Origin of the sequence: Saccharothrix sp. CCNWYY140 (genome assembly GCF_037401995.1) — a bacterium.
Classification (GTDB): Bacteria; Actinomycetota; Actinomycetes; order Mycobacteriales; family Pseudonocardiaceae; genus Actinosynnema.
The window spans coordinates 1-56,224 of the sequence record NZ_JBBEGC010000014.1 but is presented as its reverse complement, the minus strand read 5'-3'; the positions used below and the strand labels follow the sequence as shown (position 1 = coordinate 56,224).

The following is a 56,224-nucleotide window of genomic DNA, read 5'->3' as shown; positions in this document are numbered from 1 at the left end:
CGCCGCCCGCGCCAAGGTGCACGGGTTCCTACCGATCCTCGCCGCCCGCTCGGCCCAGCAGCGACTCATGGGCACCCGCTAGACGAGCACCCCACTCGACCGCCACGTGCTCCCCGCCGAAGGCGCGCTTCGCTTTCCCGCCGAAGGCGTTACGCCCGAAGGGCGGGGAGCTCTTGCGTTCCGCCAAGCGACAGGCGCTGCTTTTGATATTTAGAGCGCGAAGCGCGTTCGGCTTGAGAGCAAAACGTTGCGTTCAAAGCTCTTGAAGAGCTTGAAAGAGCCTCGCCGGCGGGCAGGCCGCCAAGGATGACGCAAGAAGCCCAAGTTGGTAGGTCTGCTGCGCGAGCTACTTCGCGCGCCCTGCGGGCGCAAAGGGCTGTGCCGTCACGGGTGCTTGGTGAAGGCGAGTACCACGTTGTGACCGCCGAAGCCGAAGGAGTTGGAGGTCGCCGCCGTGATTCGCACCGGTCGGCTGTTCTCGGCGACGACCTCCAGCTTCACCTCCGGGTCCAGTTCGTCGAGGTTCCGTGTCGCTGGCACCACGTCGTGGCACACGCTCAGCACTGTGAACGCGGCCTCGATCGCTCCCGCGCCGCCGATGCAGTGCCCGGTCACCGACTTGGTGGCGGTGACCAGTGGGTGTGGTCCCAGGGCCGTCAGCACGGCTGCCGCCTCGATGCGGTCGCCCACCGGGGTGCCGGGGGCGTGGGCGTTGACGTGGGTGATGTCGTGCGGGTGCAGGCAGGCGGTGCGCAGTGCCTCCTGGATCGCACGGACCTGGCCGTCCGGGGCGGGCGCTGTCATGTCGTGGGCGTCGGAGCTCATGCCGGTGCCGGCCAGGGCGGCGTAGGCGCGGGCGCCTCGGGCACGGGCGTGTGAGGCTCGTTCCAGCACCAACGCCCCCGCGCCCTCGGCCAGCACGAAACCGTCCCGCGCCCGGTCGAAGGGGCGGGACGCTGATCGCGCCGCGTCGTTGCGCCGTGACAGCGCCCCCATGCGGGCGAACGCCGAGAGGGACAGTTCGCCCAGGCACGCCTCCGCGCCGCCCGCCAGCACGACGTCCGCGCGGCCGGTCCGCAGCATCGTGAACGCCCAGGCGACGGCCTCGGCGCCGGACGCGCACGCGCTGGTCGGGGCGTGGGCGCCGGCCCGTGCGCCCAGGGCCAGGCTCACCGCGGCGGCCGGGCCGTTCGGCATGAGCATGGTGACCGCGAACGGCGACACCCGGTCCGCGCCGCGCTCCCGCAGCCGCCGGTCCTGGTCCAGCAGGGTCCGCCCGCCGCCCAACCCGGTCCCGAACACCACGCCGAACCGCTCGGCGGGCACGTCCGGGGCGCCGGCGTCCACCCACGCCTCCCGCGCCGCGACCACCGCGACCTGCTGGCAGCGGTCCCAGCGGCGGGCCTCCACGCGGTCCAGCTCGCCCACCGGGTCCACCCGCAGGGGTGCGCCGATGCGGACCGGCAGGTCCCGGGCCCAGTCCAGCGCGACCGCGCCGGTCTCCCCCGCCAGCAGCGCCGACCACGAGGACGCCGTGTCACCGCCCTGCGGCGTGGTCATCCCGAGGCCGGTCACCACCACCGGGTCGTCGGGCAGCGGCGGCAGGGTGGTGTGCAGGTCGTAGTCGATGCGCGGCCGGCCCAGTCCCATGACATTCCCCTTTTTCCTCGGCGAACCCCGGTGGAATGCAGGCAAGCACGCGGCGCGGCGCCGGCGAATCGGTCGCTCGGCCGATTCGCCGCGCGCCGAGAGCCCCCTAGCTTCCGGTGCCGGGGAAAAGGAGGCCAGTGTTGCCAGTAGTCGATGTCATGACCGTCGTGGAACTGCTCCGGCACCAGGCGCGGCGCATTCCCGACCGGCGTTCCCACGTGTTCCTGGACAGCGGCGGACAGGAGTCCGCCACCCTCACCTTCGGTGAACTCGACCGGCGGGCCAAGGCGGTCGCCGCCCGGTTGGGCGATCTCGTGCCGCCGGGTGCGTGCGCCGTGCTCAGCTACCCGCCGAGCCTGGAGTTCCTGCCCGCGTTCTTCGGCTGCCTGTACGCGGGGGTGGTCGCCGTGCCCGCGCCGGCGACGCGCCGCACCCACGGCGACGCCCGGCTGGAGCGGCTCGCCGCGATCATCGCCGACGCCCGACCGGACTGCGTGCTGTCCACCTCGCACCACCTGGCCGGCCGTTACCTCGCCGACCGGGCGCTGGCGACCGACCTGGTGGACCCGACCGAGGCCGACCGGTGGACGCCCACCCCGGTGGCACCGGACACGACCGCCTACCTCCAGTACACCTCGGGCACGACGAAGGCCCCCAAGGGAGTCGTGCTCACCCACGACAACGTCCTGGGCAACCTGTCCCTGATCACCGACCACGACACCCGTGCCGGGGAACGCCGGGAAGCGCCCACGGTGACCTGGCTGCCGCTGTTCCACGACATGGGCCTGATCGGCGGCGTCCTGCGCCCGCTGTACCTGGGTCACACGTCGGTGCTCATGGCGCCGCACGTGTTCGCCCGCTCCCCGATCACCTGGCTGGAGGCCCTGGACCGCTACCGCGCCGAGATCGCCGCCGCGCCCAGCCTCGGCTACGACCTGTGCGTCCGCCGGGTCACCGAAGCGCAGCGCGACGGCCTCGACCTCAGCCGCCTGCGCATCGCGGTGATCAGCGACGAGCCGCTGCGGCCGGAGACGATCGACGCCTTCGCCCGCCACTTCGCCCCCAGCGGGTTCCGCCGGGACGCGTTCCTGCCCAGCTACGGCCTGGCCGAGTCCACCGTCCTGGTCAGCGGCGGCCCGCTGGACGGCGAGCCGCTGGTGACCGCGTTCGACGCCGACGCCCTGGCGCTGGGCCGGGTGCGGACGGCCGAACCCGGAGCCCGGGTCCGCAGGCTCGTGGCGTGCGGCGCGCCCGAGCCCTCGCTCACCGTCGTGGTCACCGACCCGGACGGCCGACCCACCGACGACGTCGGCGAGATCCGCGTCTCGGGACCCAGCGTCGGCCTGGGCTACTGGCGCCGGCCCGCCGAGTCGAACGCCACCTTCCAGTCCACAGTGGACGGCCACCCGGGCGAGCGGTTCCTGCGCACCGGGAACCTCGGCTTCCTCCACGACGGCCTGCTCCACGTGCTGTGCCGCACGGAGGACCTGATCACCGTCGAGGGCCACCTGCACCTGCCCTACGACCTGGAGGAAGCCGTGGTCGCCGCCGACCCGGCCATCCGCGCGGCCTGCGCGTTCACCGACCCCGAAGGCCGGGTCGTCGTGCTCGCCGAGACCCGGGACGACGTGTCGGTCACCGTGCCCGGCGTCGACCTGGTCGTCCCGGTCCGGCCCGGCACCCTGCGCCACACCACCAGCGGCAAGCTGCGCCGCGCCGACAGCCGGGCGGCGTGGCTGTCCGCCCGCGAGGAGAGGACCGGCCGATGAGCAACCCCGTGTGCCTGCCCGGCACGGACCTGCCGCTGACCACCCTGGTCGACCTGTGCCGGGCGCGGGCGACCGCCGAGCCCGACCGGCCGGTGTTCCGCCACCACCCCGAGGGCGCGACGCTGACCCTGGGCGAGTTCGACGCCCGCGCCCGCGCGCTGGCCGTGCGACTGGCCGCGGCCACCCCGCCCGGGTCGCGGGCGCTGCTCGCGTTCGCCCCCGGCGTGCACTTCGCCGTCGCGCTGGCGGGGTGCTTCTACGCGGGCGTGATCGCCGTGCCGGTGCCGTCCCTGGCCGGGCCGGGCGCCCGCGCGGAGTCCGTGGTGGGCAACGCGCGGCCCACCGTCGTGCTGTCCACCGCGTTCGAGCTGGCCGAACTGGCCGACACCCCCGCGTTGAGCGGCCTGGTGCCGATCGGGGTGGACGAGGTGGACCCGCGCACCGCCGACCGCTGGCGGCGCCCGCCGCTGGGACCCGAGTCCGTCGCCTACCTCCAGTACTCGTCGGGTTCGACCGGCGTGCCCAAGGGCGTGACCCTGACCCACTCCAACGTGCTGCACAACCTCGCGCTCATCCACGAGGCCACCACCCGCCCGTCGGACGGCGAGGGCGTGCCCCGACCGCCGTCGCTGCTGTGGTTGCCGCAGCACTACAACATGGGCCTGATCGGCAGCGTGCTGGAACCGCTGTTCTCCGGCCACGACGTGGTCACGATGGCCGCGTCCCGGTTCGTCCGCAGCCCCTACGCCTGGCTGCGCGCCCTGTCCGACATCGGCCGCGTGGACACCGCCGCGCCGAACTTCGCGCTGGAACTGTCCGCGCGGCGGGTCACCGACGCGCAGAAGGCGACCCTGGACCTCAGCGGCGTGGAGATGCTGCTGATCGGCGGCGAACCCGTGCGCGCCTCGACCCTCGACCGCTTCCACGACGCCTTCGCCGGCACCGGCCTGCGCCGGGACGCCCTCGTGCCCGGCTACGGCCTGGCCGAGTCGACCGTGCTGGTCACCGCCGCGCAGCTGGGCAACGGTCCGGTGGTGCTGCGCGTGGACCGGGACGCGCTGGCCACCGGCCTGGCCCGACCGGTGCCGCCGGGCGCGCACGGCCGCCGCCTGGTCAGCTCCGGCCCGGTGCCGCCGTCGGTGGCCGTGGTCGCGGTGGACCCGGCGACCGGGCAGCCGTGCGCGGACGGCCGGGTGGGCGAGATCCACGTGTCCGGTCCCAGCGTCGGCGCGGGCTACTGGAACGCCGAGCCCGACCTGTCCGAGGTGTTCCACACCGTGCTCCCCGACCACCCCGGCCGCCGGTTCCTGCGCACGGGCGACCTCGGTTTCCGCTACGACGGCGAGCTGTTCGTCACCGGGCGGGCCAAGGAGGTGATCATCATCGCCGGCACCAACCACTACCCGCACGACATCGAGACCACGGTCGAGGGCGCGCACCCGGCGGTCCGCGAGGGCGGCGTGTGCGCGCTGGGCGTGGACGACGGGAGCCGCGAGCAGCTGGTGGTGCTGGCGGAGGTGGTTCCGGAGTCCACAGTGGACGTTTCGCGGCTGGGGCAGGCCATCCGGCGGGCGGTGCACGTCGAGCACGGGCTCCAGGTGCACCGGGTGGAACTGCTGAGCCCGGGATCGCTGCCGTACACCGTCAACGGCAAGCTGCGCCGCGCCGACTGCCTCAAGGCCCACCTGTCCGGCACACTGCCGCGCTGGAAGCCCTGATTACCGCACAATTGCGCCCCCGCCGGCGTGCCTGCTGCCACCATGATGGGTCAAGCGACACCTCCACCGAGCGGAAGGCCGCCACCATGACGACCACCCCTGCCACCCGCAGCACCGGCCGCAAGTTAGCGCGGTTCGTCGGGCACTACCTGGAGATGGTCGTCGCCATGCTGGTCGGCATGATGGTGCTCGGGATGCTGTGGCCCGCCTCCTGGACGGCGAACGTCGAGGTCGGCGCGCTGCTGATGGCCACGGACATGACGGTCGCGATGGTGCTGTGGATGCGGATCCGGAAGCACTCCTGGCCGCGCATCCTGGAGATGGCCGCCGCGATGTACGTGCCGTTCGTGGCGTTGTTCGTGCCGTACTGGCTGGGCGTGATGTCCGGGGACGCGCTGATGGTCGCCGCGCACGTGATCATGTTCCCGCTGATGCTGGCCGCGATGCTGTGGCGTCGCTCCGACTACTGGCACTGATCCGGGCACGCTGATCCGGGCACGCGGAAGCCCCCGACCTGCGCGGTCGGGGGCTTCGTCGTCGGGGCCGGATCAGCCGCCGAGGCCGAGCAGCGGGCCGACGAGCTTGCTCACGGGACCGAGCAGGTCGCCCGCCACCGGGAGGCCGCCGCCCGCCGGGGCCGCGGAGGCGACCGGGGCGGCGAGGACGAGGGCGGCGGCCGTCGCGACGACCAGCTTGCCAAGAGTGCGCATGGGGACTCCGAAACCGTGGTTGCTATTGGCGAACAACCGAGGATGCTGGCCCCGCCCGACCGCGAGCGCGACCCGAACCGCGAGGATCGACACTTCCGTGTGACGGCCAGGTCCACAGAGGACGGACGCGCCGCACTCCGCGGTAAGGGGCGTGGCCGCGGTCAGGGGCGTGGCCGCGGTCAGGGGCGTTGCTGCCATCGCCAGGCGAAGTCGCCGCCGTGCGGTGGCGGTCCGGGGAGGTCGGGAGCGCCGGAGTGGCCCAGGCTCTCCACCATCATCGCCAGCACGCGGCGGCGCAGCTCCCGGGTGCGGCCGGCGTCGGGGACGCGGATCGCGGCGCAGCCCTCCAGGACCAGGCCGAGGTCCTCGACGACGGCGTCGGCGCGCAGGCGTCCGGACCGCCGTGCCCGGTCGACCAGGTCCCGGGCCAGCGCAGCGGCGCGCTGGGAGTCCTCGAACATCTCCGGGGTCGGGGTGAACGTGCCGGCCAGGTGCACGGTCAGCGAGTGCACGTCGGCCTCGACCACGCGGTCCAGGAAGCCCGTGAACGCGGCCCAGGCGTCGGGCTGCTCCAGGGCGGCCTCGGCCTCGGCGATGTAGCGGCGCAGCCCGTCGTGGCACAGCCGCCGCAGCATGTCCTCCTTGCCGGGGTAGCGCCGGTAGAGGGCGCTGATCCCCACGCCCGCGCGCTTGGCCACGGCCTGGACCGGCGCTTTCGGGTCGGCCAGGAAGACCTCGCGGGCCGCGTCGAGGATCACCTGGTCGTTCTGGGCCGCCTGGCGGCGGCGACCGGGCAGGCCGGTCTCGGCGGGTGACGACATGGTCACCAGATTAGCACTTGGAACGGATCGTTCCGGTCTGCTACTGTGAAGGGGAACAAAGCGTTCCGTTCCACTGGAGGGGTCACCATGACGAACACCGAGATCCGCCCGTTCCACGTCGAGGTTCCGCAGGCCAAGCTGGACGACCTGGCCGACCGCCTGCGCCGGGCGCTGTGGCCGGCGGAGCTGCCGGGTGTGGGTGACGCGTACGGCGTGCCCGTCGACCGGGTCCGCACCCTGGCGCAGTACTGGCTGGAGGAGTTCGACTGGCGAGCCTTCGAGGCGCGGCTCAACGCCCACCCGCAGTTCGTCACCGAGATCGACGGCGAGGACGTCCACTTCCTGCACGTCCGCTCGTCCCGGCCGGACGCGACCCCACTGATCCTCACCCACGGGTGGCCCGGCACGGTCGTCGAGTACCTGGACGTCATCGCGCCGCTGACCGAGCCGGCCGCCGACCAGCCCGCGTTCCACGTCGTCATCCCGTCGCTGCCCGGCTTCGGCTTCTCCGGCCCCACCCGCAGCACCGGCTGGAACCGCTTCCGCACGGCCCGCGCCTGGGTCGAGCTGATGCACCGCCTGGGCTACCAGCGCTACGGCGCGGTCGGCAACGACGGCGGCTCGATGATCTCCCCCGAGATCGGCCGCCTGGACACCGAACGGGTCATCGGCGTGCACGTCACCCAGATCTTCTCGTTCCCCTCGGGCGACCCGGCCGAGTTCGCGAACCTGACCGAGACCGACCACGCCGCGCTCGGGCACCTCCAGTGGTTCATGGACAACAAGTTCTCGTTCAACCAGGTGCACAGCCAGCAGCCGCAGACCCTGGCCTACGCCCTGACCGACTCCCCCATCGGCCTGCTGGGCTGGAACGCGCAGCTGTTCGGCGAGAGCCTCGACGCGGAGTTCGTGATCGCGAACGTGGCCATCCACTGGCTGACCGGCACCGGCGGCTCGGCGATCCGCTTCTACTACGAGGACGCCCACGCCACCGACCACCCGACCGAGCCCACCACGACCCCGATCGGCCTGGCGATGTTCGCCGGCGACTTCCAGTCCATCCGCCCCTTCGCCGAGCGCGACCACAAGAACATCGTCAGCTGGAACTCCTACGGCGGCGGCGAGACCGGCGGCGCGAACGACGCGGGCGGCCACTACGCGGCGCACGAGGCCCCGGAGACCTTGGTCGCCGACATCCGCCAGTTCTACGCGCAGCTCGTCTGATCCACCTCGCGCCGAAGGGCCGGTCGTCGTCGACCGGCCCTTCGGCGTCTTGCGCCGGTGATCGCGACTTCACTATCTTGGAATGGACGTTCCAAGATGCCGTTCCGCGATGCGACCCAGACCTGGGAGGACGCCAGACATGGCGCAGTTCACCGTGCACGACGAGACCACCGCACCCGAGGAAGCCCGTCCGCACCTGGAGGCGGGCAAGCGCCGCATGGGGTTCGTGACGACCCTCAACGGGGTGATGGCGGAGTCGCCGGAGTTGCTCGCGGGCTACAACGCGTTGGCCGAGCAGTTCGGGAAGTCCTCGCTGCCGGGCCCGGCCAAGCACGTCGTGTGGATCACCGCCAGCGTCGAGAACGGCTGCGAGTACTGCGTTGCCGCGCACTCGACGGTCGCGCTCAAGGCGGGTGTCGACGCGACGGTGGTGGAGGCGCTGCGGGCGGGGAAGCCGCTGGCCGACGAGGAGTTGGAGGCCGTGCGGGCGCTGACCGTGACGATGGTCGCCGAGCGCGGGTGGGTGCCCGACGAGCAGGTGGAGAGCTTCCTGGCGGCGGGCTTCACGCGCCGGCACGTGCTGGACGTGGTGCTCGGCGTGGGCATGAAGACGTTGTCCAACTACACCAACCACATCGCCCACACCCCGCTGGACCCGGCCTGGGCGGGCCAGGCCTGGACCAAGGACTGACGAGGGGGCACCGCGGGCCGGACCCGCCGAAGTCCGGCCCGCGGTGGCTCAGCAGGCGATCGGCTGGGGGCCGAACGCCACGTCGTCGTACCAGAGGGTGTCGGCGCCCTCGCCGTAGCTCTCCCAGCCCAGCCGGATGTCGACCGGGTTCGGGCGCCAGCCGGCGCGGGCCAGCCACTGCTGGTCCACGTCCGGCGTCGGGACGCCGTCGATCTGGAGGCCGGCGACGTCCTGGCCGTTCAGGGCCGTGCGCAGCTTGCCGGTCGAGTCGATGGTGAACTGGACGCAGTTCCACGTGCCGGTGGGCAGCGGCTTGCTCATGGCCACGCCCTGCGGGCTCTGGGCGGGCAGGGTGGCGTCGTCGGACTCGCGGTTCCACTGCAACGCCTGGTTCTGGCCGCCCATGCGCAGGTCCTTGCCGTTGTCGGCGGAGTCCTTGAGGGCCATGAACGTGACGTGCGCGGCGGGCAGCGGCGTGGTGTGGCGGACGTAGAAACGGCCGTGCACCGTGCCGCCCGTCAGGGTGGTGCCGAGGAAGATGTGGTTGCAGTAGCCCGCCTTGCCGTCCACGCGGACCGACTTCGAACCGCCGTGCGCCACCGTGTTGTCGATGGTGACCGCGCTCTGGCCGGTGCAGTTGGCCGCGCCGATGGTCCACGGAGCGCCCGGGGTGCCGTTGTGCGCTTCGAAGTCGTCGCACACGGTCGCGCCCGAGCACGTGGGCGGTGGCGTGTCCGTGGTCGTCGTCGTGGTCGTGGTGGTGGTGGTCGTCGTGGTGGTGACGTCCTCGTTGCACCGCACGCCGTTGAACGCGAAGTCCGTGGGTGTGGCGTTCGTGCCCGAGTAGGTGGCCTGGAAGCCGAACTGGGCGCTGGCGCCCGTCCCGAGCGAGCCGTTCCACGACGCGTTCCGGGCGGTCACCTGGTTCCCCGTCTGGGTCACGGTCGAGTTCCAGGCGCTGGTCACGGCCTGGTTGCCGGCGAACGTCCAGGTCAGCGTCCACGCGCTGACCGGCGCGGCCTGGTTGGTGACCTTGACGTTGGCCGTGAAGCCGGTGGCCCACTGGTTGGGCACGTAGTCCACGGCGCAGGCGGGCGCGGCGCGCACCGCCGTCCCGCCGAGCACCACCAGTCCGGCCGTCGTGAGTAGCGCGGCGATCGCCGCCAGTGCAGCGCGCACAACAACCCCTTCGTCGTCGTGTCTGCGTTCGAAGTCGAACTGGGAGCGTTCCCAGACACCGACTGTAACGATGTAGTCACCCGAGCGGAAGTGGGCGGCACCCTTCACTCCGATGGCCTCGTGCCACGGGACCGCTGCGACATCCAGGTGGCGCGGTGACACGGTCCGGCGAATCCGGTCGCCGCGGCGGACCACCGCCGGCCACCCCGTGGCAGGGTCGGCCGTGTGGACGCCGGCGAACCCACCGACCTGGACTTCGTCATCCCCGCCGAAGGGCTGACCGCGCAGCAGCGCAAGCGCGCGCTCACCCTGCTGGAGACGCACCTGGTCGGCAGGCACGAGCACATGATCGGCTTCCAGGGCAACCAGGACCTGGGCAACGCCCAACCGGACCTGGCCCGGTTCCTGGACTTCCACCTCAACAACGTCGGCGACCCGTTCCAGCAGGGCAACTACCAGCCCAACACGAAGGTCGTCGAACGCGCGGTCCTGGACCGGTACGCCGCCCTCTGGCGCGCCGAGTGGCCCTACGACGCCGACAACCCCGACAGCTACTGGGGTTACGTGCTCACGATGGGCTCCACCGAGGGCAACCTGTACGCCCTGGCCTCCGCCCGCGACTACCTGTCCGGCCGCAAGCTGATCGGCGAGCCCGGCGGCGGGTCCGAGCAGATGGTGTTCGTGCAGGCGGCGCCGCCGGCGCGCGCCGCCGTGCCGGAGGCCCGCAACGGCGACTCCCCCACCGTCGACCCGCGCAACGCCTACCGGCCCGTGGCGTTCTACTCCGAGGACACCCACTACTCGGTGATCAAGGCCGTGCGGACGCTGGCGATCGACACCTTCGGCGCGATCGGCACCACCGAGTACCCCGACCAGTGCCCGATCGGCGACCGGTGGCCGCTGGAGGTGCCGTCCAAGGGCGGCCCGGACGGCAGCGGCGAGATCGACGTGGACAAGCTGGAGGCGCTGGTCCGGTTCTTCGCCGAGCGCGGGCACCCGATCCTGCTGCTGCTCAACTTCGGCACCACGTTCAAGGGCGCGTACGACAACATCGAGAAGGTCGCCGCGCGCCTGGTCCCCATCTTCCGCCGGCACGGCCTGCTGGAGCGCGAGATCGAGTTCGAACCCGGGCACACCGACCGCAGGCGCGGGTTCTGGGTGCACGTGGACGGCGCGCTGGGCGCCGGGATCATGCCGTTCCTGCGCCACGCCGCCGAGGAGGACCCCAACAGCGAGCTGAACCTGGCGCTGCGGCGCGAGCTCAAGGGCAAGGTCCCGGAGTTCGACTTCGGGCTGCGCGTCGAGGGCGTGGACGTGGTCGGGTCGCTGGTGATGAGCGGGCACAAGTGGGCAGGGTCGCCGTTCCCGTGCGGTGTGTTCATGACCAAGAACAAGTTCCGGGTGGAGCCGGCGGCCACGCCCGCCTACACCGGGTCGCCGGACACCACGTTCGCCGGGTCGCGCAACGGGCTCTCACCGCTGGTGCTGTGGAACCACCTGGCGTCCAAGTCGGTCCGGGGCCACGCCACCGCCGCCGTGGCGGCCCTGCGCCGGACCCGGTACCTGGAGAGCTCGTTGCGGGAACTGGAAGACCGGCTGGACCGGGAGGACCGGCTGCCCGAGGGCGGCCTGTTCGTGGACCGCAGCCCGATGGCCCTGACCGTCCGGTTCCGGCGGCCCAGCGACGAGGTCATCGCCAAGTGGTCGCTGTCGTGCCAACCCATGTGCACCAACGCGGGCGAGCTGCGGCACTACGCGCACGTGTTCGCGATGCCGTCGCTGACGGAGGAGAAGATCGACCTGTTCATGGAGGACCTGTTCGCCGAAGGCGCGTTCGAGCACCACGAACTCCCGCGCCCCGCGCCGACGTCCGCCGCGATCGCGTTCGCGGCGGACGTCCACCCGCTGGCCCTGGTCCCGACCACCGGCCGGGGTTTCCAGTAGCCGCTCACTTCGCGCGCGAGGTGGCGCGCAGGCTGGTCAGCGTGACGACCGCGAGGACCCCGAGGATCACCGCCAGCGACAGCGGCGTGGGCACCTCGGGCACGGCCGGCCAGATGCCGTGCGCCCAGTGCAGGACCAGCTTCACCCCGATGAAGGCGAGGATGATCGCGAGCCCGTGGTTGAGGTGCACGAGCTTGGCCAGGGCGGCGTTCAGGACGAAGTACAGGGCGCGCAGGCCCAGCAGCGCGAAGGCGTTGGTGGCGAACACCAGGTAGGGGTCCTCGGTGATGCCGTACACGGCGGGCACCGAGTCCACGGCGAACACGACGTCCGTCGCGAACACCGCCACCACGACGACGGCCAACGGCGTGAGCGCGCGCCGCCCGTTCTCGCGGACGGTGAGCTTGGCCCCGCGGTAGTCGTCGGTGACCGGCATCAGCTTGCGCAGCAACCGGACCGACCGCATCCGGGAAACGTCCACTTCGGACCCGGAGTGCTGCACCACCTTGATCGCGGACACGAACAGCACGATCCCGAACACCAGGAACGCCCACGTCCCCGCCGACAGCAGCGCCGCGCCGGCCGCGATGAACACGCCCCGCAGCACCAACGCGCCGACGATCCCGTAGAGCAGGACCCGCTGCTGCACGGCCGCGGGCACGGCGAACGCGCCCAGCAGCAGCATGAAGACGAACAGGTTGTCCACCGAGAGGGACTTCTCGACCACGAACCCGGTCAGGAACTCCATCGCCCGGTCGCCGCCGGCGTCCCACCACAGCCAGAACCCGAAGGCCACGGGCAGCGCCAGGTAGAACACCGACCAGGCCGCCGCTTCGCGCAGCGACACCTCGTGCGGGCGGCGGGTGACGGCGAAGTCGGCGATCAGCAACCCGACCAGCACGACCAGGCTGACCGCCCACAACCCCGGGGACCCGACGGACTCACCCAGGGCGAGCTGCGAACCGGGCACAGGACCTCCTCGAACACCGCGTGTCCGAGGTCTCCTTCACCCCTGGTCCGGGGCGGCCCGCCGGGGACATCGTCGGGATGTCCGTATTGACCGGCCGGGCGCTTGGGAAGTACTCCCCTCGGCCGCCAGCCTACACGTTGGGTAAAGGGTTGGTAAAGCCCTTTCCGTCGTGAGTCCACTGTAGAGGGTGGCATGTCCCCATGCCACACGAGATCACCCGTTCGCAAGCGAGTTCGACTGTGACGGTGGACGCGCCCGATCGGCGGTAGGTGGCGTTGATCGGCGCTGGGCACACTCGAGAGGTCCAGACCAATACTGGAAGGGGAGGCCCAGTGCGGAACTTCCGCAAGAACACCGTCCGGACCCTCGCAGCTGTGGCAGCTGCCGCCGGCGCGCTGACCATCGCGGCATTGCCGGCGTCGGCGGCACCGGCGTCGGCGGCAGCGTTCGCGGCACCGGCTGCGGGCTGCGTGACCACCGACATCCACCTCGACCCCGCCGCGCGCGAGGCCGGGTGGACCGTGGAGTGCACCGACCGCCGGTACGTCTACGCCGACGTCACCGTGTTCGCCGGGGGTGTGGCGGACAGCAACCCGTCGGAGGCGCGGTGGGTCGACGCCGGGGACACCTGGCAGGACCTGAACGTGTACCCGCAGACCACACCGGCGATCGACCACCTGTGCGTCCACATCGTCACCTACGTGGACCCGACCAACCCGTTCGAGCAGCCGCAGGTCATCGGGCACAAGTGCATCTGATGCTCTTGGTGCGGTAGGACAGGGTCGCGGCCCCGGTTGCGGGGCCGCGACTCACTTGTACTGGAGGAGCTGGATCAGGTTGCCGCAGGTGTCGTCGAGGACGGCGGTGATCACCGGTCCGCTCTCCAGCGGCTGCTGGGTGAACCGCACGCCGAGCCCGGTCAGCCGGTCGTACTCGGCCTGGAGGTCGGTCACCGCGAAGGAGGCGGCCGGGATGCCGTCCTCGACCAGGGCGTCCTTGTAGGGCTTGACGGCCGGGTGGCTGCTCGGTTCGAGCAGCAGCTCGGTGCCGTCGGGCTCCTCCGGCGAGACCACGGTCAGCCAGCGGTCGGTGCCCAACGGGACGTCGTGCTTGGTGACGAAGCCCAGCACGTCGGTGTAGAACGCGTGCGCCTTGGCCTGGTCGTCGACGAAGACGCTGGTCAGGTGGATCCTCATGGGGTGCCCTCCGGCGGTTGCGGCTTGAGCCACCGCGTCACGATGTGCTCGAGCGGTCGGGTGTCGAGGTCGTGGAACTTGTAGCGGCCCTCCCGGCGCGACCGGACCAGGCCGGCGGCCTCCAGCACGGCGAGGTGCTGGCTGACCGCCTGCCGGGTCAGGCCCAACTCGTGCTTGGTCACCAGCCGCGCGCAGATCTCGAACAGGGTCTGGCCGTCGCGTTCCACCAGCTCGTCGAGGATGCGCCGACGGTTGGCGTCGGCCAGCGCCCTGAAGAGCTCTTCCTCCACTCCCCCACCATAGGCAAGTGGCCACTTGCCTGACAAGTCACCCGAGCGGGTCGGGTGCGTGGGCGAGGAGGTGTTCGCGGAGGAAGTCGGAGATCTGCGCCCGCGCGACCTTCGCGTGCGGCACCACGCCGGGCATGCTCAGGAACGCGTGCGTGGCACCGAAGTGCTCGACAAGGCGGGTGGGGGTGCCGGCGGCGGAGAGTCGTTCCGCGTACCTGCGCCCGTGGTCGGCGATCGGGTCCACGGTCGGCACCACGACCAGTGCCGGTGCCAGGCCGCTCAGGTCGTCGGTGCGGAGGGGGGACAGTGGGATGGGATCGACGCCGGGTGGTGCGGCGAGTTGGTGGAGCAGCTGCATGACGCCGAGGGTGAGGGTGGGGCTGGCCCCGTGTTCGGTGACTGAGGGGTAGTCGAGGCCTGTTGGGGTGACGTCGAGTGCGGGGTTGACCAGTACTTGTGCTCGGAGGGGCACGTTGGTGTCCCGGGCCCGGAGTGCGGCCAGGGCGGCGATCAGTCCGCCTGTGCTCTCTCCGAACACCGCCGTCCGTGTTGGGTCGATGCCCCAGGTCTTGGGGTTGTCGAGGATGTGCAGCAGCACGTCCCAGCCGTCGGCGGCGGCTGCGGGTAGGGCGGTGCCCGGGGCGAGCAGGCGGTGCTCGACTGATACGACGACGGCTGGGAGCTGTGCGGCGAGGTGGCTGTTCACCCAGTCGCTTTGGACCGCTGTGCCCACGAACCCGCCGCCGTGGACGTGGAGGATGAGCGGCGGTAGGTCGTCGGGGTTGCCGGAGGTCGGCCGGTACACCCGGACGGGCACTGTGCGGTCGGGCAGCTGCACCTCGTGCCACTGGATTTCGGCACCCCGGTCGGGGCAGCCGGTGACCACTCGGGCCAGTCGTGAAGCTCGCTTGCGGTTCTCGGCGTCGCGGAAGGCGGCCAGCTCTTCGGCGGTCATGGCGAGCCAGTCCGGCTCCTTGCCCAGCGCGCTCAGGACCCGGATACCCAAGGGTGGTCGTTCGCTGCTCATGGTTCCCTCGTTTCGCTACTGACGGTATCGAAACCGATAGTAGCGGAACCCGCTAGGGTCTCCCCATGACACCCGCCCGCCCTCCGGGCCGCCCCCGGGTCGGCATCGACGCCGAGGTCTTCGCGGCAACCCTGGCCACGGTCCACGACTTGGGGTACACCCGCGCGACGATGGATCGGATAGCTGCTGCGGCAGGGGTCGCGAAGACCACCCTGTACCGGAGATGGCCTTCTAAGGGTGCGTTGATCGCCGACTGTCTGGTTGATGCCCTGGGGCCTGTGCCAGTGCGGGGCGTTGATCGGGGCGAGGACATGGCTACGGCTATCCGGTGGATCACCGGGAAGATCGGGGAGCCGGGGGTGGGTGCGGCCTTCGCCGGGGTTTTTGTGGACGCGGTGAATGATTCGGCGCTGCGGGAGGTGTTGGCGACGAGGCTTCAGGAGCCTTATCGGGTGGCTTTGCAGGAGGCGTTGGGGGAATCCGAGCAGCGGGTGTTGTTTTTCATCGACGTCGTGGTGGGGACTTTGTTGCATCGGATGGGGATGACCGGTGCGCCGATGGTGGACAGCGATGTCACGGCGTTGATCGAGATGATCGGACACCACTTCACCAGCGACTAGGAAGCTGGGCCTGGAGATCATGGCTTGGGCGAGGGCTGAGTCGGGCGGTCGTGGTGGACTGCCCGACTCAGCCTCGTGTCTACCTGGTGGGGACGGCTCCGACTATCGCCGGATGGCGTCTTCCAGCAGGGTTTGGTGGTTGATCATCCACCTTGCCGCTCGTGCCCGCCAGGCCAAGGACCACAGCGGTCCCGAGTCTGTCGAGTCCGGGGTGATGGCTGCCGAGGTGGCCTCAGCGGCGCAGTCTCGGATGGCGAAGTGGATCATTCGGGTTACCAGGCCTGCTCGTTGTTCTGACGGTAGTTCGTAGCCGTCCAGGAACAGGCCCAACTGCTTCGCCCGGTGAGGGGCGTCGGGGAGGTTGTTTCGTTCGGCTACGTCGTCGTCGTGTAGCTGAGCGTTCCACCATGCTGTGCCGACGACCTCGTCTAGACGGTCGACTGGGCCGGCCAGGGACCAGTCGATTAGTCCGGCGGGGAGTCCATCTTGTGCCACGATGTGCCAGGGGCCTGCGTCGCAGTGGCCGATCACGGTGTCCGGGCCGGTGCTGTGCAGCCACCACGGTTGCCACGCCGCATCTGCGGGTGGTTGGAAGCTTGCCGTGGCGGTGTGCAGGTTGCGGAGTAGTGCGCCGGCTTGCCAGACCCCCTCGTCGGTCCATGCGTGCGGGTGCACGATGGTGCCTTCCAGGTAGGTCAGGACCTCGTTGCCCTCGGCGTCGAAGCCCTCGCCCACCACGCGGGGGGCGCCGGGGAAGCCGACGTCCTCCAAGTGGCGCAGCAAGGCGTGGACGGTTGTGGTCCAGGGTTCGGCTGGGCGCCTGACGGTGTGGCCTACTTGCGTGGCTTTGCTGGGTCCGCCTTCAGCCGCTGTCAGCGGGTGGGCGGATGGTTGGGGATGCACGAAATCTCCTCGTGGAGTGCGGAACCTGGGTCACGGCACCGGTGTTGCGGTGCCGGGGGCCGCCACGAGGCGAGGAGTGCGCGCTGGTGTCAGGAGGTGGCGCGCTCCCGCGTCGGGGCGGTCGGGACTCCAGCGAGGTCCGTGCAAGCCATGTCTTCCCCCTTGAATCGTCGGGATGGCCAACACGGTACCGACCTGCGCGCGCTACCTCCATCGAATTGGTCTCAGGCGCGGGGAGAGGCGGTGCGGCGGGCGAGGGTCAGGGTGCCCAAGGCGATGGCAGCCAAGCCGATCACGACCGCGATGTAGCCGCCGACGATTCCGTAGCCGGTGCCCGGTCCGCCCTCAGCCGCCGCCACGACCCACGTGCCCACGGCCGCCGCGAGCACACCGGCACCCAGCGAGGTGAAGGCGGCGCGTGGGCCGCGGCTCTTGCGCACCAAGGACACGACTCCGACGACCACGCCGATCAAACCCAGGCCCGCGCCCACCAAGGACCACGTGCGGCCTTGGGTCAGGGCGTACGGGTCGGCGGACTGGGCGAGGGTCGCGGACAGGTCCGGCAGGGCGGTGATGAAGTGGGACATGGGGTTCTCCTTGTCAACGACGTGATGCGTTGATCATGTCCCCGTCACCGCCCCGAGTCGTTCCCCGCACGTAGACAATCCTGGCTGCCGCCGAGGGCGCAGCGGACTACCGCGGTCGCGGTAGGGCCCGGGTCAGCGCCAAGGCTTGGTGCGCACCAACTCCTCGTGCACCAGCTTGAGGAACGCCCGCACCTCCGCCTCCCCGTACGGCGGCTCCAGCTCCGCGGTCACGGGGTCGGGCTGGGACAGGGCCTGGGCGATGGCCTTCTCGTACGCCTCCGGGCCGTCGATGAAGTACTCGCGCGCGATCATGGCCTCCACCATGCTCGCGGCGACCTCGCGGTCCAGGCTCGGGGCCCGGAACAGGCCGTAGACCACGGCGTTGAGCTCGGCGCGGTGTTCGATGGTCATGGGTTCCTCACTCAGGCGAACAGGGGGCGGCCACCGGGGTGTGGGCCGCGGAAGTCCCAGATCGGGGGGCGGATGCCGTTGCGGCCGAATTCCTGGGCCAGGTTCGCCATGTGCTCCGGGCCCGGCTGGTAGTGGCCGCTGGCGGCGGTGGCGTACTGGACCCGGCCGTTGCTGACCGACAGTTCGCCCGCCGCCGCGACCGGGTGGCCGCCGGCCAGGGACGAGTGGTGGAACTGGCCGGGTGCGTGGTGGTTGGACGCGTAGATGTTGCCGCGGCCGTCCATGACGAAGATCGCCCGGCCGCCGCCCCACGCCGACGTGCCCTGCTGGGTGTCGTACAGCGAACCGTCGCGGGCTCGGCGGAGGTTGCCCTGGCCGTCGATGAACACGCGGTGGGCCTCGCGTTCGGCGTCGTTGAGGCGGCGCACCGAGCGGCCCGGGAACGGGTTGGCCGGGTGGTTCGGGTCGGTCTCGTGCTTGTACTTGTCCAGCATGGGCTTCTGGCGGTTGTACCGGGGCGTGGTGTGCGGCCCGGGGGTGCCGGGCGCGCGGTTCGGCCTGGGCGGCCCGCCGGGACCGCCGCCGGTGCGCTTGCCCTTGCGCAGCCAGTTCAGGATCGGCTTGAAGATCCCGGCACCGCCGCCGCGCCTAGCCATTGAGCACCGCGTTGATCGCGACGTCCAGGGCCGCGTCCAGCAGCAGCTTGGTGATCTGCCGGAAGATCGGGATCTCCAGCAGCGACGCGCCGAAGGTCACCACGGCGGTCGCGATGGCCTGGGCGATCTGGATGGCCAGGACGACGAGCTGGGCGATGACCGCGACCTTCAACGCGACGAGCGCACCCGCGCACACGTACAGGCCCGCGCCGACCATCGCCGCCGCCGTGGCGCCGTCGTCGAGGTTCTTCTTGGGCGCGTCCGAACCGTCCCAAAAGGACTTGAACCGCTCCACGGCCTCGGCCTGGTTCTGCGTCCACACGGTTTCGGCCTGGCCGTGCGCCTCGCCCACGGACCCGCCGAGGCGGTCGCCGAAGGCGATCCACTCCCCCGCCATGTCGAAGATCTTGCCCTCGTCGCCCTCCGGCCACGAGAAGCCCAGCGTGTTGAGCAGGCCCGACAGTTCCGCGGGCAGCATGATGCCGGTGGTCACCGGGCGCCGTCCCCTCCCAGCGAGGTGAACAGGCCGTGGTTGGCCTGCTCGACGTTGACGTACTCCGCGCCCATCTCCACGAGCTTGCCGCCGGTCTCGGTCAGCACGGCCGCGTTGTCCTCGAAGCTCTCCATCGCCGCCTCGGAGATGACGTCGTAGATCATCTGCATGGCGGAGCCCAGGTCGTCGCCGCCGAACGGGTTGCCGTAGGACGCGAGGCTCGCGCGGAACGAGGCGATCTCCCCGGTCAGGCGCTCGGCCGTGCCGGTGAGCTGGTCCCCCGACCGGCCGATGGCCTCACCCGAGAGGTTCAGGTGTCCGGACACTGTGTCTTCCCCCTTGCGGCGGCCTACGGCTCGCCGATGCTTCCCATGATGGAACGGAGTTTCTTGGTGTAGCCCTGCAACTGGTCCATGCTCTGCGTGCGCAGCGACTCGGCCTGCGCGGCCAGCCGCCCGAGGTCCGCCGTGGACGGTCCGGGCGGGTTGGCGCGGCGCTGGGCGGTCCAGTCCTTGAGCGCGGCGTCGAGGGCCTGGCGGGCGCGGTCGTTGAACTGGCGGCCGGTCATCTCGCGCACGGCGGGCGACAGCTCCACTTTGGACACGTTGCCGTCGGGGCCGAAGGTCACCCAGACCTCGTGGTCCTCGTCGGAGCCACGGCCGGTGACCTGCGCGCCGGACAGGCCGCCGAGCGAGTCGCGGGCGGTCCGCAGCACCTCGGCGGCCTCGGAGAACAGCGCGTCCACGCCGGTGGGCGACGGGTCGCCGTGCATGCCGGTGCGCGGCCCGACCTTCGCGATGACCTCGTCCACGGCGGTGCCGACCCGGCGCAGGAACGCGCTGCTCTGCTCGCCGACCTCCGCCAGCCGCCCGACCAGGGCGTCCAGGTCGGGCATGGGGTCTTCGGCGGTCGGCGCGACCGCACGGGCCTTGGCCAGCGCGTCGTTGGCCGCCAGGGCCAGGTGGCGCTCCAGTTCGGACGTCGGGATCTCCGCGGGCGACGGCCGTAGCGCCACCGCGGTGACACTGCCCGTCCGGACCGTCACCGCGACCAGGTCGTCCGGGGATCTGCCGACGTGCTCGCCGGTGTCGGGCGGCAACTGCCCCAGGTCGGCGTCTTCCTCCCCCAGAGCCTGCCGGTACTGCTGGAGCCGCTGCTCAGGGCTCGGTCGACCGTCCACTGTGCACCTCCCACGCGCTGTGGATCGCCGCCGAGCGTACTAGACCCGATACGCCGGGCAGCGGCTTTCGGGCGATCCGGCGCGTGTTCGGGCGGGTCTACCAGGGCACCGGGCCGTCGACGTTGAAGAACCCACCGGTGGGGCCGTCGGCGCCGAGTGTGGCCAAGCGCACCACCACGGCAGCGCCTTGAGCCGGAGTCAGATGTCCGTTGTGGTCGTTGATGTCCGTGTCGACGTAACCGGGGTCGGCGAGGTTGACCAGGACACCCTCCTTGCGCAGCTCGTTGGCGTACTGGACGGTCAGGGCGTTGAGCGCGGCCTTGGAGGGCGTGTAGGCGGCGGACGCCGGGAGCGCGGCGAGCGGGCCGTCCGGGTCGGCGGCGATGGACAGCGATGCGGCGGTGCTGCTGAGGTTGACCACACGCGGTGCCTCGGACCGGCGCAGTAGTGGCAGGAAGCCGTTGGTCACCGTGATCACACCGAAGACGTTGGTCTCGAACACCCGCCGGACCATGTCCACGTCCACGGTGCTCGGCACCTGGTCGAGGGCGGCCAACGGCGAGACTTGCCCCGATCCGGTGGTAGCCGCGTTGTTGACCAGCACGTCGAGGCGCCCGAAGTGCTCCTCGACCCACTTCGCCGCGTCGGCCACCGTCCCCGGATCGGTGACGTCCAGGACGACCGCGTGCGCGTCGCCACCCGCCGCGCGCAGCGTCTCGGCAGCCTCCTCGCCGCGCCGGGCGTCCCGTGCGCCGATCAGCACGGTCAGGCCGAGCGCGGCGAGTTGCTCGGCGGTCGCCCGGCCGATGCCCTTGTTCGCGCCGGTGATCAGCGCCACGGTCCGGTGTTCGGTCATGTTCCCAGCTCCTCGTCCGTTGGGGGGTGGATCGCCCACTGGACGTCGCAGGCTCGCCGTTTGTGACATGCGTACGCTCGGGTCCACGCCGGACGGACGGGAGGCCGAGGTGGGAGAGGCGACGGTGGCCGGGTTGCTGGCCGAGTTGGCCGCGCTGGACGAGCCGAAGGTGCGGGCCGTCAACGAGAAGCACGGCGACGACCACGGCGTGAACCTCGGCAAGCTGCGCGCGGTCGCCAAGCGGCTGAAGACGCAGCAGGACCTCGCGCGCGAGCTGTGGGCGACCGGGGACTCGGCGGCGCGGCTGCTGGCGACGCTCATCTGCCGGCCGAAGGCGTTCGAGCGCGACGAACTGGACGCGATGGTGCGCGAGGCCCGTACGCCGAAGGTGCACGACTGGCTGGTCAACTACGTGGTCAAGAAGAGCCCCCACGCCGAAGCGCTGCGCCTGGCGTGGTCCGCAGACCCCGATCCGGTGGTCGCGAGCGCCGGGTGGGCGCTGACCACCGAGCGCGTCGCCAAGCGGCCGGAGGGCCTGGACCTCGGCGGGCTGCTCGACGTCGTCGAGGCCGAGATGAAGGACGCCCCCGACCGCCTCCAGTGGGCGATGAACCACTGCCTGGCGCAGATCGGCATCAGCCACCCCGTGCACCGGGCGCGGGCGATCGACATCGGCGAACGCCTCGAAGTGCTCAAGGACTACCCGACTCCCCCGAACTGCACGTCCCCGTACGCGCCGGCGTGGATCGCCGAGATGGTCCGCCGCCAAACCACCGCTTAGGGCACATCCGGGACGAAACGGGGTGGCGTCGGCGAGCGGCGATCCAGGACAGTGGGGGTGTGCGGGCGGACGGCGAGGATCTCCTGGCGGGGTACGTGACCGGGCCGGCCGCCGCGACCGAGGCGACCGCCGTGGCGTTGGCGCGGGCGGAGACCGCCCGGGTGGTGGTGCTGGTCGAAGGTGTGAGCGACCAGATCGCCGTCGAGACGCTCGCCGCCCGGAGCGGCCGGGACCTCGCCGCCGACCAGGTCGTCGTCCTGCCGGTCGGTGGCGCCCACGGCACCGCCCGCTACCTGCGGCGTTTCGGCCCGCACGGCACCGGCACGCGGTTGGTCGGGCTGTGCGACGCCGGGGAAGCCCACATCGTCCGCCGCGCCCTCGCGACGACCGGTCTCGGGACGCCCGATTCGCGCGCGGAGCTGGAGCGGCTGGGGTTCTTCGTGTGCGTCGAGGACCTGGAGGACGAACTCCTCCGCGCCGCCGGCCCCGAGCTGACCGCGGCGGTCCTCGCCGAGCACGGTGACCTCGCCGCGTTCCGCAAGATCCAACGCCAGCCCGCGTGGCGCGGCAAACCCGAGACGGCCCAGTTGCGGCGCTTCCTCGCCGCAGGGGCCCGCCGCAAGCTCCGCTACGCCCGCCTCCTGACCGAGGCCATCGCCCCGGACCGGCTGCCCCGACCGCTCACCGCCCTGCTCGCCGCGCTCTGAAAGCCCTTCCCGCGGTCCGTCAAAGGATTGGTGTCGGAAGGAACCAGCGTGGAAGGAACACATCGCATGGGTTCGAGCCAGTCGGGGCGGCGCGGGAGAAGTCTGCGAAAACTCCTGGTCGCAGGCTTGTCCTTGGCACTGCTGGGTTTCGCCGCACCGCAGGCCGCGGCGGCCACCAGCGTCAGCTTCACCCCGCAGACCGTGTTGGGGCCGGGTGTGCCCACGGACGGGTCCATCGACCAGAACGTCGTCGCGCTCGGGTCGATCTCCCTCAACGTCTCCGCCACCCAGACCGTGTACGTGGTGTCGGTGCTGCGGGTCAACAGCGCGACCATCCGCACCCTGGTGGACAACGAGATCGTGTGCCGGTGGGCCGGCGGCAGCAAGAACATGGTGGTGGGCCAGAACGTCTACCAGCAGGGCAGCGGCAGCCCGCAGTGGGAGGACATCTCGCTGACCACGCGCTACCTGGTGCAGACCGGCGTCACCGGAACCCTGATCTGCACCACCTACATCCGGACCGCGTCGCTGGGGTACGCCGACTCCACGGTCCGGCTGGTGAGCGGCTCGCTGCGGTTCGCCGACACCTCCGTCGACGGCACCACCGCCGGTCAGCCGATCCAGGCCAGCGTCCCGCCCGGGCTGCTGCACGTCGACTCGACCACGCCGATCGTGCGTGAGCCGTCGATCCCGTTCTTCACCACCGCACCGGGTTTCACCGGTCTGAGCGTGTTCGGCGACACCGAGTACATGGTGTGCCACCCCGGTGTGACCTGCAACAAGTCGGGGTCGTCCACCGCCCGGTTCACGTTGTTCGTCAACCAGTGGAAGGCGGACGGCACCCTCTGCCACACCGACGCGTCGGCCACGGTCACCAAGACCGTGCCCTACTGGGTCCACCACATCTACGTGCCGCTCAACAAGCCGGACTTCCAGGTCCGCACCGACTCCGGCTGCATCCCCCGGTTCAACACCTACGTGCTCGTGCAGTGGCTTTCCGGTGAAACGGGTGCCGTGCAGGGCACCGCCGTGGGCCTCACCGACTCGCGTGGCTCGACGTCGAAGCACAACTCCGACATGAGCCACGCCTACGTCGTCCCGTACGTCTAAACAACACCGGGGAGGCCCACGGGTTCACCCGCGCCCGTGGGCCTCCGCCGACAGGTCCTGCCAGTCCGCCCACATCTTCAGCCGGTCCGTGTAGGCCTGCTGGATCATCGGGTAGAAGCCCTGGCCGAACAGCACCCGCAGCGGCGGGTTGTCCGAGTCCACGACCTTGAGCAGGGCCTGCGCGGCGGCGACCGGGTCCCCGGCGGGCTGGTTGCGCGCGATGGCGCCCAGGCGGGCGCGCATGCCGTCGTACTCCGGTCGGGTCTGCGCCATGTGGCCGTTGGCCAGCGGGTCGGGGTTCTTGCCGTCCCGGGTGGCGAACCCGCCGGGCTCGACCACGGTCACCTTGATGCCGAAGTCGGCGACCTCCTGCGCCAGGGACTCGTTCAGGGCCTCCACCGCCCACTTGGACACGTGGTACGCGCCGCCGAGCGGCATGGCGACCAGCCCGGCCGCCGAGGACAGCTGGACGATGTGCCCCGACCCCTGCTCGCGCAGGTGCGGCAGCACGGCCTGGACGACCCAGACCGCGCCGAACAGGTTGGTCTCCAACTGGTCGCGCAGTTCCTGCTCGGTCAGCTCCTCGACCGCGCCGATCTGGGCGTACCCGGCGTTGTTCACCACGACGTCGAGCCGGCCGAAGTGCTCGTGCGCCCGCTGCACGCCCGCGAAGACGGCGGCCTTGTCGGTGACGTCCACCTCCAGCGGCAGCACGGCATCGCCGTAGGTCGCCACCAGGTCGTCGAAGCCGGCCGTGCTGCGGGCGGTCGCGGCCACCTTGTCGCCGCGGGACAGCGCCGCCTCGACGAAGCAGCGGCCCAGACCGCGGGACGAACCGGTGACGAACCAGACCTTGCTCATGGGATTTCCTCCGTGTGGCGTGTGCTCGATCGACCTCCGGACACCACGGCCCCGACCGGGCGTGACACGTCGTGACCCACACCACAACCATAGATAGGCGTCTATTTACCGCCGGCTATAGTGGGCGGTATGACGACGCTGACGCCCACCACCGGCCTGCCGGTCGAGGACGCGACGACCTACGCCCAGTGGTTCGCCTGCCTGGCCGACCCGACCCGGGTCCGCCTCCTGCACGCCGTCGCCGTCCACCCCGGGGAGATCGCGGTCGGCCCGTTGTCCGAGGCGATCGGCGTCAGCCAGCCCACCTGCTCCCACCACCTGCGCAAGCTCGCCGACACCGGGTTCGTGCGGCTGCGCAAGGAGGGCACGCAGACCCTCGTCTCGGTCAACCCGGCGTGCTGCACCGGCCTGCCGCACGCCGCCGACGCCGTCATGGGCACCGTCGTCACCCGTCCGTGCTGCCCGACCGACCTGCCCGCCGACGTCACCGTCCGCGCGATGGCCGAGGACGACTGGACCGACGTGCGCCGCATCTACGGCGAGGGCATCGCCACCCGCAACGCCACCTTCGAGACCGAGACCCCCGGCCGCCGCACGCTGGACGCGAAGTGGCTGCCCGACCACCGCTGGGTCGCCGAGGTCGACGGGGTGGTCGCCGGGTGGGCCGCCGCCACCCCCGTCTCCGCCCGCGACTGCTACGCCGGCGTCGCCGAGACCTCCGTCTACGTGGGCGCCGACGCGCGCGGCCGGGGTGTCGGCAAAGCGTTGCTGCACAAGCAGGTCACCGCCGCCGACACCGCCGGCCTGTGGACGTTGCAGACCGCGATCTTCCCCGAGAACCGCGCCAGCATCGCCCTGCACCACTCGGCGGGCTTCCGCACGGTCGGCGTCCGCGAGCGCATCGCGCAGCACTACGGCGTGTGGCGCGACACCGTGCTGCTGGAACGCCGTGCCCAGCCCGCCTCGGACTGCCCCTGCTGACCGCTCACACCCTGGTCGGGACGGCGCGCGCCCGGTCGATGTCCGGCCCCCGGTAGAGGCGCTCCGGGATGGACGCCAGGGTGGAGGGGTGCACCTGGGGGCCGAGGCCGTAGAACTTCTGGAAGCTCATGATCAGCGGGCGCCACGCGTCCGGGTCGATGTGGTCCTCGGTGCCCGCCAGCCGGATGCCCTCGTGCACGAACACCCGCTGCACCCGCACCTCGACCGCGACGATCGACCCGCGCTGGGCCTCGTCGGCCTCCGCCACCGGGTGCACGGCCTCCACCACGACCTCCATCGCCACCGGGCACTCGGCCACGCGCGGCGGTGTGACGGTCTCCGACGGGACGGGGGTCAAGCCCGCGCGCCCGAACTTGTCGGCGACGTGGGAGTAGCCGCGGCGCAGCTTGCCCGGCGGGACGGGGTCCGAGCCGGTGGTCAGCGCGAGCCGGTCCACGGGCGGCGCCAGCGCGTCCGAGGGCAGGTTGAGCACGCCTTCGCCGGTGCGCAGCAGGTTGCGGGTGGTCTGCGACCGGGCGCTGATGCCGAGCACCGCGCGCCAGCCCAGCCAGAACACCGACGAGATCGGGGCCAGGTTGGGCGTGCCGTCCTCGTTCTCGCTGGAGACCAGCACGACCGGCGTGCCGAAGTACAGGATGCCGGGCTCGATCCGTTGGTGCGCAAGCAGTTCCGTGTCCACGGTCCCAGTTTCGTGATCCACCCGGCACGGTCGCCGGCGGGATTCAGCCGTCACGGCCGAGTGCTGGTGACAGCCGGGCGTTGCGTTCGCGCCGTCGTGGGTATCCACGCAGGACAGACCACAGGACGGAGTCCCCTCATGTCCGACCACACGGCGGGCGGCCCGGACCTGGCCACCCACCTGACCGGGATCGCGCGCATGCTCCAGGCCCGGGACGGTCAGCAGGAGACGATGGACGCGATCGTGCGGTCCGCCGTCGGCACCGTGCCCGGGGCCGAGCACGCGGGCATCATGACGGTCCTCGGCCGCAAGGAGGTCCGGACCGTCGCCACGACGGGTGACCTGCCGTGCGCGGTGGACCAGGCGCAGTTCGACGTCGGTGAGGGGCCGTGCCTGCGGGCGTTGTTCGACGAGAAGGTCGTGTCGGTGCCCGAGCTCGCCCGGGATCCGCGCTGGCCCGCGTTCGCGGCGCGGGCGGTGGAACTCGACGTGGGGAGCATGTTGTCGTTCCAGCTGTTCGTGCAGGACGACGACCTGGGGGCGCTCAACCTCTACGCCACGGACGTCCGCGCGTTCGACGACGAGTCCGAGCACGTCGGCGGGCTGTTCGCCGGGCACGCGGCCATCGCGCTGGCCACCGCCCAGCAGCGCGAGCACCTGGGCGAGGCGGCGCGCACGCGGGACCTGATCGGGCAGGCCAAGGGCATCCTGATGGAACGCCACAAGCTGAGCGCCGACCAGGCGTTCGCGGTGCTGGCGCGGGCCAGTCAGCTCACCAACACCAAGTTGCGGGACATCGCCGAACAGCTCACCCGGACTGGTGAACTGCCTACCCGACCGGGTGGAACCGGTTGACGGGTTAGGTGGTCGCGAGGCGGACGGCGGCCAGGGCGTCGTCCAGTGCGACGGGCGTCGCCAACCTTCGCGTACCCGGTGGACCAGCCCGTCACACGGGACGCAACAGCGAGCTGCGCCCCGAACTCCACGTTTCGAGGAGGTGGTCGGCCAGGCGGCGCTCCAGCAGTTCGGTGGCCCGGATGCCGAACACGACCGACCCGGCCAACCCGGGCTCCCGCGCGACCAGGTCGCCCACCACGTCGTGCCGCATGACCTGCTCGTGCACCGCGTCGGCCTCGATGTGCTCGGTGAAGAACTCGACGCAGTCGGCGTGGGCGTTCATCCGCGCCAGCGCCTTGGCCATCCGCGCGGCACTGGGCGCGGTGGTGATCTCGGCGGCGGCGAAGTGGCCGACCAGCGCGCCGCGCAGGCCCTGGTGCAGGCCGCACAGCGACATCAGGTTGACCGTGGCCAGCATGGGCGCGGGGACGTGGTCGAGGTAGTGCAGGTAGCCGGTCTCCAGGCCGGCGCCGGCCAGCAGCCGCGCGTACAGCTGGGAGTGCATCCGGTCGCCGCGCCCGCCGCCGAACTCGTCGAACTCGACGGCCACCAGGGCGGCCTTGGCCTTGCCGGACAGGCGGGGGATCACCCACGCGTGCGGGTCGGCTTCCTTGAGGTGGTAGATCGACCGGTGCACGAGGTACTCGCGCATCTGCCACCACTCGCCGCGGTCGCGCAGGTGGTGGCTGACGCCTGTGCCGTCGACCGGTTCCACCAGCAGGTCGTCCAGGGCGTCGGCCAGGTCCACGCGGCCGGCCAGGTCGTCGTCCAGCTGCGCGCGGAACACCCGCTCCAGCTCGGCGCGCAGCCGCAGCAGCTCCGGCTCCCACTCCCAGTCCGGCGAGACGTCCCGGAAGCCGCGGTAGTGCAGCTCGTAGCAGACGTGCAGCGCCAGGTGCAGGTCCTCGCCGTACGGGTCGGCCGCGCGCGCTTGCTCCAGCGGCAGGGCGGTGGGCGGCGGGCTCTCGCGCAACGCCTCCACGACCGCGGCGGACACGGGGCCGCGCGGGGTCGGGAGGACGGGGGTCTCCAGGGCCAGGGTCACCAGGGCGGGTTACCCGGTTCAGGGGCCCCGATGCACACCTCGGCCAGGGCGTCCACCACAGCCACCAGGTCGGGCTTGGCGTGGCCTCCGGCCCCCGTCTCCATGATCTCACGCACCCCTGACAATTCCTGCGGGGACGCTGGCTTGTGCACCTCGCTCGATCCGGCCGCTTGTCGTTGCAGGCGTGCGCCGCCGTCCTCAAGCTTGATCGGCGGGAGGCCAGTGTGCCGGGACAGGGCCGCCACCAAGTCCGTCGCCGGGACCAGGACCCCTCGCCACGGGTCCACGCCGGGACCGTCCAGGCCGTACCGCGCCGCCGTCCACACCGCGGCGGCCAGCACCTGGTCGTCCAGCACGGGGCCTTCGCGTCCCTCCGCCAAGTCGGCCAGCGCCCGGTCCACCAACGCCCGCGTCAGCATCGCCTGCTCCACCGCCCGATCGACCGTCGCGGCGGTGTCGGCGGCGCGGACCTCCACGGTCGGGTACCGGGGTGAGAGCCGGGCGAGCCAGAAGCTCATCCCCCGGTCCACGACCACCCCGCAGGCGACCAGCCGGTCCACGGCGGCGTCGTACTCGGCGGCCGAGGTGAACCGCGGTGGCACGCCCGAGCCGGGGAAGCGGGACTGCTCGACCATCCGCCAACTGCCGAACCCGGTGTCGCGGCCGTGCGCGAACGGCGAGTTCACCGACAGCGCCAGCAGGGTCGGCAGCCACGGGCGCAGGTGGTTGAGCACAGCCACGGCGGTGTCCTGGTCGGGCACGCCGACGTGCACGTGGCACCCGCAGCACTGGTAGTCCGCGACCTGCCCGCGGTAGAGGTCGGTGATCCGCTGGAACCGCTCGTCCTCCAGGCGCGGCGGCGGCGTGACACCGAGCACCGGCGCACCGGCGGGCACCAGCAGCGCACCCACCTCCCGAGCCGCCCGCGCGAGCCGCCGTCGCCCTTCGGTCAGCTGGTCGCGCAGCTCGTCGGCCCCCGTGCAGACACCGCTGGCGAACTCGACCTGCGTCGCGTGCAACTCCCCGTGCATCCCAGGCACGTCGCCCACCCGCTCCAACACCTCGCGCGCGAGCGGCACGGGAGTGCGGCTCACGGCATCGACCAGGAGGAACTCCTCCTCCACACCCACGGTGCTCAGCGCGCCTCCCGGACGTCGTGGAGCGGACACCCCCGCTCGATACCCGGCCACACCACCCCCGAACCGCGAGCACCGTGGACGCGGCGGGGTTGACCTGCGCCCGACCAGGGAATCCGCCAGGCACGGCACGCGGCGCGGGACCGCGTGCGGGCGAGGCGGCGATTCGGGATGAGTGCGACGAGGAGCGTCCGAGACCTGGTCAGCGTCCTGGACCACGCGATCCGCGAGGCCCTGGCCGAAACCCGCCCCGACCCGCCGCACGACCCGCTGGCCAGGGCGAGACACGCCCAGACCTGCGTGGTCAAGGCCCTCGACGCCACCCGAGCGGGTGATACCGCGTTGCCCCCAGCCGCCTTGGCGTGCCTCGACGCGGCCTGCGAGCACCTGGAGTACGGCGAGCTGTTGGAAGCCAGGACCCTGCTGACCGCCGCCCGCGGCCAACTCGCCGCGGGCCACCGCACCCTCGGCCGCGACCACGCCGCAGCCGGCTGACCAGGGGGTGGCGGGTCGCTCAGACGCCGCTCATGCCGATGTCCACCGACTCCGGGTCGAACACCGTGTCCACCGTCCACGTCACCGGTTCCGCCACCACCCCCGGCTCGCCGTAGACCTCGCGGCCGTCGGCGATGGTCTCGCCGAGCACGTCCACCGTCTCCAGGCTCGTCAGGCGCCACACGACGCGCCGGCTGTCCTCGGGAGGCCCGCCCGCGTAGTCGCGTTCGCGCGACCGGGCGATGTCGAACGCCTTGGCCGTCACCTCGTCGGGTGACGTTCCGGCCTGGAAGACGAACACCGAGCGGTAGGTCCGGGGTGGTTCGTCGGGGCGGTCGGTGATGATCGCGTAGTTCGCCGCGCACGAGTACCAGACCGGGCTCACTTGGCGAACCTCCCGTCCAGGAGCAGCTTGCGGACGGTCGGACCGCCGGTGCGCAGGGCCTGCTCCACGGTGTACGTGCCATCCAGCATCTCACTGGGGAACTCGCCCCTGATCGACGCCTTCCGGTACTGCTCGATGAACTTGGTGACCGGCAGGGACCGGTCCAGCACGGCGGGGCTCGCCGCGTTGTTGATGCCCACCTGCTTGGCGAACTCCCGGTCCGCGTCGGACGGTTCCCGCGCCGCCTTCTTCTTGCTACCGGGACCGGTGAGGACGTCGGTGTCGTCCTCGGAGCGCTCCACGAACTCCGGTCGCGGCGCCTCCTCCCCCGCGCCGCGGGCGGCGATCCGCAGGGCCATCAGGTCGAGGAAGTCGTTGATCGCCGTGGCGAGCATGGCCGCGAACCGCGCGCGGGCCGCGTTGTCGGGCCAGAAGAAGAACCGGGTCAGGTCCTGGTACAGCGGCTCGTTCTCGCGCACCAGGGCGGCGATGGCGGTCTTGGCGTACTTGACGTCGTCGGCGTACTGCTCGGCGTGCCAGGCGATGCGCTTCATCCGCTGCCCGACGTCCAGCGCCGTGCCGTACAACCCGGCCGCCCGGGTGCGGTAGTCCCGGCCCGCCTCGTCCGGCCAGCCCGTGGCCAGGGCGGCGTCGACGGCGGACCCGCTCGACCCCGTGTTCAGGAACGCGGCGCCGGCGTTGGTCCAGCCCAGTGCCCGGCTCGCCCAGGTGTCCTCGTCGGACACCGGCCACCGCGTCAGCGGGGCGACCGCGGACCACAGTTCGCACTCGGTGGGCGGTGCTACCGGCATGTCAGCGCCCCGGCCCGGTGAACTGCGCCGCGCCGGCGGCGTCACCGTCGAGGTAGGACCGCAACGCGGTCCGGCCCGCGGTGGCGAGGTCGCCGAACCGGCCGGGCAGCGGGTTGGCGTCGGTCAGGATCGCCGACTCCAGCGCGAAGTAGTAGCCCTGGAGGGCCGCGACCAGCGAGTCGTACTCGTTGCTGCCCCACGCGACCTGCTGCCGGCCGGTGGTCCACTTCGCGGCGAGGTCGGCGCCGTCGCCACTGAGCCGGGTGGCGGCGAAGTCCACCTGCTCGGGGACGACGGCGGCGTGCGGCGGCGTCACGACACACCCCGCAGCCGGTCCCCGACCCGGGCGACCGCAAGCCTGGACGTGGCCAGGACCCGGTCGGCCAGCACCGCCGCGTCCGCGTGCCGGGACCGCCGGTCCACGACCAGGTCGAGCAGCTCGCCCCGCCCACCGACGGTGACGGTCACGGCGCCGTCGGTGGATCGCGCCGTCTCGCGGATCTCCGCGATCGCCTCGCGCAACCGCTCCAGCTCACGCCGCAGGGCGCGGTGGTCCACGACCGGCACGGGCCGATCGTCCACTGTGGAGGGTCGAGGTTCGGCGGCGCGGCGGTCGATCTCGCGCAACACCGGGTCGAAGGCCAAGTCGCCCACCGGTGTCCCACGCGGCACACCGGCCGCCGACCACGCCGCCGCGGAGGCCGCGATCCGGGTGGCGAGCAGGACCCGGGCACCGACGCCGTCGAGATCGGCCCGCACCCGGGGATCCAGCCACAGTCCGCGCAGGTCGCCGAAGACGCCCGCGGTCACCTCCACGAGCCCGTCCGGCGACTCCGCCGCGGCGACCACATCACCGAGCGCCCGCGCGCCCGAGGTTGTCCGGTTCACCCGACCAGCATCGCCGCCCGAGTGGCCGGTGGTCGCCCGGTGGCAGGCTCCTGCCGCCGGGCACCCGCGCCCCCGACCGCCGGCCCGCGCGGGGCCGGTGTCGTCAGCCCTCCGCGCCCGCGCGCAGCCAGTCCGGGGTGTGTTCGGGGGCGCGCGGGAACAGTTCCAGTTCGCGGGCGTACGCCTCGGCCGTCGGCGGGTTCACGAAGTCGGGCAGGTCGGTGCGGTTGAAGTCCACCGAGTAGTTGTCCGGGTAGTCCAGCCGGAAGGTCGCCTGGAACCACGTGCCCCGGTCCGGCCGTGCCATGCCCGCGCGCAGCCGCGCGAACAGTTCCTGCACGTCGTCCTCCGGCGGCACCCACCCGTACAGGCCGCCGTTCTCCATCCGCAGCAGCCCCGAGAACGCGGTGTAGTCGCCCACCGCCGCGTACAGGAGCTGGAGGTGGTTCCACCCCGCGGGCAGCTCGAACACCAGCCGCTCGGTGATCGCGGCCAGGACCTCGCCCTGGGCTTCGACGCTGAGTGGCTCAGTCATGTGATCAGTATTCCTCACTCGCTCTCGGCCAGCCGCGCCCGCAGCCAGTCCGGCACGAACTCCGGGTCGCGCGGGTAGGCGGCGTGGTCGATCGCCCACGCCTGCGCCGGGAGGTCCGGCGACCAGCGCGGGTCGTGGTCGAAGTCGAACATCGCCCGGTACTCCAGCGGCGGGTCCACGGTGTAGCGCATCGCGAACCACGTGCCGCGGCCCGGCTCGTACATCAGGTCGCGCAGCTCGCGCAGCGCCGGCTCCACCGTCCCCGGCACGTCCACCGCGACGCTCTCCCCGCCGGCCCGCAGCACGGTCAGCGACAGGTGGCCGTACTGCGCGTTGCCCCGGTACTTGAGGTCGATGCGGCGCCAGCCCTCCGGCGCCGCCGCGACCAGGTCCAGGCCGACCTGGTGCAGCAGCAGCTCGCCCCGCTCAGGGGGTCGCCGGTGGCGGGGGGACGAGGTCGGGGTGGCGGGCTGGTCCGGGGACATTGTGGAACGACCTCTCCTCGGTGCGGATGGTGGGCGGGTTGTCCGTGGACAGGGTCCACCGCGCGTGCAGCACGTCCGGCGTGTGGCGGTCCGGGGTGCGGCGCTCGGCCCACACGTCGAACCGGTCGACGTCGACGTCGGGGCGCTGGCCCATGTTGGTCAGGTCGTTCTCCATCGCGCGCCAGGAGTCGGACGTGGGGCGCTCGTCCAGGGCCCAGTTGCTGTTCTCGTGCGCCCACTGCGGCACGTGGTTGATCCGCTCACCCGGACCGCCGGCCTCGTACGAGACCAGGTGGCCGCCGGCGAACCGGAACAGCGGTCGGTCCTCGGGCTTCTGGTGCTTCGGGTCCAGCTCGCCGTCCAGGCGCGTGCCGCTGTGCATGCCGCCCTTGGCGATCTGGCCGACGTCGGTCTGGAGCTTGCCGTCCTTGTCCGGGCCGCCCTCGCCGCGCCGCGGCCCCCAGTGGTCCTCGGCCGTCCGGCCGGCGGGCGGGTAGTCGGGCTTGCCGCTGGCGGCGATCGTGTCGCCGTGCTCGTCGGTCCGGTACAGCTGACGCGGCTCGCGCGGGTCGAACCCGTGGTGCTCCAGGTGACGCGGACCGACCGCGAAGGTGGTGTTCGGCCGCGGCACGTCCACGCCGTCGCTCCACGTCCGACCGGTGCCCAGCTCGGGGTTGAACCCGTGCTCCCGGTTGCCCGACCACGTGTGGACGTGCGAGAACTTGCCGTCCGCGTCGGTGTAGAACGACCCGTGCCAATTGCCGTCCGTGTCGTACACGTCGTAGCGCGTGTTCGGATCGCGCGGCGGCGTGTCGGACAACGAGAACGGCCCGTCCTGGCGCACGTCGTAGTCGGTCACCGGGTCGGCGATCCGGTAGTTGCCGTCGGCGTCGCCCGGCGGGTTCCAGTCCACGGCCGGCGCGGCGTCGCCGTGGTCGAACCCGTCGAAGCGCTGCGGCGGCTGCGGGTCGGCGGGCGGCGTCCCCAGGTCGGCCGTCGTCGCGGCCGGCTCCGGCCCGGACGGCCCCTGGTTGTGCGGCGTCGGCGCCTCGTACGTGTGGTGCATGTTGTGGCCGAGCTCGATCCGGTACGTCACACCCGGCATCGGCCGCGAGGTGTCCGGGTTGACCGGCGCGGTGAACGGGTCCTGCCCGAACCCCTTGTTGGGCACCGAAGTCTCGACGTGCGTGATGTTCCGGTCGGCGTCGGTGTAGAACACGCCACGCGGGTTGCCATCGGTGTCGGTGACCACCATCCGCGAGTTCGGCTGCAACGGCTCCCGACCGTTGAAGTCCGCGACCCGGGTGTTCGGGTCGACGTCCATCGGCACCTCGGGCAGCGGATCGCCGTTGGGTTGGCGCGGCGGGTCCCAGGTGGTCTGGTTCTGCGGGGTGCGGTCGTAGTCGGCGGAGTCCGTGATCGGCTTGACCGGCTTGGCCATGCGGTCACGGGCGTCGTCGGCGTCGGTGTGGTCGGCACGGTGGTGGTCGGGGGTGCCGGGGACGTAGCCGTCCGGGCTGGACTTGGTGCGGGTGCCGTCGGGCCGGTGGGTTTCCCACTCGCCGTTGGGCGGGATCTTGGGCTGGCGGTTGCCGTCGGGCCCGATCTCGGCGTCACTGGTGTAGACGCGGCCGTTGGTGTCGGTCCAGGCGGGCTTGGTGGGGGCCAGGACGTCGGCGCCGGTGTGGTGGGACAGGCGTCGGGCGAAGTCGTTGGTGCCGGCGTCGCAGCCGATGAGGCGGATGGGGGTGTTGCCGTCCCAGCCGTTGCGGCGCAGCAGGTCGCCGTACTGCTCGGGGGTGTAGGTGTGGTTGCCGATGCGGGCGTGGCCGTCGGGGGTGATGTGGACGTCGGCGGTGAAGTAGCGGGGGTCGTGGGGGACGCGGTGGGGCAGGTCGCCCATGTCGGGGTCGCCGCGGTGGTGCGAGATGCCCGAGGGGGTGGCCTCGCCGTACCGGGCGTGCGCCTCGTCGATGTCCGGACGGTCGGTGTGTGGAGGCTGGTTCGGGTCCGGGTTGTTCGAGTCGGGGTGGTTCGGGTCGGGGCGGTTCGGGTCCGGGTTGTTGGAGTCCGGGCGGGTCGGGTCCGGGCGGGTCGGGTCCGGGGCCGGGTGGTTCGGCTGGTTGGGGTGGTTCGGGTCGTTCGGGGTCGGGCGGTCCTGGCGCGGGGTGGTGTCGGGGTCGCGGTGGGGCGGGGTCCACTGGTCCGGGTCGCGGCGTGGGGTCGGGGCGGGGTCCGGAGTGCGGTGGGGTGGAGTGGGGGTGGTGTCCGGGGTGCGCTGGGGTGGGGTCCAGGCCTGTGGGTCGCGGCGGGGGGCCGGGGTGGTGTGGTGCGGCGCGTCCGGGCGGCCGGGGGTGTGCGGGGGTGCGTCGGGGCGGTGTGGGGTGTGGGGGCCGGCCTGGGGTGGTCCGTTGTGGACGGGGCCGGGGCGGTTGTGGGCCGGGCCGGGTGTGTTCGGGCCTGGGGTGTTCGAGCCGGGCGTGTTCGAGCTGTGGTGGGGCGCGCCTGGGGTGTTGGGGCCGTGGTGGGGGGTGCCGGGCGTGTTCGGGCCGGAGTGCGGCGTGCCTGGGGTGTGCGGGCGCGGCGTGTTCGGGCTGGAGTGCGGCGCGCCGGGAGTGTTGGGGCCGGCGTGGGGCGTGCCGGGGGCGTTGTGGGGCTGGCCGGGGCGGTTGTGCGCCGGGCCGGGGGTGCCGGGAGCCGCGTTGCCGGGGTTGGAGTGGCTTGGGCCGAAGTTGCCGGGGCCGTTGTTGCTGTGGAGCGGCCCGGAGTGGTTGGGACCCGAGTGGCTTGGCGCGGCGTGGCTGGGGCTGGGGCCGGCGTGGCTCGGCGCGGCATGGCTCGGCGCGGTGTTGCTGGGACCGGCCTGGTTGGGGCCGGCGTGGTTGAGGCCGGCGTGGTTGAGGCCGGCGTGGTTGGGGCCGGCGTGGTTGGGGGTGGCGTGGCTCGGCGCGGTGTTGCTGGGGCTGGTGTGGTTGGGGCCAGCGTGGCTCGGGGTGGTGTGGTTGGGGCCGGCGTGGTTGGGCGTGGTGTGGCCGGGGGTGGTTGAGGGGCGTGGGGGTTCCGGGGTGCGGGACTGGGGGATGTTGGAGCCCAGATCGCCTCGGTTGCCGGGAGTGCCGGTCCAGCCGCCTCCGCCGCCGCCTGGCCTCGGGCCGGCACCGCCGCCGGGGGTGCTGCCTGGGGTACCGCCGCCAGAGGGGGTGCCGCCGGGGGCTTGGCCGCCGGGAGCGTGGTTGCCGGGCATTCCGCCGCCGGGTGCGCCCGTGGGTGCTCCGCCGGTCGGGTGCGGACCCGGGGTAGCGGAGGTGTAGGGCTGGTCGGGGCGGGTGGGGGCCTGCGGGGTCGCTGCTGCTGCCGACGTCTGGTCGTACCTGGGCGGGGTCGGACCGTTCTGAGGCGAACCGCTCGGCGTGGAAACGTTCGTGGGGGATCCGTTCGGTCCGCCGACGTTCGGTCCGGGGCTGGTCGGTCCGCTGGGCGAACTTCCGGGGTACGTGCCGCCACTGCTGGGGGCGCTGCTGTGACTGGTCGGCGCGGGCTGACCGCCTGGGCCTCCGCGGTACTCGCCCACAGGTGCGCCGGCTCGGGGGTTGCCTTGGCCGGGGTTGCCTTGGCCGGGGTTGCCTTGGCCGGGGTTGCCCTGGCCGGGGGAGTTGGTCCCGCCGTCCGAGGACGGGTCGGGGTTGCGGCCGGGGCGCGGGGCGGAGGGCGGCAGGTCTGCCGGGTCGCCCGGGCGCGGACGGTCCACGGTCGGTGTCGCGGCGCTGGACGTCCCGGTGGTGTCGTTCGGCCTGCTGGAACCGGGAGTGTTCGAGCCGGGAGTGGTGGAGTCGGGAGTGCCGGAACCAGGTGTGCCGGAGCCGGGCGAATTCGAGCCGGGCGAGTCCGAGTCCGGCGAATTCGAGTTGGGGCTGTCGGAGGGCGAGTCGCCGTCGCCGGGGCTGCTGTCGGAACCGGTGCCGTTGCCGTTGCCGGTGCCGTTACCGGTGCTGGTGGAGCCATTGGGTGTGTCGACGTCGGCCTTCCCCGTCTGGAGGAAGCCGCCCTTCTTGATGTTCTTCGGGTCCAGCACGTCCAGCCCGGTCGCCTTGCCGGCGATCTTGCCCAGGACCTTCATCACCTTCTCGAACACCTCGACCAGACGCTTGAGCATCGGCGAGACCTTCTTGATGGTGTTCAGCAGGTCCTGGATGATCTTGGCGATCTTCGCCGCCCACTTCGAGATCGCCGTCACCGCCTGCGCCACGATCACCGGCGTCCCGAACCCCAGCGAGAACACCGCCTCCAGCACCCAGGCGATCAGCTTCCCCACCAGGTCGGCGATCAGGTCGCGCACCATCTCGCGCACGAACCCGACGACCATCCCCATCATCCCGACGACCGTGCCGACCGTCCCCGCCGCCGACGCGGCACCGGTCAGCGCGTCACCGTGCGCCGAAGCGTTGGTCAGGTACTGCGCCGCCGCGGCGCCACCCCACCCCGCCGTCCCGCGCGCGACCGCCGACTTGTAGTCCTCGGCGATCGATCCCAACTCCTCGGCGACCTTGCTCCACGTCGCCGAGTACGACTCGATCACCGGCGGGTTCCCGGCCAGCCAGTCCAGCATGTCCTTCAACGGCTGGACGTGCTCCATCAGGAACGACGCCGCCGACGACATCAGCGTCCCGAACGGGTCGATCGCCATCGCCGCCGCGTCCGCGGCCAGGCCGACCATCCCCAGGCCGGCCTCGATCCAGTTCCCGTCCTTGATCCCGTTGAACGTGTCCATCGCCGACTCCGCGATGGAGATGCCCGTCGCCCACCCGTTGTCACCGGTACCGGCGTTGAACACCCCACCCGGCGCTGCGTCCGGCTGGACCACCAGATCGTTCGACCCCGTCACCGTGCCACTCCCCCACAGCGGCCGGCCACGGCCACCTTCCGACGTACTCCAGGTGTGTTCTCCACTCAGACGCAAAATGACACGAACGGTTCCCCGGCGCGTAACCCGAGCGGCGTAATGATCGTCACAGGGCCGCCGGGCGCGAGCCGTCGGGGCTCCCCGCGAGGAGCCCCGACGACGGGTGTCACGGGCTGGTGTACTCGAAGATGTAGATGCCGTAGTCGCGGTCGCTCGCGGCCACGTACTCCTTGCCGCCGTGCGAGAACACCTGGACGCCCCAGAAGTTGTTCCCGCCCTCGTCGACGAACCGGCCCACCTCGACCAGCTTGTTCTGCTGGACCTTCGCCACGCGGAAACCGCCCGCGTAGTAGGAGAAGTAGGCCAGGTCGTCGCGCACGTGCGAGGTCGCGACCTCGTGCACCGACAGGTCGCCCGTTGCGGTACAGGTGCACCCACGCGGCCTCGTCGTAAGCGCCCTCCCGGTCGAACAGACCGAAACCGGTGCGACGGTCCACGGAGAACGCCGGCACCGAACCCTCCACGCTCATGCCGAACGCGCCGCAGGAACCCTCGCGGTTGACCACGACGACACCCTCGTAACCACCGGCGGAGGTCACGGCCGCGACCTTCTCGGTGAACGCGCACGCGCCGCGCGTGACCACCGCGAGCTGCGCCGTGCCGACCGCCGGAGCAGCCGGAACAGCCGCGTCACCGGCACAGGCCCGACCGACGTACACCGCCGTGCCGGTGATCGTCTGCCCCGACGCCAACTGCGGCGTCAGGTCGCCCTGACCGGCGGAGAACGAGGTACCGTCGTCGGTGGAACCCTTGAGCACGTACGGGTCGAAGTCCTCGTCGGCGGCGATCACGTACTTGTCGTCCCGCGTGAACTCGGCCTGGTGCGCGTTGCCCTCGGGCTCCGACGCGATCCCCGTGGACTCCAGCAGCTCGGGGTCCGGGTTGGCGAAGTCCGAGTCGGCCAGGTAGACCGGCGCGGTCGGGTCGGTGACGTCGAGCTGCACGTACCCGGCGTCCCAATAGGACAGCAGCATGACCTGCCGGCCGCCGATGGGCTTGACCACCATGTCGTGCAGGAACACCTCGGTCAGGTTGTCCGGACCGGCCTGGAGGATCTGCGGGAACATCTCGGCCAGGTCGTACTCGGCGATCTTGACCGGCGTGCGCGGGTCGGTGATGTCGAAGACGTCGACGTCGGCCTGCTCCTCGTCGTCGACCAGGACCGCGTAGGCCTTGTCGCCCACGTCCCAGATGAAGGCGCTGTGCACCTCGTGCGCGATGCCGGGGTCGTTCTGGCCTGCCGGGTCGAGGTCGCCGAAGCCCTTGGCCAGGTAGTTCGGCCGCTTGGGGTCGGTCACGTCGACCAGCGTCGCGCCACCGGCAGTGGACAGGTTGTTGCCCACGCTCGGGGTGACGCTCACGTAGCCGTTGTGGACGCCGACGTCGGCGACGCGTCCCTCGAAGTCCTGGTTGATGGCCGCCTTGCCGACCACCCGGACGTTCTGGCTGGTGGCGGGCAGGTGGCCGTGGTCGCCACCGTGCTGCTCGTGGGCGTGGGTGACCTTGGCGTTGTCGATGGTGCCGTCGCTGGAGGTGGAGTCGTCCCCCTCGTGGGCCACGGCGGTCGGGGCGAGCAGGATCAGACCGAACAGTGCGGGGAGCGCACCGGTGCGGAGCAGGGATCTGCGGCGGATCACAGCTCCTCCGTAGGTGAAACGACCTTGTCCGGCGAGTGCCGACCGAGGAGCCCAGCGGCTCAGTCCACTGTGGACTCCAGCGTCCCGATCAGCTCCAACTCCCGCTGGATCGCCGACGCGGCGGCGGTCGAGACCGCGCACAGCCCTTCCAGGGCGGTGGTCCACTGGGCGGCCCGCAGTGCTTCCGCCGCGTACCGGGTGGCACCGGACCTGCCCGCGAGACCCATCAACGCACTCGCCCGCGTCTGCGCGTCGACCACCCACCCGAGCACGACTTCCGCTCGCTCGTACTCACCCGCGTCGGCCAACGCCCCCACGACCTCGACACGATCCCGGTCCGGCACCACGGACTCGGGGATGGTGCTGATCAGGCCCGCAGCCTCGTCGAACCGGTCGGCCTTCACCAACGCCGTCGCGACGGACGCCAGCTCCGGTTCCCACCGGTGGAAGTCCGGGATCCGGCGAACGATCTCCGCTGCCTGACGGTGACGCCCGATCACGGCCAACACCGCGGCGGCACGCACCATGACGCGGTCGCGGGCACCGGTGTACTCCACCTTGGCCACCACGGAAAGTGCCTCGTCCACCACCGCCCCGGCCTGCTCGTGGTGCCCGAGCCCGGCCGTGGCCGCCGCGATCGCCACCAAAGTACGGCCGTAGCCCTCGAGAACGTCCAGCATGCGGGCGGCGGACAGCGCCTCCTCGTGGTGGCCGTGCTCGGCCATCACCGTGGCGATCGACTCCAGGGCAAGTCGCCGGTCGACTGCATCGGCGATCTCGCGAACGGCATCGATGGCAACGGCGGGGTGATCCGTGCCGGCCAGCTTTCTGGCGATCTCCGCCAACTCGTCGTTCCGCCGACGGCGGTCCTGGATCGACCTCGCCATCGCGATCGCGTCGTGGGGACGCCCTGCGCTGACCAGGGCAGCGGTGACGGCCACGATCGCCACGTCGACATCCCGAGTCGGTGTTGCGGGCCGCGACTCGATACGCCGCGCCTCGGCGATCAGGGAATGAGCCTCATCGGGGTGTCCCCCGGCGGCCATCGCCGCAGCGGTCCAGAGCAACCCGGCGGCCCGTGTGCCGTGGTCGGTGATAGCACCGGCAGCGCTGATGGCCCGGTCGTGGAGCCCTGCCCGAGCCAACACTTCAGCCATCTCCGTCAACACGTCGTCGCGAATGTGTGGGCTGTCTTCCGCCGCTCTCGCCGCCTCCTCGAGGAGTTCATCGGCGCGGTCGGCCCGGCCCGCGCGGACGAATGTCGTGGCGAACGACACCACCGCGTTCGCCTCGAAGACGTCGAGGCTTCCCATCGCCCGCAGGGTCCCGTCGAGGAACTGCGCGGCGCGGTCGGGCTGACCGGCGTCGATGAGCGCCTCGGCGATCGACACGAGCGAGGTGTGGCGGTCCGCAGGATCGGTCGCGGCTTCTGCGGCGGTCACGGCGTGGTCGTGGTGACCGGCGGCAGCAAGCGGCCCAGCGAGCGAGGTGAGCGTCTCGCCCCGCCAGTCGACGTCGGTGATGGCGCCGGCGGCGGTCAGGGCCTGGTCCGGCAGGTCCGCGGCGACCAGCGCGATGGCGACCACGGTCAAAGCCGAGTTCTGTTCTTCGACGTCGGTGATCGCACGGGCGGCGGCGATCGCTTCGTCGGCGTGCCCGGCCGCTGCCTGTGCCTTCGCGAGGGGCACCAGGACGGAGTTCAGCCGGTCCGGGTCGGTGATCGACCGGGCCATGTGGACCGCTTCGTCGCGGATCTCCCCGGCCCGGTCGTGGTCCCCGAGGTCGACCAGGGGTGCGACGGCGGCGGCGAGTGCTCGGCTGCGCCGCTCGGGGTCGCCGATCGAGCGGGCCGACTGGATCGCCTCGTCGACGAGCACCTTGGCCAAGCTGGAGTTCCCCCTGCCGCACACGGAGGTGGCGGCGGCGGAGAGGGCGTGACACCGCTGCTCGGCGCTCTGCACCGCCTGTGCCGCCCGAACAACCTGTTCAACGACGTGGGCGGCCGGTTGTCCCGCTTCGAGCAGTCGCGCGGCCACCGCCGACAGCGCCGAAACCCGCAGGTGGTCCGGGTCGATCGAAGCGGCGACTTCTGTGGCGCGGTCGTGGTGTCCGGCGGCGGCGAGTGCCCGCACGAGGGCCACGCGCATCTTGCCGAGACGGGTGGGCTCGCTGGTCCGCCGGGACGCCTCCGACACCTCGTCGATCAGCTCGTCGGCACCGCTCAGACCTCCGGCGGCCACGAGTTCGGCCACGGACGCCAGCGTGACGCAGCGCAGGTGGGGGTCGACGATCGACCGGGCGGTCCGCACGCTCCCCTCCGCCAGGACCGCGGCCAGCGACTGCGGCACCCCTCCGCCGAGCGCTATCGACGCCAACGCCGGAGCGCGCCGGTCGGCGCTGGTGATCGAGCGTGCGATCTCGATGGCCCTGTTGTGGTCGCCTGTCTCAGCCAACGTGGCGGCTACCGACGCCAGCACGGAGTTCCGGTGGTCGTGGTGGGTGATGCGGTCGGTGGTTCGCATGGCTTCGTCGAGCAGTTCTCGGGCCTCGTCGTTTCGGCCGGCCTCGGCCAGTGCCGCCGCGACCGGGACCAGCGCCGAAGCCCTGCGGTGGGGGTCGGAGATGGACCGGGCGAGCGCCACGGCGCGGCGGGGGTGGCCGAGGCGCAGCCAGAGGGCGGGGACCTCCGGCGGGATGTGGGTGTTGCGGTCCACGAGGTGGTCGCGGTGCACCGCCAGGCGGCTGACGGCGGGCAGGTCGGGTGGGTCGGTGGCGACGTGGGCGTCGAGGGTCGCCGTGAGCTGGGCCAGTGCGGTGTCGTCGCCGCCGGTCCGGTCGAAGAGCCGGTCGTGGCGGGACAGGTCGGTGCTCAGCGCGGTGGCCCGGGTCAGGTCGCCGGTCGCGAGCAGCATCGTGTGGTAGCCGCGCAGGAGGTAGTCGGGGGTGTCCGGCGGCCAGTCGCCGTGGGACGCCGCCCACTCGTGGATGCGGTCGCGGTAGGCGGACAACCGGGTGCCGCCCAGCATGTCCAGCGCGGTGACCTGGAGTTCTTCGTGGGCCAGGAGGTAGACGTCGGCCCCGAGGTCGCCGTCGCGGCGGGTGAAGCTGCGCCCGGTCACCGTGGTGAGGTGGTCCCGGACCTCCCACTCGCCCGCGCCGCTCAGCCCGGCCAGGTCCCGGGAGGTCAGGCCACCGCCGGCGGCGACCAGCAGGCCGAGCACGTCCTGCTCGACCCGACTGCCGCCCACCAGGCGCTTGAGGTCCCGTTCCATCTCCGCCCGCAAGGCCCTGGCCTGCGGCGAGACCTCCAGCGCCCGCACGACGGACTCGTCGCGCAGGGGGTGGTCCTCGGGCACGTCACCGGGGATCGGCGGGTCGGGCCGCCCGGACACGACGACCCGCAGGCCGTCCACCGGACGCGTGGGCAGCAGGGCGGCGATGCTGTGGGAGTCCGGCCCCGTGGTCACCCCGCGGTCCTCGTCCAGCCCGTCGACCAGCAGGACCAGGGTCTCGCCGCGTTCCCGGCACAGGCGGGCCGCCTCCTCCAGGAGTCCGAGGACGTGCGCTTCGCGGGTGCTGGGCGTCAGCAGCGCGGGCGCCTGCTCGCCGAGCAGGGCCAGCACCTGTTCGAGGACGTTGTCGACGAACGCGACCCGGTCCGCCTGGCCGGCCAGCCGCGCGGTCACGAAGAACGACACGACCCGCACCCCGGGCGGCGGGTTCAGCACGAACGTCGAGAACAACGCCGACTTCCCGGCCCACGCCCCGGCACGCCACCACTGGTAGGTCTGCGACGAGTCCGACGTGCAGAACGCCGCCAACTCCGCCAACTCCGCGTCCCGCCCCACCAACACCGCCGGGGCGATCCGCATGACCTGGTGCCGGTAACGCGTGCGGACCGGAACCCCGGTGCGCAGGTTGACCTCGCCGATCACGACGTCCCGCCCGGCCTGGACGACGACACCGGAGGAAGACGCCTCGGCCGACTGGTGACCCGTCGGCCCCGCGCCTCCACCCACCTGGTCGCCGTTCGTCACCGAGCAATCATTCCCGGCGGGCGTTGCGCTCCGAAAGGCACCGGTGCGGTGCCTTTCGGAGCCCGGGAGCTACCGCTTGTCCGCCACCTTGATCTTGCCCTCGATGATCTGGGCCTTGAAGCCTTCGAGGATGCCTTGCAGCTTGGCGTCGATCTTGCCGCCCGAGGTGGCGTAGCCGACGCCGTTCACCTTCAGGTCGAAGACCTTCGGCAGGGAGCCCAGGTCGTTGCGCGCGGCGGCGCGGATGAAGTCGTAGACCGCCACGTCCACGCGCTTGAGGCTCGACGCGACGATGACGTCCCGGGTGTCCGCCAACGTCGGCTGGTTGTACTGGTCGGCGTCGCAGCCGATCGCCAGCACGCCCGCCTGCTTCACCGCGGAGAACACGCCGATGCCGGACGCGCCCGCGGCCGGGTAGAGCACGTCCGCGCCCTTGTCGATGAGGCCCTTCGCCGTCTCCGAGCCCTTCGCCGGGTCCTGGAAGCCGGTGAAGTCGGTGGCCGGCGTGATGTACTTCCGCTCGACCTCGATCTTCGGCGCGGCGGTCTTCGCGCCCTGGGTGTAGCCGGCCTCGAACTTGTGGATCAGCGGGATGTCGACGCCGCCGACGAAGCCGATGTGGCACTTCTTGCTCTGGTACGCGGCCACGACACCGGCCAGGAACGCACCCTCCTGCTCGGCGAAGACCAGCGGCGTGACGTTGGCCGCGCCGTCCACGGCGGAGTCCACCAGGCCGAACCGGACGTCCGGGAACTCCGGCGCGACGACCTTCAGCGCCTCGGTGTAGGCGAAGCCGACGCCGACGATCGGGTTGAAGCCCTCGCGGGCGAGCTGCCGCAGCCGGGACCGCTTCACCGACTCGTCCTCGTTCGGGGCCGCGGAGAGCTCGCGCGTGTTCTCCTTCTTCACCCCCAGGTCCTTGATCACCTGGTCGAACCCGGCGGCGGCGAGGTCGTTGAACGACGCGTCACCACGGCCGCCGATGTCGTAGGCCAGCCCGACCTTCAACGCGCTCCCGTCGACCTTGTCGCCCTCGCCGGACTTGGCGGCGCTGGTGGTCGAGGTGGCGGGCGGGCTGGGCGGCGTCGCGAACTCGCACCCCGCGCCGGTCGCGTTGGCCGGCCCGACGGCACTGCCCCCGGGGTCCTTCGCGCAAGCACTCACCGCCACGAGGCTGGTCAGCGTGATCATGGCAACAGCGGTGCCAAACACACCACGGCGCACGGCTTGTCTCCCTCCCCGCTCTTCCGAGCAGACCCTCCCCCGATGGCCGTATCAGGGTTTGCGCGACGGACCGTACCTGTTCGCCGAGGTCGTCCCGATCAACGCTCATCAGGTGGGAACCACGGCCCTACCGCCGCAGCCGGGCCCCGATGCCGTCGAGGAGGAAGTCCAGGCCGAGGCGGAAGGTCTCGTCGGCGTCGAGGTGGGCGGCGTCGCGGACGACCTCGGCGAGCGCGGGGAAACGACCGGTCGCGAAGGTCCGCTCCAGGTAGGGGCCGGAGGCGGCCTGCCACTGCCGCTCGTCCATCCCGCTCGCCCGCTCGGCACGCCGCTCGGCGATCTCCCGGCGCACCGCGCCGATCACGTACGCGTCGACGGCGGCGACCACGGGCATGACGAGGTCCAGGTCGACACCGCCCAGCGCGGACACCACGGCCTCGCCCCGGGCCAGCGCGTTCGGACCCAGTTGGGGTCGCCCGCCGATCAGGTCGGCGAACCACTCGTGCCGGTGCACCGCCCGCCGGGTGGTCTCGGCGAGGGAGCGCAGCACCTCGCGCCAGCCGTCGCCGACCGGCCGGACCTCGCCGTAGACGGCGTCGACCATCAGGTCGAGCAGCTCGTCCTTGGTGTCGATGTAGCCGTACAGGCGCATCGGGCCGACGTCCAGCTCGGTGGCGACCTTGCGCAGGGAGACCGCGTCCAGGCCGTGCACGTCGGCCAGCCGGATCGCCGCCGCCACGATCCGCTCCCGGCTCAGCGGGGACGGCGCCGGTCGAGTCGGCGGCTCCGGCCGCTCCCACACCACCATGCCGGTGACGATACAGCGCATCTCCCGATACAGTGTATCGACCAATACATCGTATCGGAGGAAGCATGACCATCGCCATCGTCGGAGCCGGGCCAGGTGGCCTCGCCCTCGCCCGAGTGCTGCACGTCCACGGCATCGACGCCGTCGTCTACGAGCGCGACCCTTCGCGGGACGCCCGCGGCCAGGGCGGCATGCTCGACATCCACGCCGACACCGGGCAACGGGCGCTGCGCGAGGCCGGCCTGATCGACGGGTTCCACGCGATCGCCCGCGGCGAAGGTCAGGACCTGCGTCTCCTGGACCCGGACGGCACACTCCTGCTCCAGGAAGACACGCCCGACGACGCCCCGCTCGCCCGCCCCGAGGTCGACCGGGCCGACCTGCGGGACCTGCTCCTGGACTCCCTCCCCGACCACGCCGTGCGCTGGGACCACGCCTTCGACCACGCCGACGACGGCGTGCTGCACTTCGCCGACGGCCGCACCGCGACCTACGACCTGCTGGTCGGCGCGGACGGCGCCGCCTCCCGCGTCCGCCCGCTGCTCACCGACGCCCGCCCGGCGCACGCCGGTGAGCACATCGTCGAACTCGGCATCCCCGACGTCGACCGCACCCGCCCCGACCTCGCGGAAATGGTCGGGCGCGGCACCTTCTGGGTGCTCGGCAACGGCCGAACCCTGGCCGCACAATGCAACGGCGACGGCCGAGTCCGCGTCTACGCCGTCTTCTACAACACCGCCGAGGACTGGTTCACGACCAGCGGCCTCCCGACCGACGACCCGGCCGCCGCCCGAGCGTGGCTGGTCGACGAGTTCTCCGGCTGGCACCCGGACTTCCTCGCCCTGATCGCCGCCTGCGACGACACGGTCCTGGCCCGGTCGATCAGCACCCTGCCGGTCGGCCTGACCTGGCCGTCGAAGCCGGACGTCACCCTGCTCGGCGACGCCGCGCACCTGATGCCCCCGGTGGGCGAGGGCGCCAACATGGCGCTGCTCGACGGCGCCCTGCTCGGCCTCGCCCTGGCCGCACACCCCGACGACTTCCCCACCGCCGTCAAAGAGTACGAGCGCGAGATGTTCGACCGCACGAGCGTCGCCGCCCGCATGTCCGCACAGCTCCAGGAAGTCCTGTCAGGGCCGGACGCCGGACGCCGGATGCTCGCATTCTTCCAGCCCGACTGACCGGCGAAGGGTGAGGTAGGCGTCCAGCTGGGCCGCGCCGGACAACAGGTGGCGGCTGCGGGCGGTCAGGCGGGTGTGCCAGGAGTCGAGGAAGGTGGTCAGGGCTTCGGCACCGCCCGCCTCGCGCAACGCCTCCAGGAACCGCGCGACCTGGGACAACCGGTAGCCGCCCCGGCGCAGCTGGCGGGCGATCTCGGCGTCGCGCACGCCGTCCGGGCCGTACTCGCGGTACCCGGTGGCGCGGTCGCGGGTCGGGTGCAGGATGCCCTCGGCCTCCCACGTGCGCAGGGTCGCGGGGTGCACGCCAATCCGGCGGGCGAGTTCACCCACCGTCAGGCCGCCCACGGGCGTGGAACCGTTGTTGGACAGGGCGTCCAGGGCCGTCGCGACCTCGGCGCGGGTGTCGCGTTCGGCGACCAGCTCAACGTGGGCGGCGTCGATGAGCCGGTAGGCGGACTCGGTGTCACCCCGGTTGACCGCCCGCATGATCTCCACCGCCCGCTGGTGCCCGTGACCGGCCCGCAGCGCGAGGAACGCGCGCAGTGCCTGGGCGTGCACGGCGGTGTAGCGCCGGTAGCCGCTCTCGCTGCGCTCGGTCGGCGGGAAGACGCCGGCGTCCTCGTAGTTGCGGACCGCCTGGGCGGACAACCCGTGCTCCCGAGCCAGGTCGATCGGACGCACGTACACCCCCGGTTGAAGGTTGATGACAGAAATGCGCTGAGATCCTCAACGAAAGTCTCACCCGAGTCTTCAACGATAGCGTCAAACCCATGTCCACTGGCACACGTCTGCACGCGATCCCGCTCGACGACCCGGCCCACGTCCTCGACCTCCTGCTCACCGAACGCGCCGAACCGCCGACCGTGCTCGCCCTGGGCGAACCGACCCACGGGATCAAGGAGTTCCCGTTGCTGCGCAACGAACTCCTCGGTCACCTGGTCGAACGGGGGTACCGGTCGGTCGTGCTGGAGACCGACTTCTTCGCCGCGTCCATCGTGGACGACTACGTGTCCGGCGGCGCGGGTGACATCGACACGGTGCTGGCGACCGGGTTCAGCCACTCGTTCGGCAACGTGCCGGGCAACCGCGAACTCGTCGAATGGCTCCGCGCGCACAACGCCGACCAAGCCCCGCAGGACCGGGTCCGCTTCCACGGTTTCGACGCGCCCCTGGAAACCGCCGCCGCGCCCAGCCCGCGCCACGCGTTGACCTCGGTCGTCGACTTCCTCCCCGAAGCCCTGCGACCGGGTCCGCTGGACGCCCTGCTGGGCGACGACGCCGACTGGACCAACCCGGCGGCCATGTACGACCCGGCCGCGTCCATCGGCGACACCCACCGCGCCCGCGCGCTGCGCATCGTCGCCGACGACCTGGTCAGCACCCTGCGGCGGACCGAACCGGCCCTGCGCGGCGCCGACCCGACCGGCTACGACCACGCCGTCGCCCACGCCCGCACCGCCCTGGGCCTGCTGCGCTACCACGCGGCGATGGCCACGCCCTCGCCCGACCGGATCGCGACCCTGCTCAGCCTGCGCGCCGAGATGATGGCCGACAACCTGCTCGACATCGTCGCCCAGGAGCGGGGACGCGGGCCGAGCCTGGTGTTCGCGCACAACGTCCACCTCCAGCGCTCGCCGTCGCACATGGCGGTCGGCCCGGAGAACGCGAGCTGGGCCAGTGCCGGCGCGCTCGCCGCCCTCACCCTGGGCGAGCGGTACGTGTTCGTGGCGACCGACGCCAACCCTCGCAGCGAGCCGGGCACCCTCCAGGCCGTGCTGGCGGAGGCGACCACCCGCCGCAGCCTGTTCCCCGCCGAAGCCTTGAGGGCCGCGCTGCCGGCGTCGATCCGGCGGGGCGAGCCGATCGTGCCCGGCCACCTCCCGTTCGACCCGGCGGACCTGGCCGGCGCGGACGCGGTCGTCTTCGTCGCCGACACCGACGGGCAGCGGCACCAGTACTGGTGATCACTCCTCCAGCAGGGTCGCCAACTTCGCCTCCGCCACCGCCAACAGCGGACCGACCGCCTCCGGTTCCAGGCCCAACTCCTCCGCCACCTGCTCGGTCGACCGGCCTTCGTCCCGCAGCCGCAAGGCCCGCGCGTGGAGAACGGGCAGGCGCCGCAGCGCGGCGGTTCGGCGGGACGGGTGGGTCATGGGGTCAGCGTCCGCCCGTGCGGGGCCCGGCGGGCGAGTAGCGGGCTACTCGATTCCCAGCACCGCCGCCAACTCGGACCGCGTGGTGGTGCCCAGCTTCGCGCCGGCCCGGTAGAGGTGGCCCTCGATGGTGCGGACCGAGACCACCAGCCGGTCGGCGATCTCCCGGTTGGACAGCCCGCCGGCGGCCAGGGTGGCGATCTCGCGTTCCCGCCGGGTCAACGGGAGCGGTCGGGCGGCTTCGGACAGCGCCGGGGTTCGCAGGCCCTCGCACGCCGACGCCAGGCGGTCGGCCACGGCGGCGGCGCGGGCGGCCGAACCCCGGCGGTCCAGCGTCCGGTACAGGGCGGCGGCCTGGGCTGCGGTGTCAGCGGCGGACACCCCGTCACCCAGGCGTTCCCACGTTCCGGAGACGGTCAGCAGGCGGTCCGGGTCGGCGGCGGCCAGCGCGGCGGCGTGGGCGGCGGCGGCCGGGGCGCGGGGGCCGTCCACTCGGCCCGCCAGCTCGGCCAGGCGGTCGGCGGGGGTCGGGTCGCCCAGGCACACGGCGGTCTGGAGGGCGAACACCTCGTGGGCGTCCTCGCCGCGATCGGCCGCGAGCGCCGCGGCTTCGTGGCACAGCGCCACCGCCTCCATGAGCGCGCCTTCGGACGCCGCGATCCTGGCCCGTGCCACGATCCGTTCCACCGCCGTGAACTCCGTCGCCGGGTGCGGTGTGCGGTCCAGTGTGGACAGGGCTTGGCGGGCGGCGGCCGGGTCTCCGGTCAGGGCGTGCGCCTGCACCAGGCCGAGCAGGCAGTGGGTGGCGAAACCGGAGGTGTCCGAGGGCGCCAAACCCGACACCGCCTCCCGGAACCACCCGATCGCCGTGGCGAGCCGCCCGCGCGCCAGCGCCGCGTGGCCCAGCAGGGACAGTGCGTAGAGCTGCGGCGGACCCGGGATGTCCGGCCGGCGCCGCTGCACGACCCGGTCCACCTCGTCCAGGTACCCGGCCAGGCGCAGGCCCACCACGTGCACGAACGCCAGGCCGTAGCACGGGATCGCCGCGTCGAACGTCCGCGCGCCCGCCGCGTACGCCCGCTCCGCGCACGACCCGATCGAGTCGGCCCGCCCCCGCACACCCAGGCCGCCGACCAGCCCGAACGACGCCAGCACCAGGGCCACGTCGGGCAGTTCAGCGCGCAACGCCTCCGTCGCGGCCAGCACCGCCTCCGACGACCGGCCGAGCAGCACTAGTACCGCCGCGCGCAGGGCGACCAGCGCCGCCCGTGCGTCCGGGTCGGACACGGTCGTCATGGCTTCGTCCAGCACCGCCTCGGCGGCTCGTGGCCGGCCCAGGGTGAAGAACAGGTTCGCCGCGCGGCCGAAGGCGACCTTGGCGCGCTGGGCGTCGTCGGCGGCGAGGTCGGCGGCGGCCCGCATCTCGGCCTCGCTGTCCTCGCCCCGGCTCAGCCACGACAGGGCGTCGGCCAGCACGACCCGAGCGCGGAACCCGGCGCCGGCGGCCACCGCGGCCTGCGCCAGCCGGACGGCCAGCGGCAGGTCCGACAACCGCACCGCCTCACCCGCCGCCTCCGCGAGGAGGTCCGGGTCGGGCTCCACATCGGACTCCAGCAGCAGCACCGCGCGGCGCAGGACGTCGTCGGTGCCGTGGGCGAGGGCGATCTCCCCGCGCAGCCGGCACGCCCGCAACCGGCCCATCGCCGCGCGCCGGGTCTCGCCGTAGAGGGGGTGGGCGAGGCGGACGCGCAGGTCGGGGTCGACGTGCACCAGGCCCCGGGACTCGGCGTGTTCCACGGCGTCCGGGCCGGTCAGCGCGCGCAGGACAGCGGCGGGTAGCGGTTGGGCGAGGGCTAGCAGGTCGACGACTTCGCGGACAGGGTCGGGCAGTGCGCCCATCCGGGCCGCGACCAGATCGGCGAGCACCGGCGAGACCGGCACTGCGGAGACCGACACCTGGGAGGCGTGCCCTGAAGAGGCGGGCGCAGGGTGGGCGTGCCCTGGGGATACGGGCTCCGGCGCAGTGGGCGAGGCGCGGCCTCCGGCCCCCGCTTCCATTGTCCCTCGGGGTACCGACAATTCCGGGGCGGTCGCGGCGGAGGTGCTCGTTGGACTTGTCGGAGGGGGTGTGAGTTGCCAGAGGCCGTCGAGAGGGCGCAGGCGGCCAGCGTCCAGGGCGTCGTCGACCAGTTGGCGCAGGAACAGGACGTTGCCCTGGGCCAGGCGGGACAGTCGGATGCTCGTCGTGCCTGCCACCGGGCCGTCCAGGACCGACGTCAGCAGGGCCTCGGTCTCGTCCTCCGACAGGGGTTGGAGTTCGAGGCGGTCCAGGTGGCCGTCCTTCCACAGGGCGGTCACGGCGTCGGGGGCGGGTTCGCCGGTGCGCAACGTGACCACGACGGTCGCCGCTCGGCGCAGCACGATCTGGTGCACCACCGCCGCGGACAGGCCGTCCAGCAGGTGTGCGTCGTCCACGGCGAGCAGGACACCGCCCCCGGCCGTCAACGCCGCCACGACCCGCGGCAGGACGTGCAGCAAGTCGCCCTCGACCTCGCCGACCAGGGGTGCCAACGCCCCCAGCGGCAGGGCCTGCGTGCACTCGGTGGCGGTGGCCCAGCGGACCGTCGCGCCGCGCCTGCCGGCCGCCGTCACGGCCTCGCGGGCCAAGCGGGTCTTGCCGACGCCGGACGCCCCGGCCACGACCAGGCCACCGGCGCGGCGCAGTGCCGCGTCGACGAAGCCCAGCTCCTCGGCCCGTCCGGTGAGCGGCCAGCGGCGGCCCATCCACGACACGGTAGTCCGAGGTGAAGACGAGTACCCGACTACTCGCGCGCACCTCCCCCGCCCGGCGCACGCTCACCCGCATGAGCACCGATCGACCGATGAACATCACGCTGCGCGAGCCGGACTCGGGCCGGCCCGCGGTGCACGACATGGTGATCGTGCACCGGATCTTCCGGCGCGGGTTCCGCGAGGTCGCCGCGCTCGTGGCGCGGACCGCCGACGGCGCCACCGGCCGCGCGGAGCCGATCGCCGACCACGCCGCGTTCCTGCTGGACGCCCTGCACCACCACCACGCCGCCGAGGACGAGTACCTGTGGCCGCTGCTGCTGAGCCGCGTCCAGCCGCGCGCCGAGCTGGTGCACCGCATGGAGGCCCAGCACCAGGCCCTCGCCGGCCACGTCGAGCAGACCCGCGCCCTGCTGGGCCGGTGGCGCGCGACCGCCGACCGCGGCACCGCCGACGAGCTGTCGACCGCGGTGACGCGACTGGCCGCCACGCTCACCGAGCACCTCGACGACGAGGAGCGCGAGATCCTGCCGCTGGTCGAGGAGCACGTCACCGCCGGCGAGTGGGCCGAGCTGGGGCAGCGGTCGTTCGACAAGTTCCCGCGCTCGGTGTTGCCGATCATGCACGGCACCATGCTGGAGGTCACCACACCGCAGGAGGCCGCGGAGTTCACCGCCAACCTGCCCACCATCGTCAAGGTGATGTGGAGGTTGGTCGGCCGTCGCCGCTACGCCCGCTACATCCGACGCGTGCGCAGCCAGTGGCCGCCGTTCCTGCGGGGTCTGGGCGCACGGGCCAACCGACTCGCGACCCGCCTGTACCGGCGGGGTGTCGGCCGCACGGCCAAGGCGAAGCTGCCGGTCATGCTGGTCACCGTCCGGGGCCGCCGGTCCGGGCAGCCGCGCACGGTGCCGATCTCCTACTTCCCCCACGACGGCGGGCTGCTGGCCGCCGCGTCCGCCGGCGGGTCCAAGCCGGAGCCGGAGTGGTTCCACAACGTCCGGGTCGCCGACGCGGTGCACCTGCGGGTGGGCGACGAGGAATTCGACGCGCACCCCCGCGTGCTCGACCGGGCCGAGCGGGACCGGTTGTGGCAGGAGGTCGTCCTGGCCCGCGCGCCGTTCTTCGCTGACTACGAGACCAAGGCCGGCCGGGTCATCCCGCTCGTGCTGTTCACGCCGGCCTGACCGGGGCCGGGTTGCGGTTCGGGCGGAAGTCGATCTAGGTTTCCGGGGTCAGGGCGTCGAGGGGGGTTCCGCTGATGGGCAGGGGTGTGCTGGTCACCGGCGGTAGCCGGGGCATCGGGGCGGCGATCGCGGCGGCGTTCCGCGACCTGGGCGACCGGGTGGTCGGGCTGTCGTCGGCGGACGTGGACCTGGCCGACCCGGAGTCGATCACCCGGGCCGTGGACGGCGCGGTCGAGGAGCTGGGGTCGATCGACGTCCTGGTCAACAACGCCGGCCTGGTGGAACTGGGCACGCTGACGAACCTGGACTACGCGCAGTGGCAGGCGCTGTGGCGGCGGACGTTCGAGGTGAACGTCTTCGGCGCGGCCAACATGTCCTACTGCGTGGCCAAGCACATGATCGACCGGGGCATCCACGGCCGGATCGTGAACGTGGGCTCGCGCGGGGCGTTCCGCGGCGAACCCGACATGCCCGCCTACGGCGCGAGCAAGGCCGCCCTGCACTCGATGGGCCAGTCCCTGGCGGTGGCCCTCGCCCCGCACGGCATCGCGGTCACGTCCGTGGCCCCCGGTTTCGTCGCCACCGACCGGGTCGCCGACATGGTGGACGACGCGGTCCTCCGCCAGAGCCCGTTCCACCGGGTCGCCAAGCCCGAGGAGATCGCCGCCGCCGTCGTCTACCTGGCCTCGGCCGAGGCGGAATGGGCCTCGGGCACCGTGCTGGACCTCAACGGCGCCTCCTACCTGCGCACCTGACCACCGGGTTCACGACGTCGAACCCCACCCGAGACCCCACTGAGGCCGCCTCACGACCTGGAAAGATGGGCGGCGTGAGGTTGATCGGGCGCGACGTGGAGCGCAAGCGGCTGGCCGAGGTGCTCGACGGGATCGCCGAGCGCGGCGGCGCGCTGGTCGTGCGGGGCGAGGTGGGCGTCGGGAAGTCCGCCCTGGTGGCCGACGCGGTGGTGACGTGCCGCGTGCTGGGCACCGTGGGCACCGAGGCCGAGGCACACCTGCCGTTCGCGGGCCTGCACCGACTGCTACACCCCGTCCGGCACGGCGTGGAAACGCTGCCCGCACCGCAGCGCGACGCCCTAGCCACCGCGCTGGGCACAGCCGAGGGACCCACGCCCAACCCGTACCTGGTGGGCCTGGCCACCTTGTCCCTGCTCTCGGAGGAGGCCTCGACCCGACCGCTGGTCGTGGTCGCCGACGACGCCCACTGGCTAGACCGCTCCAGCGCCGAGGTGCTCGCCTTCGTGGCCCGCCGCCTGGACTCCGAACCGATCGTCCTGCTGGCAACCGTGCGCGACGACACCCCGTCCCCGTTCGACGACCTGCCCACACTCCCCCTGGACCCACTGACCGACGACGCCGCCGCCGAACTCCTCACCACCACCGCCCCGGACCTCACCCCCGACGAGCGCACCCGCCTGCTGCACGCAGCCGCCGGCAACCCGTTGGCCCTCACCGAACTCCCCACCCACCCGACAGAACGACGCCTAGAACGCGCATTCCTAGACCGTGTGGCCACACTCCCCCCAGCAACCGCCGCATGCCTTCTAGCGGCAGCCGTCAACGACGGCGACTCGGAAGACGAGGCCCGAACCGCCGCCGCAGCTCTGTTCGGCCCGATAGACGCCACCGCCTTCGCACCCGCCGTCAAGGCCCGACTGGTCGAGATCGAACACGGCGCAGTGCGCTTCCGGCACCCGCTGATGCGGTCAGCCATCGCCAACTCCACAGACACCCGCCCCGTCCACCAGGCACTGGCAAACCTCCTAAAAGACCACCCAGACCGCCAGGTATGGCACCGCGCGGCAGCAACCGACGCCCCAAACGAGGCCGTAGCCGCCGACCTAACCCACGCCGCCAACCGAGCCCAACGCCGAGGCGCAGTACACACGGCGATCGAGGCCCTGGAACGCGCCGCCCGCTTGGGCACCACCCCCCAACGCGCCCCCCGACTGCTACGAGCCGCCGAACTCGCCGTTGAGGCCGGAAGGCGGGACGTAGTAGACCGCCTAGTGTCCGAGGCCGAACGCCTACCGCTAGAACACCACCAGCGGGCCACAGCGACATGGCTGGTCAGCGCGTTCGACGACGGCATCGCCGACGGATCCGGCGCAATGGCCTTGGCGGACCTGGCACAGTCCGCCGCCGACGTAGAGGACCCCGACCTGGCCACCCGAATCCTGTGGGGCGCCGGCATGCGCTGCTTCTGGACCGAACCCGGCAAAGAAGCACGCGATGCTCTCCTAGCCGTAGCAGACCGCCTGCTCCCCGACCCTCTAGACCCGCGCGCGGTGGCAATCGCGGCCTACCTAGCACCCACAACCCGCGTCGACACTGTCCTCAGTGGACTAGCCGCCCTATCCAGCGAGACCGACCCGCAGCGGGCAAGGTACCTGGGCAGCGCCGCATTGCAGGTAGGCGCATTCGACCTGGCCGCGCGTTTCTCGGGTCTCGCCGTGCCAGGCCTACGCGCTCAAGGCCGCCTAGGCCTTCTGACCAGGGCACTGGCCGTGCAGGCATGGAGCCGGGTACGCCTAGGCGACATCACCCGCGCCCGCCCCGCCGCCGTAGAGGCCGAAAAACTAGCCGTAGAAACCAACCAGCCCTACCTGATCGGCTTCGCCCAAGCCATACAAGCCGAAATCGCCGCCCTACGCGGCGACCCACGCCAAGCAACCGCTTTGGCCACCGAAGCAGAACGCACAGGCCTAACCGCCGCCGCCCGCCCCGTCCTCTCCACCGCCCGCCGCGCCCGAGCCCTGGCCGCAACAGCAGAAGGCCGCCACACAGACGCCTTCACCGACCTACGCCGCCTGTTCACCCCAACCGACCCAGCCCACCACGCAGCCCTACACCACTACGTCCTACCCGAACTAACCGACGCCGCCGTACGCAGCAACAGAACAGAAGAACTGGCAGCCCTGCTCTCAACCCTGCCCCTCACGGCGTCCCCCGCATTCCGCTTCGGCCTCCACTACGCCAACGCAGTCCTAACCCCCAGCGACAAGTCCTTCGCCCAAGCCTTGAACACCCCTTGGCCCTTGGACCAAGCCCGAGCCGAACTGGCAATGGGCGAATGGCTCCGCCGCAACCGCCGAGTAGTAGAAGCCCGAGACCACCTACGAACAGCCCGAGACACCTTCGACACCCTAGGCACCCCCCTATGGGGCGACCGAGCCCGCCAAGAACTCCGAACAACAAGCGAAACCAGCCCCAACCGCTCCCCAAACGCCCGAGACCTGCTGACACCCCACGAACTGGGCATAGCCCAACTAGCCGCCGAGGGCCTGACCAACCGCGAAATCGGCCAACGCCTCTACTTGTCCCACCGAACAGTCAGCACCCACCTACACCGAATCTTCCCCAAACTAGGCATCAGCTCAAGAACAGAACTGGGCAACGCCCTAGACTAACCAAAGCCCCAACGCCCACAGGGCATGCTCTTCGAAGTAGCTCGCGCAGCAGACCTCCCAACTTGGGCTTCTTCCGTCATCCCCGTATGGCCTGCCCGAAGGGCTAC

The 56,224-nt window shown here is 72.0% G+C and carries 54 protein-coding genes (1 of these 54 cut by a window edge); 20 read left to right on the top strand and 34 right to left on the bottom strand.

The features are described 5' to 3' along the window. Window positions 1-82, top strand: the final stretch of a protein-coding gene (locus WBN91_RS10555) for a three-helix bundle dimerization domain-containing protein (protein WP_337725621.1). It extends 164 nt beyond the left edge of the window; 82 of the gene's 246 nt are visible here — the last part of the coding sequence; its start codon lies off the left edge, out of view; its stop codon occupies window positions 80-82. A 302-nt stretch (window positions 83-384) separates the two neighbouring features. On the opposite strand, the gene WBN91_RS10550 is transcribed toward WBN91_RS10555, so the two are convergent. Further along, window positions 385-1,650, bottom strand: coding sequence for a beta-ketoacyl-[acyl-carrier-protein] synthase family protein (locus WBN91_RS10550; protein WP_443217689.1), 1,266 nt, complete (start codon window positions 1,648-1,650; stop codon window positions 385-387). Between the two features lie 140 nt (window positions 1,651-1,790). On the opposite strand from WBN91_RS10550, the gene WBN91_RS10545 reads away from it, so the two are divergent. The 3 genes from WBN91_RS10545 to WBN91_RS10535 all read left to right on the top strand — a co-directional run bounded on the left by WBN91_RS10545 (window position 1,791) and on the right by WBN91_RS10535 (window position 5,613). Next, window positions 1,791-3,419 (top strand): fatty acyl-AMP ligase, encoded by a 1,629-nt coding sequence (locus WBN91_RS10545; RefSeq protein ID WP_337725620.1) that lies wholly within the window; start codon window positions 1,791-1,793, stop codon window positions 3,417-3,419. Beyond that, a complete protein-coding gene (locus WBN91_RS10540; RefSeq protein ID WP_337725619.1) occupies window positions 3,416-5,137 on the top strand; it encodes a fatty acyl-AMP ligase in 1,722 nt (573 codons plus the stop codon). Before WBN91_RS10545 ends, WBN91_RS10540 begins: the two co-directional genes overlap by 4 nt. 86 nt (window positions 5,138-5,223) lie before the next feature. After that, entirely contained in the window at window positions 5,224-5,613 is a 390-nt protein-coding gene (locus WBN91_RS10535; RefSeq protein ID WP_337725618.1) for a hypothetical protein, read from the top strand. Between the two features lie 72 nt (window positions 5,614-5,685). Here WBN91_RS10535 and WBN91_RS10530 read toward each other — a convergent pair whose 3' ends face one another. Both WBN91_RS10530 and WBN91_RS10525 read right to left on the bottom strand, forming a co-directional pair. Then, window positions 5,686-5,847 (bottom strand): hypothetical protein, encoded by a 162-nt coding sequence (locus WBN91_RS10530; protein WP_337725617.1) that lies wholly within the window; start codon window positions 5,845-5,847, stop codon window positions 5,686-5,688. A 179-nt stretch (window positions 5,848-6,026) separates the two neighbouring features. Continuing rightward, entirely contained in the window at window positions 6,027-6,668 is a 642-nt protein-coding gene (locus WBN91_RS10525) for a TetR/AcrR family transcriptional regulator (RefSeq protein ID WP_337725616.1), read from the bottom strand. Between the two features lie 87 nt (window positions 6,669-6,755). Here WBN91_RS10525 and WBN91_RS10520 point away from each other — a divergent pair, with 87 nt between their 5' ends. Together WBN91_RS10520 and WBN91_RS10515 are read left to right on the top strand one after the other, a co-directional pair. Beyond that, window positions 6,756-7,892, top strand: coding sequence for an epoxide hydrolase family protein (locus WBN91_RS10520; protein ID WP_337725615.1), 1,137 nt, complete (start codon window positions 6,756-6,758; stop codon window positions 7,890-7,892). Between the two features lie 139 nt (window positions 7,893-8,031). Further along, entirely contained in the window at window positions 8,032-8,583 is a 552-nt protein-coding gene (locus tag WBN91_RS10515; RefSeq protein ID WP_337725614.1) for a carboxymuconolactone decarboxylase family protein, read from the top strand. A gap of 48 nt (window positions 8,584-8,631) precedes the next feature. On the opposite strand, the gene WBN91_RS10510 is transcribed toward WBN91_RS10515, so the two are convergent. After that, on the bottom strand, window positions 8,632-9,762 hold the full coding sequence (locus WBN91_RS10510) for a cellulose-binding domain-containing protein (RefSeq protein ID WP_337725613.1): 1,131 nt from the start codon (window positions 9,760-9,762) through the stop codon (window positions 8,632-8,634). Window positions 9,763-9,987: 225 nt separating this feature from the next. Here WBN91_RS10510 and WBN91_RS10505 point away from each other — a divergent pair, with 225 nt between their 5' ends. After that, complete coding sequence (locus tag WBN91_RS10505) at window positions 9,988-11,706, top strand: hypothetical protein (RefSeq protein WP_337725612.1); 1,719 nt, start codon at window positions 9,988-9,990, stop codon at window positions 11,704-11,706. A 4-nt stretch (window positions 11,707-11,710) separates the two neighbouring features. Here WBN91_RS10505 and WBN91_RS10500 read toward each other — a convergent pair whose 3' ends face one another. Beyond that, window positions 11,711-12,676 carry a TerC/Alx family metal homeostasis membrane protein gene (locus tag WBN91_RS10500; RefSeq protein WP_337725611.1) on the bottom strand — a complete coding sequence of 322 codons (966 nt, stop codon included), beginning with the start codon at window positions 12,674-12,676 and terminating at the stop codon, window positions 11,711-11,713. A 374-nt stretch (window positions 12,677-13,050) separates the two neighbouring features. Between WBN91_RS10500 and WBN91_RS10495 the strand changes: the two genes are divergently transcribed. Beyond that, complete coding sequence (locus WBN91_RS10495; protein WP_337725610.1) at window positions 13,051-13,434, top strand: hypothetical protein; 384 nt, start codon at window positions 13,051-13,053, stop codon at window positions 13,432-13,434. A 51-nt stretch (window positions 13,435-13,485) separates the two neighbouring features. Here WBN91_RS10495 and WBN91_RS10490 read toward each other — a convergent pair whose 3' ends face one another. Genes WBN91_RS10490 through WBN91_RS10480 form a run of 3 tightly spaced genes read right to left on the bottom strand, consistent with a single transcriptional unit; the run spans window position 13,486 to window position 15,189 of the window. Beyond that, complete coding sequence (locus WBN91_RS10490) at window positions 13,486-13,872, bottom strand: VOC family protein (RefSeq protein ID WP_337726773.1); 387 nt, start codon at window positions 13,870-13,872, stop codon at window positions 13,486-13,488. Next, entirely contained in the window at window positions 13,869-14,162 is a 294-nt protein-coding gene (locus WBN91_RS10485) for an ArsR/SmtB family transcription factor (RefSeq protein ID WP_337726772.1), read from the bottom strand. The genes WBN91_RS10490 and WBN91_RS10485 overlap by 4 nt, the downstream gene beginning before the upstream one ends. A 37-nt stretch (window positions 14,163-14,199) precedes the next feature. Then, window positions 14,200-15,189 (bottom strand): alpha/beta hydrolase, encoded by a 990-nt coding sequence (locus WBN91_RS10480; RefSeq protein ID WP_337726771.1) that lies wholly within the window; start codon window positions 15,187-15,189, stop codon window positions 14,200-14,202. 65 nt (window positions 15,190-15,254) lie between these two features. Between WBN91_RS10480 and WBN91_RS10475 the strand changes: the two genes are divergently transcribed. Then, window positions 15,255-15,809 (top strand): TetR/AcrR family transcriptional regulator, encoded by a 555-nt coding sequence (locus WBN91_RS10475; RefSeq protein WP_337726770.1) that lies wholly within the window; start codon window positions 15,255-15,257, stop codon window positions 15,807-15,809. Between the two features lie 102 nt (window positions 15,810-15,911). Here the strand turns inward: WBN91_RS10475 and WBN91_RS10470 are convergent, their stop codons facing one another. From WBN91_RS10470 to WBN91_RS10435, 8 genes are all read right to left on the bottom strand, one after another. Then, a complete protein-coding gene (locus tag WBN91_RS10470; RefSeq protein WP_337726769.1) occupies window positions 15,912-16,592 on the bottom strand; it encodes a hypothetical protein in 681 nt (226 codons plus the stop codon). A gap of 344 nt (window positions 16,593-16,936) precedes the next feature. Further along, window positions 16,937-17,299: a DUF6223 family protein gene (locus tag WBN91_RS10465; protein WP_337726768.1), complete on the bottom strand. Its 363-nt coding sequence runs from the start codon at window positions 17,297-17,299 to the stop codon at window positions 16,937-16,939. A 132-nt stretch (window positions 17,300-17,431) separates the two neighbouring features. Further along, the gene (locus WBN91_RS10460; protein ID WP_337726767.1) at window positions 17,432-17,710 is read right to left on the bottom strand and encodes a hypothetical protein; all 279 of its coding nucleotides are present in this window, start codon (window positions 17,708-17,710) and stop codon (window positions 17,432-17,434) included. An 11-nt stretch (window positions 17,711-17,721) separates the two neighbouring features. Next, window positions 17,722-18,366 (bottom strand): hypothetical protein, encoded by a 645-nt coding sequence (locus WBN91_RS10455; protein ID WP_337726766.1) that lies wholly within the window; start codon window positions 18,364-18,366, stop codon window positions 17,722-17,724. Beyond that, on the bottom strand, window positions 18,359-18,859 hold the full coding sequence (locus WBN91_RS10450; RefSeq protein ID WP_337726765.1) for a WXG100-like domain-containing protein: 501 nt from the start codon (window positions 18,857-18,859) through the stop codon (window positions 18,359-18,361). The genes WBN91_RS10455 and WBN91_RS10450 overlap by 8 nt, the downstream gene beginning before the upstream one ends. Continuing rightward, window positions 18,856-19,185 (bottom strand): hypothetical protein, encoded by a 330-nt coding sequence (locus tag WBN91_RS10445; RefSeq protein ID WP_337726764.1) that lies wholly within the window; start codon window positions 19,183-19,185, stop codon window positions 18,856-18,858. The genes WBN91_RS10450 and WBN91_RS10445 overlap by 4 nt, the downstream gene beginning before the upstream one ends. A gap of 23 nt (window positions 19,186-19,208) precedes the next feature. Beyond that, window positions 19,209-20,039: a hypothetical protein gene (locus WBN91_RS10440; protein ID WP_337726763.1), complete on the bottom strand. Its 831-nt coding sequence runs from the start codon at window positions 20,037-20,039 to the stop codon at window positions 19,209-19,211. Window positions 20,040-20,136: 97 nt separating this feature from the next. After that, window positions 20,137-20,895 carry an SDR family oxidoreductase gene (locus WBN91_RS10435; protein ID WP_337726762.1) on the bottom strand — a complete coding sequence of 253 codons (759 nt, stop codon included), beginning with the start codon at window positions 20,893-20,895 and terminating at the stop codon, window positions 20,137-20,139. A gap of 67 nt (window positions 20,896-20,962) precedes the next feature. Here WBN91_RS10435 and WBN91_RS10430 point away from each other — a divergent pair, with 67 nt between their 5' ends. From WBN91_RS10430 to WBN91_RS10420, 3 genes are all read left to right on the top strand, one after another. Further along, window positions 20,963-21,676, top strand: a complete 714-nt coding sequence (locus tag WBN91_RS10430) for a DNA alkylation repair protein (RefSeq protein WP_337726761.1) — start codon at window positions 20,963-20,965, stop codon at window positions 21,674-21,676. Window positions 21,677-21,735: 59 nt separating this feature from the next. After that, window positions 21,736-22,383, top strand: a complete 648-nt coding sequence (locus tag WBN91_RS10425; protein WP_337726760.1) for a TOPRIM nucleotidyl transferase/hydrolase domain-containing protein — start codon at window positions 21,736-21,738, stop codon at window positions 22,381-22,383. 126 nt (window positions 22,384-22,509) lie between these two features. Next, window positions 22,510-23,493 (top strand): hypothetical protein, encoded by a 984-nt coding sequence (locus WBN91_RS10420; RefSeq protein ID WP_337726759.1) that lies wholly within the window; start codon window positions 22,510-22,512, stop codon window positions 23,491-23,493. Window positions 23,494-23,517: 24 nt separating this feature from the next. Here WBN91_RS10420 and WBN91_RS10415 read toward each other — a convergent pair whose 3' ends face one another. Beyond that, a complete protein-coding gene (locus WBN91_RS10415; RefSeq protein ID WP_337726758.1) occupies window positions 23,518-24,354 on the bottom strand; it encodes an SDR family NAD(P)-dependent oxidoreductase in 837 nt (278 codons plus the stop codon). 129 nt (window positions 24,355-24,483) lie between these two features. Between WBN91_RS10415 and WBN91_RS10410 the strand changes: the two genes are divergently transcribed. Further along, entirely contained in the window at window positions 24,484-25,335 is an 852-nt protein-coding gene (locus tag WBN91_RS10410; protein ID WP_337726757.1) for a helix-turn-helix domain-containing GNAT family N-acetyltransferase, read from the top strand. 4 nt (window positions 25,336-25,339) lie between these two features. Here the strand turns inward: WBN91_RS10410 and WBN91_RS10405 are convergent, their stop codons facing one another. Further along, a complete protein-coding gene (locus WBN91_RS10405) occupies window positions 25,340-26,035 on the bottom strand; it encodes a flavin reductase family protein (RefSeq protein ID WP_337726756.1) in 696 nt (231 codons plus the stop codon). A gap of 138 nt (window positions 26,036-26,173) precedes the next feature. Here WBN91_RS10405 and WBN91_RS10400 point away from each other — a divergent pair, with 138 nt between their 5' ends. After that, window positions 26,174-26,890, top strand: coding sequence for a GAF and ANTAR domain-containing protein (locus tag WBN91_RS10400; RefSeq protein ID WP_337726755.1), 717 nt, complete (start codon window positions 26,174-26,176; stop codon window positions 26,888-26,890). 91 nt (window positions 26,891-26,981) lie between these two features. Here the strand turns inward: WBN91_RS10400 and WBN91_RS10395 are convergent, their stop codons facing one another. After that, on the bottom strand, window positions 26,982-27,977 hold the full coding sequence (locus WBN91_RS10395; RefSeq protein WP_337726754.1) for an iron-containing redox enzyme family protein: 996 nt from the start codon (window positions 27,975-27,977) through the stop codon (window positions 26,982-26,984). Then, on the bottom strand, window positions 27,974-29,146 hold the full coding sequence (locus WBN91_RS10390; RefSeq protein ID WP_337726753.1) for a carboxylate-amine ligase: 1,173 nt from the start codon (window positions 29,144-29,146) through the stop codon (window positions 27,974-27,976). Before WBN91_RS10390 ends, WBN91_RS10395 begins: the two co-directional genes overlap by 4 nt. Window positions 29,147-29,284: 138 nt before the next feature. Between WBN91_RS10390 and WBN91_RS10385 the strand changes: the two genes are divergently transcribed. Next, window positions 29,285-29,608 (top strand): hypothetical protein, encoded by a 324-nt coding sequence (locus tag WBN91_RS10385; protein WP_337726752.1) that lies wholly within the window; start codon window positions 29,285-29,287, stop codon window positions 29,606-29,608. Window positions 29,609-29,627: 19 nt separating this feature from the next. On the opposite strand, the gene WBN91_RS10380 is transcribed toward WBN91_RS10385, so the two are convergent. The 11 genes from WBN91_RS10380 to WBN91_RS10330 all read right to left on the bottom strand — a co-directional run bounded on the left by WBN91_RS10380 (window position 29,628) and on the right by WBN91_RS10330 (window position 45,379). Then, complete coding sequence (locus tag WBN91_RS10380; RefSeq protein ID WP_337726751.1) at window positions 29,628-29,993, bottom strand: hypothetical protein; 366 nt, start codon at window positions 29,991-29,993, stop codon at window positions 29,628-29,630. Then, window positions 29,990-30,805, bottom strand: coding sequence for a WXG100-like domain-containing protein (locus WBN91_RS10375; protein ID WP_337726750.1), 816 nt, complete (start codon window positions 30,803-30,805; stop codon window positions 29,990-29,992). Before WBN91_RS10375 ends, WBN91_RS10380 begins: the two co-directional genes overlap by 4 nt. Window position 30,806: 1 nt before the next feature. After that, a complete protein-coding gene (locus WBN91_RS10370) occupies window positions 30,807-31,121 on the bottom strand; it encodes a hypothetical protein (protein WP_337726749.1) in 315 nt (104 codons plus the stop codon). Next, window positions 31,118-31,693: a YbaB/EbfC family nucleoid-associated protein gene (locus WBN91_RS10365; protein ID WP_337726748.1), complete on the bottom strand. Its 576-nt coding sequence runs from the start codon at window positions 31,691-31,693 to the stop codon at window positions 31,118-31,120. The genes WBN91_RS10370 and WBN91_RS10365 overlap by 4 nt, the downstream gene beginning before the upstream one ends. 103 nt (window positions 31,694-31,796) lie before the next feature. After that, window positions 31,797-32,228 carry a hypothetical protein gene (locus WBN91_RS10360; RefSeq protein WP_337726747.1) on the bottom strand — a complete coding sequence of 144 codons (432 nt, stop codon included), beginning with the start codon at window positions 32,226-32,228 and terminating at the stop codon, window positions 31,797-31,799. A gap of 14 nt (window positions 32,229-32,242) precedes the next feature. Beyond that, window positions 32,243-32,713 carry a hypothetical protein gene (locus tag WBN91_RS10355; RefSeq protein WP_337726746.1) on the bottom strand — a complete coding sequence of 157 codons (471 nt, stop codon included), beginning with the start codon at window positions 32,711-32,713 and terminating at the stop codon, window positions 32,243-32,245. After that, window positions 32,655-37,595 (bottom strand): hypothetical protein, encoded by a 4,941-nt coding sequence (locus WBN91_RS10350; RefSeq protein ID WP_337726745.1) that lies wholly within the window; start codon window positions 37,593-37,595, stop codon window positions 32,655-32,657. Before WBN91_RS10350 ends, WBN91_RS10355 begins: the two co-directional genes overlap by 59 nt. 65 nt (window positions 37,596-37,660) lie before the next feature. Continuing rightward, entirely contained in the window at window positions 37,661-39,310 is a 1,650-nt protein-coding gene (locus WBN91_RS10345) for a hypothetical protein (RefSeq protein ID WP_337726744.1), read from the bottom strand. A 59-nt stretch (window positions 39,311-39,369) separates the two neighbouring features. Continuing rightward, the gene (locus tag WBN91_RS10340) at window positions 39,370-43,347 is read right to left on the bottom strand and encodes a tetratricopeptide repeat protein (protein WP_337726743.1); all 3,978 of its coding nucleotides are present in this window, start codon (window positions 43,345-43,347) and stop codon (window positions 39,370-39,372) included. Between the two features lie 69 nt (window positions 43,348-43,416). Next, complete coding sequence (locus WBN91_RS10335) at window positions 43,417-44,538, bottom strand: BMP family lipoprotein (RefSeq protein WP_337726741.1); 1,122 nt, start codon at window positions 44,536-44,538, stop codon at window positions 43,417-43,419. 160 nt (window positions 44,539-44,698) lie between these two features. Continuing rightward, on the bottom strand, window positions 44,699-45,379 hold the full coding sequence (locus WBN91_RS10330; RefSeq protein WP_337726774.1) for a TetR/AcrR family transcriptional regulator: 681 nt from the start codon (window positions 45,377-45,379) through the stop codon (window positions 44,699-44,701). Window positions 45,380-45,444: 65 nt separating this feature from the next. Here WBN91_RS10330 and WBN91_RS10325 point away from each other — a divergent pair, with 65 nt between their 5' ends. After that, window positions 45,445-46,560 carry an FAD-dependent oxidoreductase gene (locus WBN91_RS10325; RefSeq protein ID WP_337726740.1) on the top strand — a complete coding sequence of 372 codons (1,116 nt, stop codon included), beginning with the start codon at window positions 45,445-45,447 and terminating at the stop codon, window positions 46,558-46,560. Here the strand turns inward: WBN91_RS10325 and WBN91_RS10320 are convergent. Continuing rightward, entirely contained in the window at window positions 46,510-47,241 is a 732-nt protein-coding gene (locus tag WBN91_RS10320) for a TioE family transcriptional regulator (RefSeq protein WP_337726739.1), read from the bottom strand. The two genes, WBN91_RS10325 and WBN91_RS10320, sit on opposite strands and share 51 nt — an antisense overlap. An 89-nt stretch (window positions 47,242-47,330) precedes the next feature. Here WBN91_RS10320 and WBN91_RS10315 point away from each other — a divergent pair, with 89 nt between their 5' ends. Further along, window positions 47,331-48,524 carry an erythromycin esterase family protein gene (locus WBN91_RS10315; RefSeq protein ID WP_337726738.1) on the top strand — a complete coding sequence of 398 codons (1,194 nt, stop codon included), beginning with the start codon at window positions 47,331-47,333 and terminating at the stop codon, window positions 48,522-48,524. Here the strand turns inward: WBN91_RS10315 and WBN91_RS10310 are convergent, their stop codons facing one another. Further along, entirely contained in the window at window positions 48,525-48,713 is a 189-nt protein-coding gene (locus tag WBN91_RS10310) for a hypothetical protein (protein ID WP_337726737.1), read from the bottom strand. Window positions 48,714-48,758: 45 nt separating this feature from the next. After that, the gene (locus WBN91_RS10305; protein ID WP_337726736.1) at window positions 48,759-51,497 is read right to left on the bottom strand and encodes a helix-turn-helix transcriptional regulator; all 2,739 of its coding nucleotides are present in this window, start codon (window positions 51,495-51,497) and stop codon (window positions 48,759-48,761) included. An 80-nt stretch (window positions 51,498-51,577) separates the two neighbouring features. Here WBN91_RS10305 and WBN91_RS10300 point away from each other — a divergent pair, with 80 nt between their 5' ends. The 3 genes from WBN91_RS10300 (at window position 51,578) to WBN91_RS10290 (ending at window position 56,117) form a co-directional block, all read left to right on the top strand. Beyond that, entirely contained in the window at window positions 51,578-52,690 is a 1,113-nt protein-coding gene (locus WBN91_RS10300) for a nitroreductase family deazaflavin-dependent oxidoreductase (protein ID WP_337726735.1), read from the top strand. Between the two features lie 74 nt (window positions 52,691-52,764). Beyond that, window positions 52,765-53,445 (top strand): SDR family NAD(P)-dependent oxidoreductase, encoded by a 681-nt coding sequence (locus tag WBN91_RS10295; RefSeq protein ID WP_337726734.1) that lies wholly within the window; start codon window positions 52,765-52,767, stop codon window positions 53,443-53,445. 65 nt (window positions 53,446-53,510) lie between these two features. After that, window positions 53,511-56,117, top strand: a complete 2,607-nt coding sequence (locus WBN91_RS10290) for a LuxR family transcriptional regulator (protein WP_337726733.1) — start codon at window positions 53,511-53,513, stop codon at window positions 56,115-56,117. Window positions 56,118-56,224: the final 107 nt, after the last annotated feature.

What these genes read in the sequence shown, in the direction of transcription:
- WBN91_RS10455 (WP_337726766.1), bottom strand. Translation starts at nt 18,366, where the DNA reads ATGGCTAGGCGCGGCGGCGGTGCCGGGATCTTCAAGCCGATCCTGAAC.
- WBN91_RS10465 (WP_337726768.1), bottom strand. Translation starts at nt 17,299, where the DNA reads ATGTCCCACTTCATCACCGCCCTGCCGGACCTGTCCGCGACCCTCGCC.
- WBN91_RS10385 (WP_337726752.1), top strand. Translation starts at nt 29,285, where the DNA reads ATGAGTGCGACGAGGAGCGTCCGAGACCTGGTCAGCGTCCTGGACCAC.
- WBN91_RS10330 (WP_337726774.1), bottom strand. Translation starts at nt 45,379, where the DNA reads ATGGTGGTGTGGGAGCGGCCGGAGCCGCCGACTCGACCGGCGCCGTCC.
- WBN91_RS10305 (WP_337726736.1), bottom strand. Translation starts at nt 51,497, where the DNA reads ATGGGCCGCCGCTGGCCGCTCACCGGACGGGCCGAGGAGCTGGGCTTC.
- WBN91_RS10435 (WP_337726762.1), bottom strand. Translation starts at nt 20,895, where the DNA reads ATGACCGAACACCGGACCGTGGCGCTGATCACCGGCGCGAACAAGGGC.
- WBN91_RS10410 (WP_337726757.1), top strand. Translation starts at nt 24,484, where the DNA reads ATGACGACGCTGACGCCCACCACCGGCCTGCCGGTCGAGGACGCGACG.
- WBN91_RS10540 (WP_337725619.1), top strand. Translation starts at nt 3,416, where the DNA reads ATGAGCAACCCCGTGTGCCTGCCCGGCACGGACCTGCCGCTGACCACC.
- WBN91_RS10550 (WP_443217689.1), bottom strand. Translation starts at nt 1,650, where the DNA reads ATGGGACTGGGCCGGCCGCGCATCGACTACGACCTGCACACCACCCTG.
- WBN91_RS10295 (WP_337726734.1), top strand. Translation starts at nt 52,765, where the DNA reads ATGGGCAGGGGTGTGCTGGTCACCGGCGGTAGCCGGGGCATCGGGGCG.
- WBN91_RS10530 (WP_337725617.1), bottom strand. Translation starts at nt 5,847, where the DNA reads ATGCGCACTCTTGGCAAGCTGGTCGTCGCGACGGCCGCCGCCCTCGTC.
- WBN91_RS10355 (WP_337726746.1), bottom strand. Translation starts at nt 32,713, where the DNA reads ATGTCCCCGGACCAGCCCGCCACCCCGACCTCGTCCCCCCGCCACCGG.
- WBN91_RS10515 (WP_337725614.1), top strand. Translation starts at nt 8,032, where the DNA reads ATGGCGCAGTTCACCGTGCACGACGAGACCACCGCACCCGAGGAAGCC.
- WBN91_RS10525 (WP_337725616.1), bottom strand. Translation starts at nt 6,668, where the DNA reads ATGTCGTCACCCGCCGAGACCGGCCTGCCCGGTCGCCGCCGCCAGGCG.
- WBN91_RS10310 (WP_337726737.1), bottom strand. Translation starts at nt 48,713, where the DNA reads ATGACCCACCCGTCCCGCCGAACCGCCGCGCTGCGGCGCCTGCCCGTT.
- WBN91_RS10480 (WP_337726771.1), bottom strand. Translation starts at nt 15,189, where the DNA reads ATGAGCAGCGAACGACCACCCTTGGGTATCCGGGTCCTGAGCGCGCTG.
- WBN91_RS10460 (WP_337726767.1), bottom strand. Translation starts at nt 17,710, where the DNA reads ATGACCATCGAACACCGCGCCGAGCTCAACGCCGTGGTCTACGGCCTG.
- WBN91_RS10375 (WP_337726750.1), bottom strand. Translation starts at nt 30,805, where the DNA reads ATGCCGGTAGCACCGCCCACCGAGTGCGAACTGTGGTCCGCGGTCGCC.
- WBN91_RS10490 (WP_337726773.1), bottom strand. Translation starts at nt 13,872, where the DNA reads ATGAGGATCCACCTGACCAGCGTCTTCGTCGACGACCAGGCCAAGGCG.
- WBN91_RS10335 (WP_337726741.1), bottom strand. Translation starts at nt 44,538, where the DNA reads ATGATCACGCTGACCAGCCTCGTGGCGGTGAGTGCTTGCGCGAAGGAC.
- WBN91_RS10430 (WP_337726761.1), top strand. Translation starts at nt 20,963, where the DNA reads ATGCGTACGCTCGGGTCCACGCCGGACGGACGGGAGGCCGAGGTGGGA.
- WBN91_RS10520 (WP_337725615.1), top strand. Translation starts at nt 6,756, where the DNA reads ATGACGAACACCGAGATCCGCCCGTTCCACGTCGAGGTTCCGCAGGCC.
- WBN91_RS10325 (WP_337726740.1), top strand. Translation starts at nt 45,445, where the DNA reads ATGACCATCGCCATCGTCGGAGCCGGGCCAGGTGGCCTCGCCCTCGCC.
- WBN91_RS10290 (WP_337726733.1), top strand. Translation starts at nt 53,511, where the DNA reads ATGGGCGGCGTGAGGTTGATCGGGCGCGACGTGGAGCGCAAGCGGCTG.
- WBN91_RS10360 (WP_337726747.1), bottom strand. Translation starts at nt 32,228, where the DNA reads ATGACTGAGCCACTCAGCGTCGAAGCCCAGGGCGAGGTCCTGGCCGCG.
- WBN91_RS10415 (WP_337726758.1), bottom strand. Translation starts at nt 24,354, where the DNA reads ATGAGCAAGGTCTGGTTCGTCACCGGTTCGTCCCGCGGTCTGGGCCGC.
- WBN91_RS10400 (WP_337726755.1), top strand. Translation starts at nt 26,174, where the DNA reads ATGTCCGACCACACGGCGGGCGGCCCGGACCTGGCCACCCACCTGACC.
- WBN91_RS10535 (WP_337725618.1), top strand. Translation starts at nt 5,224, where the DNA reads ATGACGACCACCCCTGCCACCCGCAGCACCGGCCGCAAGTTAGCGCGG.
- WBN91_RS10300 (WP_337726735.1), top strand. Translation starts at nt 51,578, where the DNA reads ATGAGCACCGATCGACCGATGAACATCACGCTGCGCGAGCCGGACTCG.
- WBN91_RS10315 (WP_337726738.1), top strand. Translation starts at nt 47,331, where the DNA reads ATGTCCACTGGCACACGTCTGCACGCGATCCCGCTCGACGACCCGGCC.
- WBN91_RS10475 (WP_337726770.1), top strand. Translation starts at nt 15,255, where the DNA reads ATGACACCCGCCCGCCCTCCGGGCCGCCCCCGGGTCGGCATCGACGCC.